A 57671-nucleotide genomic window follows, 5' to 3' on the forward strand; every position below is an offset into this window, starting at 1 on the left:
TGTAGATCATGGACGGCAAGAGGGTTACTGTAGAGAAAACACAAGCCCAGAAAAAGTGCGAGAGGCAGTACAAGTAATACACCAAGAGGCGACGCTTAAAGCAGTTTTAGACGGTACGGCAAAGCTGTAATAAGCGACGCGTAACTAACAAACGACAGTTAAAAGCCCAGTATAACAGCCTATACCGTTTCAATCGAAGAGGCTGCTAAGGCTGGTAAGTTCTGATATCCCTTTATTTCAGGATGAATAATAAAAGCTTCGGACTTTTGGTCCGAAGCTTTTTTTAATGTTTATGTTTTATCTTCTCTTATCAGGATACTGTTCGTAGAACTTATCCTTATCCTTGTACATTGCCTCGTCAGCATATCTCATGGCAAGACGCAGGTTTCCGGAATCCTCATCGTGATAATAGCCGATAGCGAAGTATAACCAGTCAGGATCGCAGGCTTTTTCTCTTAGAAGCTTAATCTTTTCCTCGAATTCGAACTTAGGGCTAAAGGAGATGATAGTAAATTCATCGCCGCCAGCTCTAAATATCTTGTCGTCCTTAAATACTTCCTTTAAGACATCTGCAGCATATACAAGGAGCTTGTCGCCCTTGTCGTGTCCGCCGTTATCATTAATGGTCTTAAGGCCGTTAAGATCGCAGAAGGCTACGGTAAATGGCTTAGGATTAAACTCAAGCTTAAGAGAGAGCTCATCTACATTGATGTTCATGCAGTTACGGTTATATACGCCGGTGAGCATATCGACGTTGCTGAGGTACTCAAGTCTTTCAAGGAAGAAATGGTTAGCAACTTCAGCGGTAAGGAAGAAGGAGACAAGCTCCAAAGTCTCTTTTACCCTTCCAATAAGACTGATGTCGAAATTGGTGATGTAGAGGTATCCAAGAATCTCTCTGCGGTGGATAAATGGAACAAGTACCAGGGTCTCAACATTGTTTTCTCTGAGAGTCTTAACCCATTCAGGAGCCTTGGTCTCAATAAATGCCATATCGTGCTCATCTTTAATGATGATGATATTAGTCTCTGCAAGGACAGTTTCCCAGCTCTCAATGATCTCATAAGGGAACTTGGAGAAAATCTCCTTGATATCCAACTCGTTGTTCCTGACATCACTTGTCATTACGTTAAAGGTCCTGAAGTCCTTATCGATGGTCAGGATACTGCATGCATAGCCATCGGTAAATTCCCTGAGGTCTTCTGTAACCTTCTGCATACTTGGCTCAAAATCATTATCATTTCTAAGCTCAAGACAGGTCTTAATGACAAAGCTTGCGATATCTGGTGAAACGGTAGCAAACTTACCGGTATCCATTTCTTTGTTGAGAGTGTACATGAAAGAGCAGTAGCGGATATTTGGATCATCTGTTTCTCCGTTTATTGGATTGATGATATCCTGAGTCCAGAAGCCATAAAGCTTGGTGGTATCTACATAGGTATTGATGTATTCGCCTTCCCATGCAGCTTTAAAGAGTATGTTCTCAAAATTAGGTTCCTTTGGAAGATGGGCAGTATAGAGCTGACCTTCGATGGTTTTTGCAAAGTCATCCATTCCTGGTTTGTCCCCGACTTCGTCAGAGGCAAACATGGCATAATAGTCCTTTACAAAAACTTCGTTGACCGCAAAGAACCTTATGTCGCCGCAGCTTCCGTCAGGTTCTTTTTTTACTGACATAATAGCGCAGGCGATGGGAGAGAGATTAGATACATTCTTTAAATACTCGTACGTAAGTTTTTCCATACTTTTTCACCATTTTATTTCACAATATCCGGGTTGCTGTAATAGAACTCTTCCTTGAATTCGTTTTCATATTTATAAGCAAAGCGCATTGCACTATGAAGTTCGCCATCACTGGAATCGGTGTAATAACCTATGGTGAAGTACAACCACTCAGGATCACTGGCTTTTTCCTTTAGAAGATTTATCTTGTTCTTGAACTCTTCCTCAGTACATCCTGTTGAGATAATTGCAAATTCATCTCCGGCGGAGCGATATACGTAATCGTCTTCAAAAACTTCCTTTAAGACCTTACCAGCGTCCCTTAGAAGGTCGTTTCCTGCATCGTGACCCTTATTGATGTTTACTGTCTTTAAGGTATTGAGATAGCAGAAGGCTACGCTAAATGGCCTTGGGTTATACCTGAGTTCAACAGCCAGCTCATCAACCTTGGTGTTCATGGCGTTTCTGTTGAGAACGCCGGTGCGGACATCCACGTTGCTAAGAGCACGGAGCTTGTCTATAAACAGGTGGTGAGCTACTTCTGAAGACAGGAAGAAGGAAACCAGCTGAATGGTGTCCTTATATCTTGTCAGGTTGCTTACATCAAAGTTTGTTATATACAGATATCCGATAACAGTGTTCTGATGTATGAAGGGGACAAGGCAAAGAGAGCGCACGTCATTTTCCCTAAGAGTCTTAACCCATGCAGGAGCCTTGGTCTCCAGATACTTCATATCATCTTCGTTTCTTACGATGACACAGTCAGTATCGGAAATGACAGATTCCCAGGACTCAACAACTTCATAAGGAATCTTGTCAAAGATATCTCTTACGTCAACTGCATTGTTTCTAACGCTTCCGCTTACTACCTCGAAGGTATCGAAGTCTTTACTGATGGTCATGATACTTGCAGCAAAAGAGTCTGTGAACTCCCTGATATCTGTGGTAACAATGGCCATGCTGGAGTAGAAATCTTCTTCTTTCCTGAGGTTAATGCAGGTTCTGATAACAAAACTTGCAATATCAGGTGAAATGATGGAGTATTTGCCTGAATCCATTAGCTTGGTAAGGCTGTAGGTATACTGGCAATAACCGATATTGCTGTCTTCGTCGTGGAAGAGAGGAATAAAGGAGTTCTCAGTCCAGAACCCGTAGAGCCTTGTGGTATCAACATAGTCATGATGAGGTTTTCCCTGCCATGCTGCAAGGAAAGCTATCTCCTCAAACTTAGGATCCTTTGGAATCTTGAAGGTATAGGGCTGTCCCTCAACGTCTTCCCCAGTCATGCTGAAAGCTTTATTGGTGGCCACCATAATTATTTCGCCGCAGCTGCCATCCTGCTTTTTTTCAACAGAAAAAACAGCACATGGCATGTCTACCATATTTACCATAGACTTGAACTGCTCATAGTTTTTATCAGCCATTAGTTCCTCCACACAATACGACATGTCGATAATATTTATACTATTATATATTATCATATAAACCCCGTATTACGGTAGGAAAGAACTCCACATTTTTATGAAAAGAAAATAAAATATTTCTGCTATTTCAAACTTTTAAAGGAGCCGGGAATTGGGTATAATACATGTAATGGCAGACGCTATCTGCGTCCTTGCTATACTTGGGGAAAAGGAGGAACGTGTATGGGAATCTCTGAAAGCCTTATTTGGCTTATTATCACCGTTGTTTTATCTGTAATTGAGATTTTCACCATGGGACTTGTGACCATATGGTTTGCGGCTGGAGCGGCAGTGGCTTTTGTGCTTGCTCTTCTTGGTGCGCCTTTAGTTGTTCAGGCGGTAGCATTTCTTGTGGTTTCAATTGTGGTATTGGTGCTGGTAAGACCGATAGCGGCCAAACACTTCAACAACAGGCTCAAAAAAACCAATATTGACGCCTATGTTGGGAGAAAGCTCATAGCCAAGACTGATATTGACAATCTTCATGGAGCAGGTAAAGTAGATATGGACGGTTCCACCTGGATTGCGGTTTCCAGCATGGATAACATTATTATCAGGGCTGGAGAAACAGTTAAGGTAGTAGATGTTCAAGGAGTAAAACTTATTGTTGAAAGGGAGGAAGTATAAATGACAGCAGGAATTATTGCAGCAATCTTTATTATTTTGGTTATTATCTTACTGGCTTCTAACATCAAGATCGTGCCACAGGCACATTCTTACGTTATCGAGGAGCTGGGAGCATATAAGGAGACATGGGATGTTGGACTTCATTTCAAGATTCCATTCATCGACAGAGTAGCAAGACAGGTTGATCTTAAGGAACAGTATTGTGATTTCCCACCTCAGCCTGTTATCACACAGGACAACGTTACAATGCAGATTGACTCAATCGTATTCTTCAGAATTTCTGATCCTAAGGCTTATGCATACGGAGTTAGAAATCCTATTGGAGCTATTGAGAACCTGACGGCTACAACACTTCGTAACGTTATTGGTTCACTTACACTTGATGAGACTCTTACATCAAGAGACCAGATCAACGCACAGATGCAGGACGCTCTTGATATTGCTACAGACCCATGGGGCATCAAGATCACCAGAGTAGAGCTTAAGAACATCAACCCTCCAGAGCAGATCCGTGACGCCATGGAGAAGCAGATGAAGGCTGAGCGTGAAAAGAGAGAGAAGATCCTCTTTGCAGAAGGTGAGAAGCAGAGCCAGATCACTGTTGCAGAAGGTGAGAAGCAGAGTAAGATCCTTCAGGCTGAGGCTGACAAGCAGGCTACAATCCTTCGCGCTGAAGCTGAGAGGGAAAAGAGAATTCGCGAGGCTGAAGGTCAGGCTGAAGCTATCAAGAGCATTCAGAAGGCTAACGCTGAAGGTATCACAATGCTCAAAGAGGCTGGAGCTGACGAGTCAGTTCTCACACTTAAGAGCCTGGAGGCCTTTGAGAAGGCATCAAACGGACAGGCTACCAAGATCATCGTTCCTTCAAACATTCAGGGAATCGCAGGCCTTGCAGAGTCTATCAAGGAAGTAGTTAAGTCATAACAAGGAGCCTTTCTATGGCGGATTTTGCAGTTTTTTCAGACATACATGGCAACCATAGCGCCCTACAGGCAGCTATCGACTTTGCCATGGGAAGAGGAATAACCAACTTCATCCTTTTGGGAGATTATGTCACAGACTGCCCAAATCCTCAGAAGACCTTGGAAAAGATATATGTGCTAAGGCAATACTTTAACACCTATATCATCAGGGGAAACAGGGAAGAATACCTTTTAAACTACAAAAATAGTGGAGCGGGGAACTGGAGAAAGGGGTCTGCCAGCGGGTCACTTCTGTATACCTACGAGAACTTAACCGGCAAAGACTTCGACTTCTTTGAATCCCTTCCCAATTATGGTATATACCAGATCAAGGGCTTTCCTGGTTTTGAGTATTGCCACGGATCGCCCACTAACACCAGCGAGCTTATGTTCAGGGAGAAAAGAAATACCAAGAAGGTGTTATCTCATCTCAAAACGGGAATGCTTCTCCACGGTCATAACCACGTACAGGAAACCTACATCTACAGAGGTAAAAAGGGTGTAAACCCGGGATCTATTGGAATTCCCTGGTACCATGATGGCAAGACGCAGTTCTGCATAGTACATGGCAGTAGCAAGGGCTGGGAAGAAGAATACATTCAGCTTGAGTACAACAGAAAAGAGATCCTTAGGGAATTCAAGGAATCAGATCTTTGTAAGATCGCTCCTGCCTGGGCTGCAGTTACCATGCATACCATAAGGACAGGTGTTGACTTAAACCAGACAGTGCTCCTTAGGGCTATGAGACTCTGTGAACAGGAGAGAGGAAGCGTTAAGTGGCCTAACATTCCTGAGAAGTACTGGGCTATTGCCCTTAAGGAAAACCATATTGATCTTTACGGAAAGGATATTCCGGTAGAAGAAGAGTGATTTTTTAAGCCCCAGATCATTGTATCTGGGGCTTTTTGATATTTATGTTTTTTTAATTATTTGTTTATTGCATTTTCTGTCAGTTTTTTGCATAATTTAGGTACGAAACTATGCGTATTTTTGCCATTACATGGATGTTTTGGCGTCTGCTACCAGCAGACAGGTATCAAGGAGGTGACGCTAAGTGAGTACAGACTTTTTTAGCAGTTTAAACGGAAAGTTTGATCTTAACAGCAGCATGAGCAATCTCTATGGTGATTACAACACCATTAAGAGTGGTGCTTACAGCACACTTATGAAATCATATGTGGGCAAGGTAGGAAACAAGGCAGCCCTTAACGCCTACCGCGAAACAGGATCAACAACAACTGGTGAAACTGCCTATACTACAAAAAAGAGTTCTGCATCCAAGTCAAACTTTTTGGATAATTATTTTTCTGAAAAGACAGAGAGCCAGAAGAAAGCATCAAGTGATTCTGCGGCTTCTGCTACAACAGAAACTACTACGGATAAGTATTCCAAGTATAAATCCTCATGGCTTGACGATCAGCTCAAGCAGTATGACAAGGATGCCAACAAGACTACTGCAGCAGATACATCTGTTTCAGTGGACACGACAATTTAATTACGGTCATGATGATAAAACCCGTACTTTGCAGGAGATTACCTGCAGGGTACGGGCTTTTTTGTTGTCGGTTTAGTGTACTCTTTTCTGATATAATTATGTGTATATAAGAAAAAAGGAGACTAACACCATGAGTAGAAAAAGAGGTTACGAGCTGCTAATCCTGATAACTTATATTGCAATGAGCGCAGTGTGTATTTATCTGCAGTTCTTTTCAAAGAGCCAGGCTGGCGGCTTATCCAATCTTATCGTCAACGTGACTATGCTGGTTATCGCCGGTATCATCTTTGCGTCCTGCGTATTTGGAAGCCTTCTTCCAACATCGTCTATGACTGCTGACCTTATAGAAGTGGCAGAGAGGATAGAGGATGATGCAAAAAATGCCCATGACTTTTTGTGGGATCAGTATCTGAAGAACAAGGATGATATGTTCGAGGATAAGAGGCTTCTTAGGCAGTTTAAGGATTACAAGCTGGAACTTCAGCGGATCTCCGGAAGCGGCGATGTATATTACAAGTGTGATATAGAGGATTACATTGGCTATGATCTTATAGACGCGGTGATCCACAGGGAGAGACTCTCTCAGGTTGCAGGAGTCATGACAGGACTTGGAATTCTTGGAACCTTTATTGGTCTGTCCCTTGGACTTCAGAGCTTTAATACCGGAACTACAGCAGAGATAACAGGAAGTATAGAGCCTCTTATGAATGGTATCAAGGTTGCGTTCCACACTTCTATCTATGGAATGGTGTTTTCTTTAGTATTTAACTATGTATTCAAAAGAAGGCTCGACGATGCTGAAAATGCACTGGAGTACTTCCTTAGGAACTTCAAAAAATACGTTCTTCCTGACACTGACAAGCTTGGTATCAACAAGATGATGGAGCTTCAGGTTCAGCAGACAAAGGCTGTTACTGATCTTACAAATGCTCTTACCCATGAGCTTCCAGAGGGACTGAAAACCTTTTTGGAGCCACAGTTTGATCACCTGGATAGCACCATTGACAGCTTTTCAAGGATGGCAACAAGGAATCAGATGGATCAGCTGGAGCGTGTGGTTGAGAACTTCATTGTTGAAATGAACAGGACCATGGGCAATTCCTTCTCTGATCTTTCCAAGATCGTTAACCAGACTATGTACGTTCAGGAAGCCAATGAGAAGCAGCTGAAGGAAATCTATGAAAAGAATGCTGTAGCAGCTGACGGAATGGTCAAAGCTGTTAATGAAATGGAGAATGTGACACAGCAGCTTAAAGAGGTTTCAGAAACTGTTTCAAAGTATGTCAAAGAGGTCAGGACACTGGAAGCACAGATAGCTTCTTATGGCAACAAGTGACATTTTGTTAGAGGGAAGGATTGATCCTAAGCAATGAGACGTAAAAGACAAAGAAGTGAAGAAACTACATACTGGCTTTCATATTCCGATATGATGGCGGGGCTCCTTTTGACATTTGTGCTCATAATAGCTTTCACCATGCTCCACGCCAGGATTGATTACGATGAAAAAGAGCTGGTTCTGGCCGGCAAGGAAGAGGAGCTTGTGGCATCTGCTGCAGCCCTTGATAAGGAGAGGGAGATAGTATCCAATCAGCAAAAACAGCTTAATGCCCAGGAAGAAGCTCTTACCGAGCAGGGAGAAAAGATTGCCATCCAGGAAGAGACCCTTAAGGAGCAGCATGAACTCCTTAATAAACTTGAGGCAGTCATGAGCGAACAGCAGCAAAAGCTTGATGACCTTATTGGAATCAGAAAAGAACTGGTAAAAGACCTTTCCAAGGAGTTTGGAGACTCTGACCTTAAGGTGTCAGTGGATGAGAAGACCGGGGCTATCACCTTTGATTCCAGTATTCTCTTTGATTATGGAAAGGCTGTGATAAAGCCTACAGGAGAGGAGTTTTTGTCTGAGTTTTTGCCAAGATATGCTGATATACTACTTAGCCCAAAGTACAAAGACAATATTTCAGAGATAATTATCGAGGGACATACAGATACTGAGGGAACATATATGTATAACCTTCAGCTTTCACAGAAAAGAGCTTTGGCAGTTGCGGAGTACAGCCTTAGCGATAAAAGCGGAGTCCTTACAAAGAGTCAGCTGGAAGGCATGCGCTCTATGATCTCTGCCACAGGACGCTCCTACAGTAACCCTGTCTATGGCCCTGATGGAAAGATTGATATGGATGCATCAAGACGAGTTGAGATCCTCTTCAGGCTCAAGGACGAAGAGATGGTCCGCGAGATGATGGAAATACTGAGCGAAGAATCTGATACTGACGAACCTTGACACATGCTAATAGTTGAAATAGAACAGACGTGAGTATTTCGATGTATTTCAACGCTTGACTATGAACGGAAAAAGTAATAATATATGTTCTTGGAGATTAGCACTCATATCAATCGAGTGCTAACAAACAAAAGAAAACATTGGAAATACCATATATAAGGAGGCATTTATAATGAAGTTAGTACCACTTGCAGACAGAGTTGTATTAAAGCAGCTTGAAGCTGAAGAGACTACAAAATCAGGAATCGTTCTTCCTGGCGCTGAGAAGGAGAAGCCACAGCAGGCAGAGGTTATCGCCGTAGGTCCTGGCGGAGTTGTAGATGGCAAAGAAGTAAAGATGGAAGTTAAGAAGGGCGACAACGTAATCTATTCCAAGTACTCAGGAACAGAGGTTAAGCTTGACGACGTAACTTACATCATTGTTAAGCAGAATGACATTTTAGCAATCATTAAATAATTATTTTTTTGGAGGCAATAAACAATGGCAAAGACAATTAAGTACGGCGCTGACGCCCGCACAGCTATGGTAGAAGGCGTTAACAAACTTGCTGATACAGTAAGAGTTACAATCGGACCAAAAGGAAGAAACGTAGTTCTTGATAAATCTTATGGTGCACCAACAATCACTAACGACGGTGTAACAATCGCAAAAGAGATCGAGCTTGAGGATGCATATGAGAACATGGGCGCTCAGCTCGTTAAGGAAGTTGCTACCAAGACTAACGACGTAGCAGGTGATGGAACAACAACAGCTACAGTTCTTGCACAGGCAATGATCAACGAAGGTGTTAAGAACCTTGCTGCAGGCGCTAACCCAATCGTTCTTAGAAAGGGTATGAAGAAGGCTACAGATAAGGCTGTTGAAGCTATCGGCAAGATGGCAACCAAGGTTAAGGGCAAAGAGCAGATCATGAGAGTTGCTGCTGTATCATCAGGTGATGATGAGGTTGGACAGATGATCGCTGACGCTATGGAGAAGGTTTCAAACGATGGTGTTATCACAATCGAAGAGTCCAAGACAATGCAGACAGAGCTTGACCTTGTAGAAGGAATGCAGTTCGACAGAGGATATATTTCAGCATACATGGCTACAGATATGGACAAGATGGAGGCTACTTTAGAGGATCCATTCATCCTTATCACAGACAAGAAGATCTCAAACATCCAGGATATCCTTCCACTTCTTGAGCAGATCGTTAAGACAGGTTCTAAGCTCCTTATCATCGCTGAGGATGTTGATGGTGAGGCTCTTACAACACTTATCGTTAACAAGCTCCGTGGAACATTCAACGTAGTAGCTGTTAAGGCTCCTGGCTACGGCGATCGCAGAAAGGCTATGCTTGAGGATATCGCAATCCTTACAGGTGGTAAGGTTATTTCTTCAGATCTTGGCCTTGAGCTTAAGGATACAACAATGGATGACCTTGGAAGAGCTAAGAGCATCAAGGTTGAGAAGGAAAAGACAACAATCGTTGATGGCCTTGGAGTTAAGAAAGAGATCCAGGCTAGAATCGCTCAGATCAAGAAGCAGATCGAGGATACAACATCAGATTTCGATAAAGAGAAGCTCCAGGAGAGACTTGCTAAGCTCGCTGGCGGTGTTGCAGTAATCAGAGTTGGTGCTGCTACAGAGACAGAGATGAAGGAAGCTAAGTACAGAATGGAAGACGCTCTCAACGCTACAAGAGCAGCTGTAGAAGAGGGTATCATCTTTGGTGGTGGATCAGCTTACATCCACGCTTCCAAGGAAGTTGCTAAGCTCGCTGACACACTTGAAGGCGATGAGAAGACAGGTGCTAAGGTAGTTCTTAAGGCTCTTGAGGCTCCTCTTTTCCACATCGCTAACAATGCTGGTCTTGACGGATCTGTTATCGTTAACAAGGTAAAAGAGTCTAAGGCTGGTATCGGCTTTAACGCCTACTCAGAGCAGTATGTAGACATGGTTAAGGACGGAATCATCGATCCTGCCAAGGTTACACGTTCAGCTCTTCAGAACGCTACATCAGTAGCTTCAAGCTTCCTCACAACAGAGGCTGCTGTAGCTACAATCAAAGAGCCAGTTCCTCCAATGCCAGCAGGCGGCGCAGGAATGGGTATGGGGATGTAAGCGATAAAAGAGCCAAGCTCATCAAATGCATAAAAACCGCATAGCGGTGACAATAGAGAAAACCACGGAAGCAAGTTTACTTGCTATTCCGTGGTTTTTCTATTGGCAAATGTGCGATAGCACATTTTTATGCAGTTGATGAATTTGGCGTTAACGGTGGACAGGGAAATTGCGCAGCAATTTCGCTGTATGTTCTGATTCAACACAGCCCAACGCACGACCACTTCCGGTGCCAACCAATTAGAATTAATCATTTCTTTATAAACACAGTACCTTTCCCGTTGTAAAATAGTACATGTGTTATGATAAACAAAAGAGGAGAGTATGAAAAATGAAAAACAGAAAACTAATCAGTGCACTTCTTGCACTTACCCTTTCAACCTTAACCATCACCGCTTGCGGTCAGTCTGATTCCGAATCAACTTCCGTCTTCGAGAACGTATCCGATTCAGAATCCACCCAAACAACCAACACCACTTCAAACAGCGACTCAGCAGATGCTTCTACAGAATCCCCTGCATCTGAATCTACTCCAGCCACCGGCGACCTCTACGAGTCCTTTAAGTCCGGAGATGCTAAGGCTAAATACACCGGAAACGGCGACAGAACTTCTTACCTTTGCACCTACGAAGTTCTTGACGCAGGCCAGTCCTACACCTTATCCGAGATCAGCGACAAACTCGCAACCTACGATACCTTTGAGTTTAAGCCAAACGGCGATGCTACCTACAGAAACATTGATTGTGGTAACGATGGAACTCCAGAGCTACTTGTTTCCCAGGAATACACAGCTGGTGAAATGGGCGGAGAGGTATTCACTCTTTTCATGATCCTTAAGGACATGGGCGGAGAGCTCAAGATCTGCTTCGACCAGGATATGTGGTCAAGAAGCGACCTTACTATCAACGACGACGGAACTATCTATGGCGATGGCTCAGGCGGAGCAGCACTTCACATCTACGATTATGCTTATGTTGATGCTGCCGGAGACTATCATTTCTACTATGGCTGCGAGGAGAACATCACTCCTTTTGGAGATTTCTACTATTTCCAGGATGGCCAGAGCAAGTCAATGTCTCTTGAAGGCCTTGATACTGACCACCTTATCATTGTTGCATACTACTTTGAGCCAGATTATGAGAAGCGCTCGGATTTTGTATCCTTCAATATTATTGATGATAATTACAATTTAGTAACTACAGAATCGGATTTTGATGCTTCAAGTCCAGTAGTAAAGCGCATTTCCGAATCGGGGATCAAGTTTTATCAGCCACTTGAACTGGCCGTTATGTTAAGGGACAGGGCTACAGAGATCGGATATCCCGTTAACGCAGATTAATTGACTAAATCACTTTAATTTAAAGCAATTATATAGTATGATAAAAGCGCTCGAATTAGATAACAAAAAGGGGGTAGCATGAGACATCTCATGCCACTCCTTTTCGCTTGTATATTAGATTGTTTTTTGTTGGAGGATGATCATTTGAATTTAGATCAGCAGAAAAGAGCCCCCATCTATGATGCACTGGAACGCTTCAGGAAGCAGCGCGTTGTTCCCTTTGATGTTCCTGGTCACAAGAGGGGCAGAGGTAACGCAGAGCTCGTAAGATTCCTTGGAGACAGATGCGTTGGTATAGATGTCAATTCAATGAAACCCTTAGATAACCTGTGCCACCCTGTGTCAGTTATCAAGGAAGCAGAAGAGCTCATGGCAGATGCCTTTGGTGCAGCCCACGCCTTTATGATGGTCAATGGTACCACCAGTGCAGTTCAGGCCATGGTTCTATCAACTGTCAAGCACGGCGACAAGATCATCATGCCAAGGAACGTTCACAAGAGTGCCATCAATGCCCTTATCCTGTGCGGAGCTGAACCTGTATATATCGATCCCAAGGTAGATGTAAATCTTGGTATTCCTCTTGGAATGGAGATCGAGGACGTTGAGAAGGCAGTAAGGGACAACCCGGAGGCCAAGGCGATCCTTATCAACAATCCTTCCTACTATGGAATCTGTTCAAACCTTAAAGCGATAGTTGACCTTGCCCATAAAAATGGCATGAAGGCTCTGGTAGATGAGGCCCATGGAACGCATCTTTACTTTGGACCAAATCTTCCCATAAACGCCATGGAAGCCGGAGCAGATATGGCTGCTATCAGCATGCACAAGTCAGGTGGAAGTTTAACCCAGAGTTCGATCCTTCTGTGCGGACCAGATGCAAACGTAGGCTACATCAGCAGGATAGTTAACCTTACCCAGACCACATCAGCCAGCTATCTTCTTCTTGGAAGTCTTGATATTTCAAGACGTAACCTTGCTCTTAACGGCCATGACAGTTTTGAGAAGGTTACCAAGATGGCTCAGTATGCCAGAGAAGAGATCAATGATATAGGTGGTTACTATGCCTACGGCAATGAGCTTAAAAACGGAGGCAGCATCTACGATTTCGACGAGACCAAGCTTGTAGTAAATACCAGAAAGATCGGTCTTACTGGAATTGAGGTATATGACCTTCTTCGCGATGAATATGACATTCAGATGGAGTTTGGTGACCTTTCAAACGTTATGGCCTATATCTCCATCGGCGACAGACTTCAGGATATCGAGCGTCTTGCAGGAGCTCTCGCTGATATTCGTCGCCTTTACTCCAAGCCTGAGCAGCAGTTCTTCTCAGCTGAGTATGTCACCCCTATAGTTAAGGCTACGCCACAGGAAGCTTTCTATGCAGAAAAAGAGTCGCTTCCTATCGATAAGACTGTTGGCCGCATAAGCGCCGAGTCTGTAATGTGTTACCCACCAGGAATCCCAATCCTCTCCCCTGGAGAGATGATCACCGAGGATATTCTGGATTACATCAAAACCGCTATGGAAAAGGGATGTTCCATGCAGGGCCCGGAGAGTGAAGACATCTCGGAACTCTTAGTTTTGAAATAAAGGAGAGAAATCATGCCAGATATGGATTATTGGTTTTCGGACATGCACACCGGAAACGTTAAGATCAGCATCAGATTAGCCAAACAGCTCTTTTCCGGAACAAGTGAGTTCCAGAGAATTGACGTCTTTGATTCACCGGAGTTTGGTAAGTTCCTTACTTCTGACGGTAATATTATCTTTTCTGAAAAGGACGAGTTCACCTACGACGAGATGATCGTTCATGTTCCCATGGCAGTTCATCCCAAGGTTCAGAGGGTCCTTGTTCTTGGCGGAGGAGATGGAGGAGTAGCAAGAGAGCTTACTCACTACGAGGAGATCAAGGTAATTGACGTTGTTGAACCAGACAACATGTTTGTGGATGTGTGCAAACAGTTCTTCCCTGATAACGCTGTGGGACTTGAGGACGACAGAGTTCACATCTATTACCAGGACGGTCTTAAGTACCTTCGCAAGTGCGACGATATGTATGACCTTATCATTAACGACGTAACAGAACCCTTAGGACATGAGGCGGGGCTCTTTACAAAAGAGTTCTATGGAAGCTGCTACAAGGCGCTTCACGACGATGGAATCATGGTTTACCAGCATGGAAGCCCATTCTACGACGAGGATGAGGAGAGCTGCAGAGCCATGCACCGCAAGGCCTACAGGGTATTCCCTATAAACAGAGTCTATCAGGCTCATATTCCTACCTGCCCGGCAGGATACTGGCTCTTTGGTTTTGCCAGCAAGAAATACCACCCACTTAAGGACTTTAATCCGGATAGATGGGATGAGAGAGGAATCAAGACCTGGTATTACACAACTCATTTGCACAAGGGAGCGTTCATGCTTCCAAAATACGTTGAAGACTTGCTTCAGGAAGAGGAGGATATGTCCAGATGAGCAGATTATTAGTTATTGGATGTGGAGGAGTAGCACAGGTTGCAATCCAGAAGTGCGCTCAGAATAAAGAAGTATTTACAGAGATGTGCCTTGCAAGCCGCACAGTCAGCAAGTGCGATGCTTTAAAAGAGAAGCTTGAGGGACAGGGATATCCCGTTAAGATCACTACAGCTACAGTTAATGCAGACGATGTAAATGACCTTGTTAAGCTTATTAAGGATTACAAGCCAGACGCAGTTCTCAATGTGGCACTTCCTTATCAGGATCTTACTATCATGGATGCCTGCCTTGAGTGCAAGGTTGACTATATCGACACAGCTAACTACGAGCCAGAGGATACAGACGAGCCTGTATGGCGCGCAGCATACGAGAAGAGATGCAAGGAGAAGGGCTTTACAGCATACTTCGACTACAGCTATCAGTGGGCATACATGGACAAGTTCAAGGAGGCTGGAATCACAGGTCTTCTTGGAACAGGCTTTGACCCTGGTGTAACCAGCGTATTTACTGCTTATGCCAAGAAGCATTATTTTGACAGGATCGATACTATTGATATTCTTGACTGCAACGGCGGCGATCATGGCTACGCCTTTGCTACAAACTTTAACCCTGAGATCAATCTTCGTGAAGTTTCCGCCAATGGAAGCTACTGGGAAGACGGACACTGGGTTGAGACCAAGCCTATGGAGATTAAAAGAGAGTACGACTTCCCTGAGGTTGGCATGAAGGATATGTACCTTCTCCACCACGAGGAGATCGAGGCCCTTGGCAAGAACTTCCCTGAGGTTAAGAGAATCCGCTTCTTCATGACATTTGGCCAGTCTTATCTTGACCACATGAGATGCCTTGAGGACGTTGGAATGCTCTCAACAACTCCAATCAAGTTTGAGGGAAAAGACATTGTTCCTATCCAGTTCTTAAAGGCTCTCCTTCCAGACCCTGCAAGCCTTGGACCAAGAACCGTAGGTAAGACCAACATCGGATGTATCTTTAAGGGCGTCAAGGACGGAAAAGAGAGAACTATCTACATCTACAATGTGTGCGACCACCAGGAGTGCTATAAGGAACTCGGAAGCCAGGCAATCAGCTACACAACAGGTGTTCCAGCTATGATCGGAACAGCCCTTGTACTTACAGGCAAGTGGAAACAGCCTGGTGTTTATACTACAGATGAGTTTGATCCAGACCCATACATGGAGATGCTTAACGAGTACGGACTTCCATGGGTAGTTGATGAAGCTCCAAAGCTTGTAGATTAAGAATCAGATTTTGAGGGGACATTATGAAATTTGACGAGATCCGCACACCTGCATATGTGATCGATGAAAAGAAACTTAGGCAAAACCTGGAGATACTTAAGGATGTCCAGGAGCGCTCAGGAGCCAAGATCCTTCTTGCTCAGAAGGCTTACTCCGCATATCAGACCTATCCACTTGTGGCCCAGTATCTTGCTGGAGCTACAGCTTCAGGACTTTTTGAAGCAAGGCTTGCACATGAGGAGCTTAAGACACTTGATGGCAGAAGATGTGAAAACCACGTTTTTGAGCCTGCCTTCAAAGATGAAGATATGACAGAGATCTGTGAGATCTGTGATCACGTTGTTTTCAATTCCCTGGCGCAGCTAGAGCACCACAGAAGCGTGTGGGAGAGATATGTATCTGAGGGGAAACTTTTGGTTGGACTTAGGATCAATCCCGAGATAAGCGCTGAGGATGCCCATGAGATCTATGATCCATGTTCCCCGGGATCCCGCCTTGGAATAAGGAACGAGGATATGCCAGAGGCACTGCCTAAGGGAGTTACAGGAATTCATTTCCATAACCTCTGCGAGCAGGGCTTTGAACCTCTTGAAGCTACATTCCAGAAGGTTGAAAGAGAATTCTCAAGGTTCTTCCCTGATCCTGAAGCGCCAGCTGAAGGCAGGATCAAGTGGATAAACCTTGGTGGCGGTCATCACATCACAAGAGAAGACTACGACAGAGAGGGACTTATTAAGCTGGTTCAATATATCAGAGAAAGATATGATGTTGAGGTGTATCTTGAGCCAGGAGAGGCCATAGCCCTTGATGCGGGATACCTTGTCACTACCGTAATGGATGTTGTAGAAACTGAGAGAATTCCAGTGCTGATCCTTGATGCATCTGCAGCCTGCCATATGCCGGATGTTCTGGAGATGCCATACAGACCACCTCTTAAGGACTCAGAGGAGCCAGGTGAGATGAACTTTACCTACAGACTTTCATCCTGCACCTGTCTTGCTGGAGATGTGATAGGCGATTACAGCTTTGAGACTGAGAAAACAGTAGGCGACAGACTTGTGTTTGAGGATATGGCGATCTACAGCTTTGTTAAGAACAACACCTTCAATGGAATGGCACTTCCAGATATCGATATCCTTCATGAGGACGGAGAAGTAGAGGTGCTGCGTCGTTTTACCTACGATGATTTTAAATCAAGACTTTAACGGATACGCGGATGAATAAACTTTTAAGATCAAATCCCATATCAGACGGATTTTTCATGCCGGGAGAGTTTTCTGAGCACCTTGGCACCATTATGATCTATCCCACAAGACCAGGCAGCTGGGGGAAAGACAGATCAGATACCCTATGGAGCTTTGGCCAGGTTTTTCTGGAGATTTTAAAAAGAGAAAATCTCTATCTTCTTGTTGATGAAGCCAATAAGGAAGAGGCCAGATCTTTCATGGAAGATCTTATACGCTCTGCCAATGAAGAGGAGAGGTACGACGACACTCTTTTTCGTAGGCTCTATCTATGGACCATAGATTCAGATGATTCATGGGCAAGAGATGTGGGACCAACCTTTGTAATTGATAAGGATGGCAACAGACGAGGCATTAACTGGAGCTTTAATGCCTGGGGCGGAGAAGTGGACGGCCTCTATGCCAGCTGGGATAAGGATGATAAGGTAGCTGCTTCTTTTTGCGATAAGCTTTCATCAGACTACTATGATGCATCACCCTTTGTTCTTGAGGGAGGCAGTATCCATTCTGACGGCGAAGGAACAGTAATGGTCACTGAGAGCTGTCTGTTAAGCCCCGGCAGGAACCCTGAGCTTTCCAAAGAGCAGATAGAAGATAAGCTTAAAACCTACCTTGGAGCCAAAAAGGTTTTGTGGCTTCCAAAGGGAATATATAACGATGAGACCAACGAGCATGTTGACAATGTATGCGCTTTTATAAGGCCTGGAGAGGTTGTTCTTGCATGGACTGATGATGAGAGCGACCCTCAGTATGCAATGTCAGCAGCTGACCTTGAGTATCTTGAAAGCGTGACAGATGCAAAGGGAAGGCAGATCATAGTCCACAAGCTCCCTATTCCTGAATACCCTGTTCTTGTTACGGAGGAAGACCTTTCAAACTACGAGTTTGAAGAGGGAGAGGACAACAGGGAAGCTGGAGAGAGACTTGCTGCCAGCTACGTTAATTTCTATTTTGTAAATGGCGCTGCCCTGGTTCCACAGTTTGGCGGCGTAAACGCTGTAAGCGATAAAAGAGCTCTCGGTATTCTTAAAGAGCTTTGCCCTGAGAGGGAAGTGATCGGCATTGATGCCCGTCCCATACTTCTTGGTGGCGGCAATATTCACTGCATCACACAGCAGATACCAAAGGCACAAAATGATTCTATAAACTTAGAATAAGAGGTGGATATGTCAGATAAGGTTAAGGTTGCATGCATACAGTTTGCGTGCGGAGCGATAGCGGTAACTGATGAAGATCAGGTCAGAAGAAATATAGAGACAGCAGACAGATATGTGAGAGAAGCTGCGGCTAACGGAGCCAACATCATCCTGCTTTCAGAGCTTTTTGAGAGGAAGTATTTCTGCCAGGAGAGAAACTACGACTACTATGAGCTGGCTCTTCCAATACTGGAGAATCCTGCAGTACAGCATTTTACCAAGGTTGCAAAAGAGCTCAATGTAGTACTTCCTATAAGCGTATTTGAAAGAGATGAGAATGTCTTTTACAACTCTGTGGCAATGATAGATGCAGACGGACAGATAATTGGTGTCTACAGAAAGACCCATATCCCGGATGATCACTTCTATCAGGAGAAGTTCTATTTTACTCCTGGTAATACAGGATTTAAGGTATTTGAGACACAGTATGGAAATGTGGGTGTTGGCATCTGCTGGGATCAGTGGTTCCCGGAGACTGCAAGGAGCCTTGCTCTTATGGGAGCGGATATCATTCTTTATCCAACTGCCATCGGCTCAGAGCCTATTCTTGATGTGGACAGTTCAGGTCACTGGATGAGGACCATGCAGGGACATTCAGCAGCCAACATCATTCCTGTGGCTGCTGCAAACCGTATAGGAAAAGAGATCGTAACTCCAACGGAAGAAAATGGTAAGCAGAGCTCATCCTTAACTTTCTACGGATCAAGCTTTTTGACAGATGAGACTGGAGATATCCTGGCAAAAGCAGATAAGGAAAAAGAAGAGATCATCTACGCAGAGTATGACTTTGCAGAGAATCGCAAAAAAAGAGCATCCTGGGGACTGTTCAGAGACAGGCGTCCAGAATGCTATCATGCACTTACTGATTGACAGTAGGCAGATTCCATTTAAAGTGCATTGCCAGGAATCTTATTATTACTATAGTAAAGAACCCAGCCAGTGAGCTAATTAGTTCGCTGGCTGTATATCTCCAAAGGATTACCAAAACCACCGAGCCAGCTATGCAGGCAATGGCGTACACGTGCTTGGTAAGTACAGCCGGGATGCTGTCTGCAAAAACATCCCTTACAATTCCACCACCGATTCCGGTAACTATTCCAAGAAAAGCAACTAAAAAGAGATTGTCGCCGTAAGGTGAATTGATCCCGGTAAAGGCACCATCTACTGTAAATGCCGCAAGTCCAAGGGTATCCAGCCAGAATATAAGAGAGTCGTAAAGAGGAGTCACAGCCTTGGGAATAGACATGTTGCGTCTCATTACTAAAAAGGCGATGTTGGCTGTTACCAGTGTGATCACTGTATACTGGGGATTTACAAACATGGCAGGAGGTATGTTGTCGATGATGATATCCCTAATTAGTCCGCCTCCAGTTGCAGTAACCATAGCCAGGAGATTTATTCCAAAGATGTCCATGTCCTTCTTGGCAGCAACCACAGCTCCTGACAGAGCAAAGGCAATGATACCTATATTTTCAATAAGAAACATTATTGCTGAGTTCATTTAGTTTTCCTGTCCGTTCTTATTTTTCTGGATTTTGGCTTTTTCTTTTATCTCTTTAAGTTCATCTACGCTAAAAGTGTAAGCTTTGTTACAGAAGTGACAGCGCAGTTCTATCTCTTTTCCCTCATCGATCATATCCTGGATCTCTTTCTCACCGATGAGCATAAGGGCTCTCTCTACGCGGTCCTCGTCACAGTTGCAGTAGAAATTAAGATCTACTGTGTCTGTAATCTCAATATCAAATCCATCAAGAACTATGTTAAGCAGTTCTTCAGGAGTCTTGCCTGCCTTTAAGATATCTGTAACGGAAGAGAACTTTGTAAGGTTTTCTTCGAGCTTAGTAATGGTAGCTTCGTCAGCGAAGGGCAGAAGCTGGATGATAAATCCGCCAGCTGCGATTACGCTAAGAGACTCTCTTTCAACTAAAACTCCAAGACCAACTGAGGATGGAGTCTGCTCAGACTTGGTGAAGTAGTAGGTAAGATCCTCTGCAACTTCTCCAGTGTAAAGAGGAACCTGGCCAACGTAAGGCTCTTTCATGCCCATGTCTCTTATAACAGTAAGATTTCCTTCACCGATTCCGCCGCCTACATTGAGGTGTCCCTGTTCATTTGGCTCCATTATCACATAAGGATTACTTACATATCCTTTGACGTTACCCTTGTTGTCTGCTGTGGCGAGAACGCTCTTAAGAGGTCCGTTACCGTCCATCTTGACTGTGATGAGGTCGTCATCGTTATCCATCATGGTGCCCATCATAACTGTGCCTGTCATAAGTCTTCCAAGGGCAGCTGCAGCTATAGGTGATAAACCGTGGGCTTTTCTTGCGTACTCTGCAAGATCTCTGGTTGTAGCAGCAAAGGCTCTTATCTGGGCATTTCCTGCTGTGGCTCTAACCATATAATCCTTATACATCTTGTGTTTCCTTCCAAATTAAATACTATGCAACTATGAAATGATAAGTCTTTTTGAGGCAGATGTAAATACAATTATATTGTATGCTCACGCGTATTGTTTTTATCAAAATTTTAGAAAGAATTTTGAGGATATAATGCCCTCCTCTAGTATAATAAAAGAAGGGATTTATTTTCTGAATATTCGCATATATACTCAAATAGACAGACTATTTTAAGGAGGCATAATATGGAATCAAAAGTCAGGAATGGAAAGGTGGTACAAAAGCTGATATTTGCTGCGGTTGCAGCTATTGTTGGCATAGCGACAGTGCTTACTATCATAAGTGCTGTTCAGATCAGTAACACTTACAATGATATGGTGGAGGAAGAACTTAATGTTGCTGTTACGCAGCTGGCAAGTGAGATGACCACTATGTGGGATGGCGACTGGCATTTGGAAGGCGGTCAGCTCTATAAGGGCGAAGAGAACGTCATGAAAGAGTATGAGGAGACCATGGATGAACTCAAGGCTGAAACAGGTATTGAGTATTCGCTTTTCTATGGACCTCAGAGACTTATCACCACGATGACAGATGCTGCTGGAAACAAAGCTGTAGGATACAATATTTCTGATAAGGTTAAGAATACTGTAATCACTGGCGGTCAGGGCATGTTCCTTAAGACCGTTCCTGCAGGTGCAGCAAAAGAGTATTATTGTTACTACGTTCCTCTTGAAAATGAAGACGGAACAATAATTGGAATGGCATTCTGCGGAAGAGAGAGCGAGGATGTTGGAGCGGCTATCAGAAAGATAATCGTAACCATGGTCATCATCTCAATTATTCTTACCATAGCTCTTTCAACTGTTGGAACACTGGTTGCCAACACTGTATCAGTTAAGATGAGATCAATCGCTACCGAGCTTGGACAGCTCTCTTCTGGAGAACTTAAGCTCAATATCGATGATAAGTGCCTTAACAGAAACGATGAGATCGGTCTTCTTGCTGACGGAGCAAGAACCCTTAGTGATAAGCTTGGCGAAGTAATTAAGACTACAATGGATATGTCCAGTGAACTAAAGAGATCCGGAGCTGAGCTTTCTGATTCAGCAAACCAGGCATCCACCGCTTCAAACCAGGTGAGCCAGGCAGTAGATGATATCAGTAAAGGCGCTGTAAACCAGGCAGAGAGCGTAGAGAGCGCTGCTGGAAATACACAGGATATCGGAAGAGATATCGATGAAGTGTCTGAGAATGTAGAAGAACTCAACGCATATTCAAATGAGATGAAGACAGCCTGTGATGCTGCTATGGATGCTTTAAATAAGCTTATTGAGCAGAGCACAGAGGTTCAGGAATCTGTTCATGAGATTGGACAGACAATCGATTCTACTAACGAGTCTGCAAAAGAGATATCCAAGTTCTCAGAAGCTATCACAGAGATCGCTTCCCAGACAAATCTTCTTTCACTCAACGCCAGCATCGAGGCTGCCAGAGCAGGAGATGCAGGAAAAGGATTTGCAGTTGTTGCTACAGAGATTGGTCAGCTTGCTATTCAGAGTAGCAATTCTGCAGAAGAGATCAAGAAGATCGTTGAAAAGCTGGTTGCTGATTCCGAGGCTTCTGTAGAGGTTATGAGTAAGCTCAACAGCAACTTCGCGCAGCAGTCTGAGCAGCTTGATGATACTAAGAACAACATGCAGAGCATGGCAGCAAATGTTACTAACGTATCTAACAGCACAGAGTCAATCGCAAGTCACATTGGTCAGCTTGGTGCAGCCAAGGATAAGCTTGTTGAGATCATCGCAGATCTATCAGCTATTTCCGAGGAGAATGCAGCATCAACAGAAGAGACCAACGCTTCTATGCAGGAACTCAATGCTACATTTGCCATCATTACAGAGTCTGCTGATAAGCTTCAGGAACTTGCCAGCAACATGCAGGAAACTATCAGTTATTTCAAACCATAATAGTGGCATGAACATATACGCCCCTGACTGTGGAAAGCCCATGGTTAGGGGCTTTTTATGCGGTCTTATTTAATTGACATATATTTAACGTATAGATATAATTATTGTTAGGGCATTTTACTTTAGATTATTCAATTATTCCTTAATATATGGAGAGGGTTATGGCAGATAAAGAGATTTCTCAGGCGGTCATCAGCAGACTGCCAAGATATTTTAGATACCTGGGAGACCTTAGGGAAAAGGGCGTTGAGAGGATCTCCTCTCAGGAACTCTCAGATATCATGAAGGTTACCGCTTCCCAGATCAGACAGGATTTTAATAATTTTGGTGGCTTTGGCCAGCAGGGATATGGATATAACGTAGGTTATCTCTATGACGAGATCGGCAAGATCCTTGGACTGGACAGACAGCACAGTTTGGTAATCATAGGAACAGGCCATCTTGGCAAGGCTATTGCCGGATATACCAATTTCACAAGAAGAGGCTTTGTATTCAAGGGGGCATTTGACAAGAACCCTGAGCTTTACGGAACCAAGATCGGTGACGTAGAGGTAAGACCAATCGATGAAGTTGAGGACTTTGTAAGAAAGAACAACATTGAAATAGCAGTTCTTACAATTCCTAAGGATCAGGCAGTGCCCATGGCACACAAACTTGCAGAGTGTGGAATCAAGGCTATATGGAACTTTGCCCATGTTGACCTTGAGGTTCCTAACAATATTCAGGTAGAAAATGTACATTTATCTGACAGTTTGATGAAATTATCGTATAATATTGATAGGTACGAAAAATCATTATAATTACTGGAGAGTTCCATGGCTAAAGGCAAAGGCGGCGATGAAGTGTACATGTCAGCCCTGGAGGGAAAGAGTATTCCCATCCTGACGCTGGACAATAAGTGGCATCAGCTTTTTACCCAGACGGAGATGACGCCTGAGATAGAGGCCCTTGCAGATCAGCTCAATGCACTTGTTGAGCGTGATGGCAAGATCCGTACTGATACCAAGAAGATCAAGAAACTCAAGAAGACTCTTTTATCTGAGATAGTTCCTCTTCGTGATCAGGCCAACAAGGCCGGCGGAGCAGCGGCTTCCATAGAAAAAGAGATTTCAGAGAGAACCAGGCTTATCAACGAATGCAATGAGAAGCTTGGCGGACATGATGATGAGCTCCTTGACCTTTCAAGAGAGATCTACGACGTAGATTACAAACTGATGATTGAGACCATGAAGGTGTGCTACGAGACCCTTCATGAGAATACAGAGTACATTCAGGGCCTTGACGAGTGGATCACTAAGGTCAGAGTTGAACTTAAAAAGAACGTAATCAGACTTCAGGAAGCAGAGATGGAGAACTACAATCTCTATTCCTACATGCATCAGATATTTGGACCTGATGTGATCGATATTTTTGATATGCAATATGATCCCGACAAGAGACATCCTATCAGACGACCAGCAGATGGTTCCGGGGATGAATATGTGGGATGACCAAAGAGTAATTAGGCTGCCTTTCCTGGCAGCCTTAACTTATACCCTGACTTAATGACACAGGATTTTTGTGGTGGATTGGAGGAGACCCATGAAATACGCTGTTTCAAGTATGGAAATGAAGATCTGTGACCGGAACACTTCAGAGCGCTTTGGCATAGAGCCCATGGTGCTCATGGAGAGAGCAGCTCTCTCTGTCTGCGATGAGATAGATAAGTGGAGAGATAGTCTTGAGCTTACAAGGCATTTAAACGTGGCAGTTTTTGCAGGTGTTGGCAATAACGGTGGAGACGGAGTTGCCATAGCCAGGCTTCTTAAACAGCGTGGATACTATGTGAATCTTTGCGTGGTGGGAGATCCTGTAAAGAGCAGTGACCTGTTTTTAAAGCAGCTGGACATAGCTTCCAAATACGATATTTCACAGGGCACTTTTTCCAATATAAGAGACAACAAAACGGCTACAGGCTTTGATATCATTGTAGATGCCATGTTTGGTATTGGCCTTTCAAGGCCTGTTACAGGAACGAATCTTGAGGCTGTAAGCTTTATCAATGACCTCAAGAAAGAGCAGGGAAAAGACCTGTTGGTAATTTCTGTAGATATCCCTTCAGGCATAAGTGCTGACAATGGCCAGGTTCTTGGAGATGCTGTAAGGGCTGATAAGACAGTTACCTTTAACCAGGTCAAGCTTGGACAGATCCTTTACCCGGGCTGTGAGTACATGGGTGAACTGGTGGTAGCTGATGTTGGAATTACAAGTGAGAGCTTTATGGGAAAAGAACCTTTGGCGTTCTTTTACGATGGCAATGCCCTTGAGCTTATTCCTGAGAGAAAGAGGGATTCCAACAAGGGAACAAATGGCAAGGTCCTAATTATAGCTGGATCAAGAAATATAAGCGGAGCATGTATCCTTGCTGCATCTGCGGCTCTTAAGGCAGGAGCAGGGATGGTAAGAGTCTTTACTGCTATAGAGAATGCAGAGGTGGTGAAAGCTCTTTTACCAGAAGCTATACTTGATACCTATGAGGACTTTGAACCTGTAAGGGACAAGTTAAAGGCGGCATTTGACTGGTCAAGCCAGGCGGTGATTGGACCTGGTATCGGAACTGAAGGTAAGGGAGTAGAGCTTGTGACGGCAGTTCTTGAAGACTACGACAAGCCTCTTGTTATGGACGCTGACGCCCTTAACATAATTGCTGAGGACGAGGAGCTTAGGAAAAAGGCAGCCAACTATGCTACAGGCAGTAAGAAGCTTATCCTGACACCACACATGGGAGAGTTTGCAAGACTCAAAAAGTGCAGCATAGGTCAGTGCAAGGTGAATCTCCTTTCATATCCTGGAGAGCTGGCTGGTGATCTTCACGCCACAGTCATCTGCAAGGATGCCAGGAGCATTGTGGCTGACAGCAATGAGAAAAAGATATATATTAATATAAGCGGCAACGACGGAATGGCAACGGCGGGATCAGGAGATGTGCTCTCTGGCATAACAGGGGCGCTCATTGGTCTTTCAATGAGCGGTTTTGAAACAGCCATTGCAGCGGCATATATCCACGGATGTGCAGGAGATATCGCAGCAGCCGACCACGGAAGATATTCCATGATTGCATCGGATATAGTGGGTGCCCTTTCCAAAGTGCTGGAGTAATTAAGGAAGTATAGAGATGATAGAGAACAATCAGTATTCAAGGGTTTGTGCCAGGATAAACCTTAAGGCAATCGAGCACAATCTCCTTGCAATGAAGAATAATATACCTGATGGAACCAGGATCATGGCTGTTATCAAGACAGACGCCTACGGTCATGGAGCTGTAGAAATTGGAAGATTCCTTGAGGGTAAGGATTATATCTGGGGATATGCGGTTGCTACCGCTGAAGAAGCCTTTGAACTCAGGGATGCAGGTCTTTCAAAGCCTATCCTGATCCTTGGATATACTTTCCCATACGCCTATGAGAGGATGATAAGGGAGGACATCAGACCAGCAGTATTCAGACTTGATACGGCAAAAGAGCTGAATGCTATCGCTACAAAGCTCCTTGAATATGGAGAGATAAAAGAGCCTGCACCTATCCATATCGCAGTGGATACAGGAATGAGCAGGATTGGAATAACACCTGATGACGACGGAGTTTCTTTTGCAAAAGAGGTTCGCCTTATGACGGGACTTCATATTGAAGGCGTGTTCACTCACTTTGCAAGAGCAGACGAAGAGGACCTTACCAATGTCAGAGAGAGGGAAGAGGTATTCAAGAGCTTCCTTATGAGCTTTGAGGAGGAGACAGGATATCGAATCCCCATCAAGCACTGTGCAAACTCAGCCAGCATAATTGCGGTTCCTGAGTCTTCGATGGATATGGTAAGAGCCGGAGTTACAATGTACGGTATGTGGCCCTCTGATGAGGTGCCAAGGGATATCATTTCCTTAGAGCCAGCTATGGAGCTGCTTAGTCACATAGTTATGGTCAAGGAAGTTCCTGCAGGAACCCCTGTAAGCTACGGAGGAACCTTTGTTACTGATAAGCCAACCAGGATCGCAACGATCCCTGTGGGATACGGTGATGGTTATCCAAGGAGCCTTTCCGGTAAGGGATATGTCCTTATTAACGGCCATCACGCCAACATCCTTGGAAGGGTCTGCATGGACCAGTTTATGGTGGATGTAACAGATGTCCCTTATGTAAAAGAGGGGGACGAGGTGGTTCTCATGGGTAAAGATAAGACCACTGGCGAAGAGATCACAGCGGAGTATTTAGGAGACCTTAGCGGCCGCTTTAACTACGAGCTTACCTGTGATATCAGTAAGAGAGTGCCAAGGTTATTCATAAATAAATGATAGTTATCTCCTGTAATCGAATGTTGCTATTACGAACAAATGTTTGTATAATAGTAACATACAGTTTACAGGGGATTTTTTTATGCAGGATATTTTACAGAATCTCAATGAAGCGCAGAGGGAGGCGGTTACCACAACAGAAGGTTATGTCCGTGTTGTGGCGGGAGCTGGAAGTGGCAAGACAAGAGCTCTTTCAAACCGCTTTGCCTATCTTGTTAATGGTCTTGGCATTATGCCAGGGCATATTCTTTGCGTGACCTTCACCAATAAATCAGCCACAGAGATGCGCCAGAGGATCCACATGCTTACTGGCGACAACGACACGGGCTATATCAATACTTTCCATGGTTTTTGTGTATCTGTCCTCCAGGAGGACTCCCATGCAGTTCAGTATCCCAAGAGCTTCATGGTCCTTGATAATTCCGACATCGACGACATACTCAAGATCATCTATGAGGAGAGGGGATTATCCCTTCGTGACATGACCTTTGGAATGGCAAGGGACATGTTCGAGATGCGCAAGATCTTTGAGGAGCCTGACTACTACATTGACATGATCAACATGTCTCCTGAGGTACTTAAGGAGAAATACGACAAGGCAACAGAGGCCAGAGACATTCTTTTTTACGGATATCTCTATCAGGAGAAAAAGTGCTTTGGTCTTGATTACAATGACCTTATCAAGTTCGTTTTGTATATCTTTGAAGAGCATGAGGACATTAAGCTCAAGTGGCAGAAGCGCCTTGAGTACATAATGATAGATGAGTTCCAGGATATAGACTCCCTTCAGCATGAGCTTATGGAGGTTCTATCTGGCTATCACAAGAACCTTTTTGTGGTGGGTGACCCTGACCAGACCATCTATACCTGGAGGGGAGCTGATGTGCACTTCCTTCTTGATTTTGACAAGAAGTTCCCTGGCACCAGGACCATATATATGAATGACAATTACAGGTCCACGCCTCAGATCTTAAGTGCAGTCAATTCCCTTATAGACAAGAACAACATGAGACTAAAAAAGGACCTTGTGCCTGTCCTTCCAGGCGGAGACAAGGTAGTCTGTCATCTGGCTCCCGATACAGCAGATGAAGCGGATTATATCACTGGAGAGATACTGGCTCTTAAGGGCATGGGTATTTCCTACAGGGATATGGCTGTTCTCTACAGGGCCCACTATGTCACCAGGACCATAGAAGAGGGTCTGTTAAAAGAGAAGATTCCTTATACCATTTATTCCGGGGTTCAGTTCTTTGGAAGGATGGAGATCAAGGATGCCCTCTGTTATCTTAAGATGATAGTTTACAGGGATGATATCTCCTTCCGCAGGATAGCCAATGTTCCCAAGAGAAATCTTGGAAAACGTCGCATGCAGTTTTTGGAGCAGTACTCAAGGGACAAGGAGTGCAGTCTCTACCAGGCTCTCTATGAGAACCTTGATAATGACATTATGAAGGGCACCAGGGCCCGTCAGTTTATAGATCTTATTGAGAACTACTCTGAGAGCTATGAAGGACAGATGGTTTCTGAAGTCTTTACCAAGATCCTTCATGACAGCGGATATGAGGAGATGTTAAGGACTGAGGGAGCCCAGGAGAGACTTGATAACCTGGCTGAGCTCAAGCAGGCAATATTTGAATTTGAGACCACCTGCGGCGAAGAGGTGGGACTTGAAGATTACCTTAAACATGTAGCTCTTTTTACCAATGCAGATTCTGACGCAGGAGTTGGAGACAAGGTCAAGCTCATGACTGTTCATGCTGCCAAGGGACTTGAATTTCCTTATGTGTTCCTGTGTGGTATGAACGAGGGTATCTTCCCATCAAGGAAGATCCATACTCTTGAGGGAATGGAAGAGGAGAGACGACTGGCTTTTGTTGCCATGACAAGAGCCCAGAAGAAGCTCTTTATCACCGAGGCTGGAGGCAGGAACTTTGAGGGAATCCCCAGATATCCATCGAGGTTTATCATTGATATAGACAGGGACCTGTTAGATTTTACAGATCCTGGGGCTGTTCATCTTCTGGATGATGCAAGGAAGTTTATAGACAATGATTCAAGACATCTTAAGGGAGCAGAGAAACTTAATCTCCTTGAACCAGGAACTCAGGTAAGGCATGCGATCCTTGGGGAGGGCACGGTGGTGGAAGTCAACGCCAAGGAGGAGAGCTACCTGATAGCCTTCGAAGGCATGGAGACACCAAGAGCTATCTCATTTAAGGTAAGACTTGAGAAGATATAATTAGGCAAAAATAAAGCCAGGCGATTTTAGCCTGGCTTTTGTAATACGCTTTATCATTCAAATTTCAGATACTTGTGTGCTTTGTTGAAAGAGAAGTTAAATCTTCTGAATCCAGTGTACATATCTAGGTCATCATCGTGGTTGTATTTGTTATACTCCTGGAAGTCCGCAAGCATCTCCTGGTTACCAGCATATGCAGGAACTGCATCATAGGAAAGCTCTTCTGTAATATAGTCTGCAACAGAAGTGTACTCGTTTTTGCCTATCTTGGTCTCAGTTGCCTGAAGGTCATACTTTGCAACCTGATATTCAGGATTGCAGTAGGTAAATGCTATAAAAGCAATGGTAATAACTACCATGCAGGCCTTGAACACAGGGAATTTCCTTGCATAGAGGCTGATGATGAGAAATGCCAAAAAGAAGCACAGCACTGCCAAAAACCACAGGACAAAGATCCTCATGAAGGTCAGATGATAGACTTCGATATAGAGAACCATTCTCATGGCTGATGATGCGATCATGATATAGGTGCATACACCGATCACTGTTAAAAGAGCTGTCAGAACCTTGGAGTGTTTGAAGAATGCCTGACAGATTGAAACCATGACAATGTTCAGAATGCAGACGGCAAGGAGCTGATAAAAGCCCTCATGAGCGTATTCTGCATAGGTGTATCCTTCTGGCAGAGCCATCTTGCCGCTAAAGAGGTACAGAAGCTGGATGGCGCAGAAGATAAGGTAAACAATACCAATGATGCTGGTAAATGTAATGGCAATAACAGGGTTTGTCTTGCCGTCACCCTTAACCTTGATCTTGAGCTCTTTTGCTGCCATAGAAGAGATAATGGTATATGCGCACCAGAATCCAAAGACCATAGTGATAAGCATCATGAATGAGTGGTAGATATATTTAGGGATATCAATGTCCTTAAAGATGGTTGAGAGCATATTCTCAAACACGGCGTCAGCTGAACTAAGAAGCGGAACGATCACAAGTAAAAGAGGCACTGTTATTGCAAGTCCAATAAGGACCGCGTTTACAGTTTTCTTTTTCTCATTTATCTCCTCGCCAGCTGTTGAAAGCTTGTAGGCACGGCGATCAGAGAAAGGATCTCCAATGTGCTCGATAGGCTTTACCACTGTGACTAATATACTAAGAAGCCATGCGAAAATGTCAAAGCCGGTTGTGTCATTATACAGATAAATGACGAAGCTAAAGAGCAAAAGGAAAATAGCAGTTCTCTCAAGGAAGTGCAGAGTAACGCTTGTTGTCATGCATCTGTGGATGGAGAGCAGTACCAGGGAAACAACGTAGAAGATTCCGAGAGCTCTTTTGCCATTACTGTCTGTAATAAGAGAGAGACCGTCCTTGGCCCTTGCTATCTTTAGGATCACCAGTGCAGCGATCATGAAAATAGGATATGTGATGCTGGAGTGGTTATTGTAGAGGCAGAATCCGTAGATAAGACCAAATATTACCGACAGAGAAAAGTACTTTCTGAAGGCCTCTGCATTGCCTCTAATTACTGGTGGCTGTGGTTGCTGAACATTAGGGTTGTTATTAAATTGTGGTGCCTGAACAATATTGTTGTTATTATTCATCTGTGGTGTCTGCATATTATTAGCGTCCATAATCATTCTTCCTTCTGGTCATCAACATATTCTAGGATATCTCCCGGTTGACAATCCAATGCCTTGCATATTGCGTCAAGGGTTTCAAGCCTTACGGCTTTTGCTTTGTTGTTCTTAAGGATAGACAGGTTTGCCAAGGTGATACCGACCTTGCCTGCCAGCTCCGTCAGACCGATCTTCCGTTTTGCCATCATTACATCGAGATTTATTACAATCATATTCTTCACCTGCCCTGTTAAATGGTTAAGTCGTTTTCCTGCTTGTAGCTCACGGCTCTGTCAAAGACTCTCGCCAGAACCTTGCTGAACAGTCCAGCAAAAAGAAATACTCCGGCGATAACCATTGCAGCGGGGGTGAAGTACACGAAGCACCTCAGGGTCTTGATGCCTGTTATTACAAATGCATAGGTCCCCATGTGGTAAAGGCTCTTTACATTGGCTTCTACAAAGCAGTTATCCTCAATAACCGTTTTCATCATCTTACGAAGCTCGTACAGGATGAGAAGAGTGAAGACTCCCACGGCCATTATTGATACAACTGCGTACCAGAAATGATCTGCGATGGCAGCATACTCTGTGCTGTCTCCAAGAGCGTTTACAGTCATCTGAACTGCGAATCTTAACGTGAAGGGGACAGATGCAACTGCCAAGAGGCCAAAGTAAAAACATAGATCAAGGATGGTCTTAACGAAGATGTTCAATTTGTTATTCATGGTATCCTCCAAGTACTTGTATATTTTGTTTATAACATGGTTCTTTTTGAATTGCAATATAAATTTATTGTAAAACAATAAATATTTTTCGAAATGCATAAAATCAAATATAAAAGGAGCTATCTCTAAGTCAAGATAGCTCCTTAAGTTTACGCTATTAATCTGGTAATCACCCTGGCCACTTCTTTTTGGCCTGGTCGTATTGAACGTTGATCTCCTGAAGGGCAGCTGTGTCGCCATCCATGTTGTCAGGGTGGTAGAGCTTAACAAGAGAGCGGTACTTCTTGTCTACGCTTTCTCTTGAGGTGCATCCTGCGAAGAAGTCGAAGGTTGACATTGGAGAGGGTTTTTCTTCGATATATTCCTCGTCGTATTCTTCATATTCATCGTCGTAATCATCTTCCGGATAGTAGTCATCCTCGTCTTCGTAATCATCTTCAGGATAGTAGTCGTCCTCATCGTCGTACTCATCCTCGGGATAATAGTCCTGCTCATCATCTTCATCGCCGTAGAAATCATCGGCTTTTAAGCGGCGGTGATCACGCATTTCTTCTTCCAGCATTTTGTTACGCTGCTTGAGGAGCTTGTCGTATTCCCTCTCTTCATGTTTTCTTCCGGCTTCAGGGAAGAACCTGTAGTAGCGGGAGAGAGCCTGATGAACAAAGCTCTGACCGATAAGGGCCCTTAGAAGATAGAAGACTGCGTCAGCAAGTACTGCATAGAATAAGAGCTTTCCAAAGGATACAAACACTGAGAAAGCTATGAATGCTGTCATGACAGGAATAAACATCAGGATAGACAAAATAAAAAGCAGGATGTAAGATGCCTGTCCCTTATATGCAAATATTGACTGGGTCCACCATACCTTTAAGCTATCAAATAAAGAAATGACCGCAAGGGAAGTCTCTTTTGACCCGAGAAGCTCCTGTGGAACAGGATTTATACCAGAAAAAAGGATATAGATACTAACGCCAAAGAGAATAGAGAATGATATAGCTGTTATGGGGAGAACAACAAAAAAGAGCTTCAGGCCCTTCACAAATGCCTTCATAAACCAGGTCAGAAGTGAAAAGAAAGCCTTAAGCGCATACAAAATGGCATTGACTATTGATTTGATCCCCATTGATAACAAAGAACCCATCCAAACAAAACCTTTCAAAAAACTACTTCTCATTATGAACATAAAAAGTGAAACGGGCAAGTCCACTATTAAAACATCTAGTGCAGGGATTTAAAATGTGGTATAGTGTAATTTGATATTTTGCGTGCATTTTGGTTTATAGGAGGGACAATTATGGACGAGGGCTTGCCTTCAGCCAGTATTTTAGCGTTTTTTATCATTCTTATTATTGATATCTTTGTACATGGTTTTGGCATTGCCATGGATCATGTCAGCAAGGATGAGATTGAGAAAAAGAGCGCTTCTGGGAAAGACAAGACAGGAGAAAGGCTTCTTAAGCTTTTTAGCAACGAGTCTGTTCATATTGAGAGGATGCAGATCCTTACCATTGTGATCAACATGATCCTTGGAGGATTTGTGGCCTGCAGGATAAGTGACTATATGACAGCGCGCTTTGGTGCAGCTGATAGCTCTTTTCCCTCATATGTATTCTGCATAATCTCCGGAGTAGTGATCACTTTGCTCATCATGTGCTTTGGCATCATAATTCCAAGGCGCCTGGCAGCAAGGAATCCTGAGAAGTGGGTCTATGCCTGCTATTATCCTGTGTACTATCTTGGGATTGTCTTAACGCCGTTTACTTTTCTGGCAGGAGTTGTTGCCACAGGAGTTCTCTACATCTTTGGTGTGAGAGGAGATGACAACGTAAGCGACGTGACAGAAGAGGAGATCAGGGATTCCATCGAGAAAGGTCAGGAGCAGGGCGTTATCCAGGAAGCAGAGGCAGACATGATAACCAATATCTTCGAGTTTTCCGACAAGGAAGCTCAGGATATCATGACCAACAGAAATGCCATGGTTGCTATCGATGCCAATGTAAGCCTTAAGGAAGCAGTGAATTTCATGATGGATACCAACAATTCCAGATTCCCTGTTTACCTTGATGATATAGATCACATCATTGGTATCATGCACATAAGAGACGCCATGAAGAAGCTCTCTGAGGAGACAGACGAAGAGCTTCCTATCAGGAAGATCAAGGGACTACTTCGTCAGCCCAAGTTTGTACCAGAGACCAGAAATATCGACTCTCTTTTCCACAGCATGCAGTCATCCAAGACTCAGATGGTCATCGTCATTGACGAGTATGGCCAGACAGCAGGCCTTGTATCCATGGAGGATATCCTCGAGGAGATCGTAGGTAACATCATGGATGAGTATGATGAGGATGAGAACTATATCAAACCTACCAAGAACCCTATGGAGTTTACTGTAGATGGCAAGACTCCACTGGAGGTACTTGAAAAGAAATTCGACATCTCTTTTGGCGAGAGCGAATTTGAGACTCTCAACGGATACATTATCTCCAAGCTTGACAAGATCCCGGATTCCGATGAGGAGTTTGAAACAACAGTTGATGGCTATAATTTCAAGATCCTGTCTGTTCAGAACCACATGGTGAGCAGTGTTCTTTTGACCAAGCTCCCTGAGGAGACTGAAGAGAAAGAGGAAGAAGAATTAGAAATAGCAAATAAGTAAAGATTTATGAAAGGAAGTTTTTATGTCAGGACATTCAAAATTTGCAAACATCAAACACAAGAAAGAAAAGAATGATGCTGCAAAGGGCAAGATTTTTACAATTATTGGTAGAGAGATCGCTGTTGCAGTTAAAGAAGGCGGACCGGACCCTGCCAACAACTTTAAGCTTGCACAGGTAATTGCCAAGGCTAAGGCTAACAACATGCCTAACGATACTATCGATCGTGGTATCAAAAAAGCTTCAGGCGCAGAAGGTAACGTTGATTACAAGAACATTACTTACGAAGGATATGGACCTGGCGGAACAGCTATTATCGTAGAGGCACTTACAGACAACCAGAACAGAACTGCATCTAACGTTAAGGCAGCATTTTCTAAGGGAAATGGTAATGTCGGAACACCTGGATGCGTATCATATATGTTTGACAACAAGGGTCAGATCCTTATCGACAAGGAAGAGTGCAGCATGTCATCTGATGATCTCATGATGCTGGTTCTTGACGCTGGTGCTGACGACTTTAATGAAGAGGAAGACAGCTACGAGATCCTCACAACACCTGACAATTTCCAGGCAGTTGTAGAAGCATTAAATGGCGAGAAGATCGTTCCTGCTTCTGCTGAGGTTACTATGATTCCTCAGAACTACGTAGCGGTAACAGATCCTGAGAACGTTAAGCTCCTTACAAGAATCCTTGATCTTCTTGATGAGGATGACGATGTTCAGGCTGTATATCACAACTGGGAAGAGCCAGAAGAATAATCTAAAACTTTACGGGGGTCCTAAAAATGAAACTGAGGCGAAAATGGCCAGCAATATGCATCTGGGCAGTATTCCTACTTTTTGACATTGTGATGGTGGCAAGTTTATGTTTCTTTTTAGGACTTTTTCCGTCTGATAAAGCCCTGTATTATAGCGGCGGAATTGCGCTTTTAAGCGCTCTTATAATGTCTGTAGTCACCCTGCTTCTCAGTAAACTGAGCGATACCATTGATTTTAAGGGACTGGGTGAAAAGACATTCTTTAACATTCTTTATTCAATTCTCATAGTTCTCTTAATTGCTGGCGGTGTTTACTACCGGATTGAGATCCTCTCATCCGCAACTGGTGATATTATCGGCAAGTACAGTCTCTATGAGAATGCCATGATCGGCGGACAAAATGTAACAGCGGAGTATGATCTTTTATCAATTCTTTACTCGACAATACTTAAAGGCATTTTGTTCTTCACAGGAAACATCATTTCTGTTCCATTCTTTTTCCAGATAGCATGCTTTACCATTTTCATGATATTCAGCTACTTTACTGTTAAAAAGCTTTTGGGAAGGGCTGCAGCTTTTGTTTACACAGCTTATGTTGCTTTTATGCCAATCTTTACCATAAGCTTTACAGGCCTTTCGCTTTCTACTGACTATCTGTTTATGGCTATGTTCAGTATTGAGTTCTTTATTGTAGCTCTTTACCTGGAAGGTTCCTACAAGGGGCTCTATACTTCACCGGCCTATATGCTGTGGTATGCCTTTGTTGGAGCAGCAGTGGGCTTTATGGCCTATGTTGATGCCGGAACTATTATAATGATCCTTCCATTCCTTGTGGCAGTGCTGTTTCTTTATGGCAAGGATTACAGATATGATCTTGTAAGACTTGTATTTGTGATCATTGCGGCAGCTTTAATGTTCTTTGGAATGATAGCCCAGGAGAAGGGCTTTATGATGATGGATGTTCAACTTTCTAACTGGGCATCATATTACTTCCACAACCTCAACACCTTTAGCATGTTCTGGATCTACACAGACCATAAGATACTGTACCTTATTACAGCTATCGCCATGTCTGGAGTTATTGTGGGATTTTGGAAGAATCGCATTTTTGAGAGAGTTTCACCATGGCTTTTGTCCATGCTATTTATCTTTGCCACAGTGCCATTTATGGGCGCAACCAGAATGAATACGCAGGCATTCGTGACAGTATATTATGCTTATATCCTTGGCTGCGTGGCATCACTTATCATCACTCCTGCAGATGAGGAAGGCGAGTTCGTTGCTCCAGCTCTTACTGATGAGGAGCTTGAAAAGATGGAGCAGATGTCAGAAGCGGCAGACGAGGAGCTTCCTGAAGAAGCTGAGGAACCTGCAGAGGAACCTGCAGCAGAAGAGCCTTCTGTTCCCGAGAACTTCACAACAGCTGAAATTGAAACAACAGAGGAAGTTCATGTTGTTAAGCCAGAGCCCGTTATCCCTTACGAGCCTGAGCCTGTTCCTGAGCCAGAAGTGCCAAGGCAGCGCTTCATCCCTGAGGGAATGGTCCTTCCAGAGGACGACGAAGATGTGGATCTTACTCCACGCATGAAGATGCCGGAATTTACCGGCAAGATCAGCCTTGATGGCGGCGAGAAGCTTAAAGTTAAGGCAAAAGAGGAACCGGCACCTGAGCCTGTTCCAGAACCAGCAGACGATTTCGACATCGCGTTCACTGAGGGCGATGATTTTGATATTAAATAAACCTAGGAGAATACCACTACATGAGATTAGAAGAACTTTCTTCATATGAGATTATTGAAAGACGCAGGATTGAGGACCTCAATTCCGAGAGCTTTCTTATGAGGCATAAAAAGACCGGAGCGAGAGTAGCTCTTTTGTCCAACGACGAAGAGAACAAGGTCTTCTCAATTGGCTTTAGAACACCACCCAAGAACTCCACAGGTGTAGCTCACATCATCGAGCACACAGTTCTTTGTGGTTCCAAGAACTTCCCTGTTAAGGACCCATTTGTTGAACTGGTAAAGGGTTCCCTTAACACTTTCCTCAACGCAATGACATACCCTGACAAGACCGTGTATCCTGTTGCCAGCTGCAATGACGCTGACTTCCAGAATCTGATGCACGTTTATCTTGATGCGGTATTTTATCCAAATATCTACAAGACTGACAAGATCTTCAAGCAGGAAGGCTGGCACTATGAGATGGAGGATGAGTCATCAGATCTTACCATCAACGGTGTTGTTTACAACGAGATGAAGGGTGCTTTTTCTTCTGCGGATGATGTGCTCACAAGAGAGATCATGAATTCTCTTTACCCTGACATCACTTATGGAATCGAGTCAGGCGGAGACCCTGATGTTATCCCAGAGCTTACATATGAAGAGTATCTTGATTTCCACAGAAGCTACTATCATCCATCAAACAGCTATATCTACATGTACGGCAATATGGACATGGCAGAGAAGCTTGATTACATCGACAAGAACTACTTATCCAAGTTTGATCGTATTGATGTTGATTCAAGGATCGGCGTTCAGAAGGCCTTTGAAGAGCCAAGGCTTGTGAAAAAAGCTTATCCCGTTCTTCCAGAGGATGAGATCAAAAAGAACACCTATCTGTCCTATAACTGCAGCGTAGGCTCAACTCTCGATAAGAAGCTCTACATTGCCTTTGATATTCTTGACTACGCCCTTTGCTCTGCACCTGGAGCACCTATCAAGAAGGCTCTTATCGACAAGGGAATAGGTCAGGATGTTTACAGCGACTACGACAACGGCATTCAGCAGCCTATTTTCTCCATTGTTGCCAAGAACGCCGATTCAGACCAAAAGGACGAGTTCGTTAAGACTATCAGGGAGGTCCTTCAGGAGCAGGTAGAAAAGGGAATTGATAAGAAATCTCTTTTGGCTGGTCTTTCATATGACGAGTTCAAGTACAGAGAGGCTGACTTTGGAAGATTCCCTAAGGGACTACTCTATGGCCTTCAGGTATTTGACAGCTGGCTCTATGACGACAACTCTCCATGGCTCAACGTGGAGGCTAATGATACCTTTGCTCAGCTCAAGAAAGAGGCAGAGGGCAGATACTTTGAGGACCTTGTTCAGAAGTACCTGCTTGATAACCCTCACAGAACTGTAGTTATGCTTGAACCCAAGCAGGGACTTACAGAGGAAAAGGACGAGGCACTTAAGAATAAGCTTAAGTCCTATAGAGATTCTCTTTCAGAAGAGGAGATCAAAACTATTGTTAAGGAGACTAAGGAACTTCGTGAGTTCCAGGATGCAGAGGATGCTCCTGAGGACCTTGCCAAGATTCCGCTTCTTACTCTTGCTGATATGAAGAAGGAGTCAGAGAAGTTCATCTATGAGCTAAGGGATGCTGCGGGCACGAAAGTTCTTTTCCATGACATCTTCACAAATGGAATCGCCTATATCAGCTTCGTGTTTGATATGCAGACCCTTGACCCAGAGCTTCTTCCATACGCTTCATCTCTTAAGAAGGTTCTTGGAATGCTCAACACCGAGAACTACGAGTATGGCGACCTCTACAATGAGATCAACATAAGGACCGGCGGAATCAGCGGAGCTATCAGCACCTACACAGATTCTCAGGATGTGAAGACGTTCCAGACCAAGTTTGAGATCAGCGTCAAGGTTCTTCATGAGAATATGAACTACGCCTTTGACCTGGTAAAAGAGATCCTGACAAAGACTAAGTTTGACGACGTAAACAGGCTCAAGGAGATCTTCTCTGAGCAGTATGCACGCCTTCAGTCTGACCTTGCTTCCTCAGGACATCAGAGCGCAGCTCTTCGTGCAATGGGATACGTTTCACCAGCTGCATCTGTTTCAGACTCTACCAGCGGAATCGGATACTTCAGACACCTTGAGAAGATCCTTAAGGCCCTTGATACAGAGGACGGGGCAAAAGAGCTTATCGCTACATTAAAGAGCCTCTGCAAGCTGATCTTCAGACCAGAGAACCTTCTTGTGGACATCACAGGAACCGAGAAGGAATACGCTGGAATCGAGGATGAGACTAAAAAGTTTGTACCTTCTCTTTATACTGATGAGGTTAAGAAGGGAAGTCTTGATATCACTACTGTTAAGAAGAACGAAGGCTTTAAGACAGCCGGACAGGTTCAGTATGTCTGCAGAGCCGGAAACTTCGCAAGCAAGGGCTTTAAGTACAGCGGAGCTTTGAGAGTCCTCAAAGTCATGATGAGCTACGACTATTTATGGAAGTTCATCAGAGTTCAGGGCGGAGCGTACGGATGTATGAGCAGCTTTGCCAAGAACGGAGACGCGGCCTTTGTGACCTACAGAGATCCTAACCTTAAGAACAGTATCGATGTATTTGAAAAGGCAGCTGACTATCTTGAGAGCTTTGATGACGATGACAGAGCTATCCTTCAGTACATCATCGGAGCTATCTCAGATCTTGATACACCTAAGACACCTTCAGCTAAGGGATCTTACGGACTTACTGCATATCTGTGCAACGCCAAGATGGAGAACATCCAGAAGAACAGGGATGAGCTTCTTGCTACAACCAAGGAGACCATCAGGGGACTTGCCGAGTACGTCAAGGCCTTTATGTCAGATGAGTGCCTGTGCGTAATCGGATCAGCAGAGAAGATCGAAGAGAGCAGTGACCTCTTTGATAACGTAGAGCAGCTTATTGGCCGCTAAGTAAGCCTGATATTTTCTGGCAAACGGGGAGGAAATGTTATGAAAAAGAGATTTATGCCTGGTAAGGTACTGGCAGCTATTTTGGGAACAGCACTTGTCATTGCAGGATGCGGAAGCTCAGGTGCTACTTCAGATTTTGCAAAGAGCGCTGTTGATACAGCAGAGTACGGAGTTTATGAAGAAGCAGCTATGGCTGATGAAGCTGGCGGCTCCTTTGAAAATGGCGGCGAAACAGTAGCTGACACAAGCCGTAAGCTCATCACAACAGTTAATCTTACTGCCGAGACAGAAGACCTTACAGTAACCATGACAAACGTGGAAAAGAAGGTTTCAGAGCTTGGCGGATATATCGAATCCAGCAACATATACAACGGAGCCAGCTATTCTGGATATTCAAGCTCAAGAAGTGCAGACCTTACAGTAAGGATCCCTGCAAAGAACCTTGATGCATTTGTTGATTCAATTGAAGGAAGCAACAATATCACGAGGAAGTCTGTTAACGTTGAAGATATCACTCTTTCATATGTAGATACGCAGTCCAAGAAGAATGCACTTAAGACTGAGGAAACAAGACTTCTTGAGATCCTTAAGTCTGCAGAGACAGTAGAGGACCTTGTGACCATCGAGGATAAGCTTGCTGATGTCAGATACCAGCTTGAGAGCATCGAGTCTCAGCTTCGTAGCTACGACAACCTGGTAGATTACAGCACTGTATACCTTAGCATCGAAGAGGTGGCAAGATTTACTCCGGTTGAAAAGGAAAATGCCTTTAGCAGAATGGGCAAGGGATTCATGGAGAACTTATCCGATGTTGGAGAAGCTATCGTAGAGTTCTTCGTATGGGTGGTTTCACACCTTCCTTCAATCATTCTGTTTGTTCTTGTGATCGTGGTTATCATTGTGATCATCAAGAAGGCAGATGCAGCCAGCAAAAAGAAACGCATGAAGAGAATGGCAATGATGCAGCAGCCTGTAATGAATCAGCCTGTTATGCCAAACCCGGTAAACAATGTGAACACTCCTGCAGGTCAGGAAAAAGGACAAGATGGAAATAAGTAATAGTTTTAAGACAGGTTTTATAACCCTTATAGGACGCCCAAATGTAGGTAAGTCAACTCTGATGAACCACCTAATTGGGCAGAAGATAGCAATAACTTCTAATAAGCCTCAGACCACCAGAAACAGGATCCTTACAGTCTATACTGACGATGAGTGCCAGATGATCTTCCTTGATACTCCTGGCATTCAGAACACCAAAAACAAGCTTGGTGAGTATATGACCAAGGCAGCCAAGAGCACTATCTCTGAGGTGGATGTGGTACTGTGGCTTGTGGAGCCAAGCACTTATATCGGAGAAGTTGAGAAGTCCATAGCAGAGGACCTTCGTTCCTGTAAGAGCCCTGTTATCCTTGTTATCAACAAAATCGACACGGTATCTGAGGAGAGCCTTTCAAAGTTTGAAGAGGCCTACAAGAAGGAGATGGACTTTGCAAAGGTTGTTCGCGTAGCAGCTCTTAAGGGTCAGAACATCGATGAGGTGATGGGAGCCATCAAGCAGTTCCTTCCCTATGGACCTCCATTCTACGACGAGGACACCATTACTGATCAGCCAGAGAGGCAGATCGCAGCAGAGATCATCAGGGAAAAAGCCCTGCGCCTGCTTAGAGACGAGGTTCCCCATGGAATCGCTGTCACTATCGAGAAGATGAGGGAAAGAGAAGATAATCCGGACCTCATGGACATAGAAGCCACCATAATCTGTGAGAGAGATTCCCACAAGGGCATTGTTATTGGTAAGGGTGGCACAATGCTCAAAAAGATCGGGTCAGCCGCAAGAAAAGATATTGAAGAGATGGTTGAATGTCAGGTCAATCTGCAGCTTTTTGTTAAAGTCAGAAGAGACTGGAGAGATGACAAGAACCAGCTTAAGAACTTTGGCTACGACTCCAGAGATTTCAAGTAGGAGCTTAGATGCAGGATTTTGTTTCTGTAAGAGGAATAGTTTTAAAGCATACCCCAAGCGGGGACTACGACTGGGTTGCCACAATCTTTACTGCTGACAGGGGCAAGATAACAGCCTTTGCCAAGAGTGCAAGAAAGCCAGGCAATAAGCTCTCTGGTTGTGTTGAACCCTTCTGTTTTGGAACCTTTAAACTCTTTGTTGGAAAGAGTTCTTACAATATTATTGAAGCGGATATTGAGAATTACTTTGAGGGCTTTCGATCAGACCTTGAGGGAGCCTGCTTTGGAACTTACCTTCTGGAAATAGCATCCTACTATACAAGAGAGAACAACGAAGACGTAGAGCTTCTTAATCTTTTGTACCTATCGCTACGAGCTCTTTTAAACAGCTCCATTCCAAACAGCCTGGTCAGATGCATATTTGAACTGAGGGCACTTATTATAGAAGGAGAATACCCTGGAGCTCCTGATGGCATAGAGCTTTCAGACTCAGCAAGATACGCTCTTTCCTTTATAGAGACAACACCTCTTGAAAAGCTCTTTACCTTTAATCTCAAGGAAGAAGCCCTTTCTGAGCTCGCCAAGGTCACAAGGCTCTATAGAAATAAGTTTATTGACCGGCCACTTAGGAGCGCAGAGATGCTAGAGGGCTTTGATGCTTTCTATTGAAAAAGAAAAATGATTTGGATATAATTACCTTGTTTGTGAGGTGGAAGATTTTGGGTTTTTATAGTAAAACAGCCGCAAAAGGCTCTTTTAATAAAATAGCAGTGGCAGGAAGTGCGGCCATTATCGGCGCACTTGTTTTGTGTGGATGTGGTCAGTCAAAAGAGAACGTATCCACAATGACAATTGATTCAGAAGGCAAGGTTTCATACGTTATCTTCGAGGACTTCTCGGAGGATTACTACAATATAGATGAACTTTCCCAAATGGCTGAAAAAGAGATAGCTGAGTATAACTCAGAGTATATAAGCCCCAAGATAGCTCTTGAGGGAACAGAACTCATAGAGGTAGAAGAGAGTACTCCTATTGTTAAGATGGCTCTTACCTTTGACAGCTACTCCGATTTCTCTAACTTTAATCAGGAATCTCTTTTCTATGGAACTGTAAAAGAGGCAAGAGAAGAGGGATATACAATATCCACTGGTCTTGTGGATGGCAAGGGAGAAAAACTTCCTGATTCCTACCTTGAGGATCATCAGGACAGGCATATAGTCATTACCAATGACAGAGCACATATCAAAACCCCATATAATATAGAATACATGTCAAACGGGGTTAATCTAAATGGCAAAAAAGAGGCTGAAGTTTCAGCGGTTACAGCAGATACTGTTCAGCTCCTTCTTTCAAAATAAGAAATAATTATAGAGAGGATTATTTGATCATGGAAAAATCAGCTAAGACAATGGATAAAATAGTTGCGCTGGCAAAGGCGAGAGGATTTGTTTATCCTGGTTCAGAAATTTACGGCGGTCTTGCAAACACTTGGGATTACGGTAATCTCGGCGTTGAGTTCAAGAACAACGTTAAGAAAGCATGGTGGCAGAAGTTTGTGCAGGAGTGCCCACACAACGTAGGCGTTGACTGCGCAATTCTTATGAACCCACAGACATGGATCGCATCAGGACATCTTGGCGGATTTTCCGATCCTCTTATGGATTGTAAGGAGTGTCACGAGAGATTCAGAGCTGACAAGATCATCGAGGATTTTGCAGCTGAGAACAATATCGAGCTTGAGTCATCTGTAGACGGATGGTCTCACGAGGAGATGGAGAACTTCATTAAGGAGCACAATATTCCATGTCCTTCATGTGGCAAGCACAACTTCACAAGCATCAGAGAGTTCAACCTGATGTTCAAGACTTTCCAGGGTGTTACAGAGGATGCCAAGGACACAGTTTACCTTCGTCCTGAGACAGCACAAGGTATCTTCGTAAACTTCAAGAACGTTCAGCGTACATCAAGAAAGAAGGTTCCATTTGGAATCTGCCAGGTTGGTAAGAGCTTCCGTAACGAGATCACACCTGGTAACTTCACATTCCGTACAAGAGAGTTTGAGCAGATGGAGCTTGAGTTCTTCTGCAAGCCTGGAACACAGACTGAGTGGTTCGAGTACTGGAGAAAGTTCTGCTACGAGTGGCTACTTAGCCTTGGTATCGACAAGGAGAACCTCCGTCTTCGTGACCATGATCCAGAAGAGCTTTCATTCTACTCAGATCACACAACAGATATCGAGTATGCATTCCCATTCACAGACTGGGGCGAGCTCTGGGGAATCGCATCAAGAACTAACTATGACCTTACACGTCATCAGGAGACATCTGGTGAGCCTATGGATTACTTCGATGACGAGACCAATGAGAAATACATCCCTTACGTTGTTGAGCCATCACTTGGTGCAGACCGTGTAACGCTTGCATTCCTTTGCGAGGCTTATGACGAGGAGAACATCGGAACAGAGGACAAGCCTGACATGCGTACAGTGCTTCATTTCCACCCAGCACTTGCACCAGTTAAGATCGGTATCCTTCCTCTTTCCAAGAAGCTCAACGAGGGTGCTGAGAAGATCTATGCTCAGCTTTCCAAGAAGTACAACTGCGAGTTTGATGACAGAGGAAACATCGGAAAGAGATATCGTCGTCAGGACGAGATCGGAACTCCATTCTGCATCACATACGACTTTGATTCTGAGACAGACAACAAGGTTACAGTAAGATTCAGAGACAGCATGGAGCAGGAGAGAATTGCTATCGATGAGCTTGATGCTTACTTTGCTGACAAGTTCGATTTCTGATTTGAACTACTAGATTTATAGATGGGAGATTTGTATTAATGAGATCATTTACAGCTGACGAGCTGCGTAAAGCTTGGAAACAGTTCTATATTGACAGAGGACACGTTGACTGTGGCGCCGTTTCACTGGTTTCTGACGGTTCAACCGGTGTTATGTTCAACGTTGCTGGTATGCAGCCACTTATGCCTTATCTTCTTGGTAAGAAGCACCCAATGGGAACAAGACTTTGCAATGTTCAGGGATGTGTTCGTACCAACGATATTGATTCAGTAGGTGACAAGAGCCATGGTACCTTCTTTGAGATGATGGGTAGCTGGTCTCTTGGTGATTACTTCAAGAAAGAGCGTTGCCAGTGGAGCTACGAGCTTCTTACAGAGCTTTTCGGATTCGATGCTGATCATCTTGCAGCAACAGTATTTGCTGGTGATGAGAACGCTCCAAGAGATGAAGAGGGTGCTAAGTATCGTATCGAGTCAGGTTTTAAGCCAGAGAACATCTTCTACCTTCCAGCTGAGGACAACTGGTGGGGACTTGAATATGGCCCATGCGGACCTGACAGTGAGATGTTCTATGTTAAGGATATTCCTGATTGTGGACCTGACTGCGGCCCTGGATGCCACTGTGGCAAGTACACAGAGATCGGTAACGACGTATTCATGCAGTATGAGAAGCATCACGATGGCAGCCTTACTCCTTTATCACAGAAGAACGTTGATACAGGTTGGGGACTTGAGCGTATCCTTGCATTCCTTAACGGCGTAGATGATGTTTACAAGATCGATCTCCACGCTCCTGTTATCTCATACATTGAGAAAGAGAGCGGTATCAAATACGAGGCTGACGAGAAGACAACAAGATCCATGAGAATCCTTGCTGACCACACTCGTACAGCAGTTATGCTTATCGGAGATGTAGCTAAGCTCCTTCCTTCTAACACAGGTGCTGGCTATATCCTTAGAAGACTTATCCGTCGTGCAGTAAGACACGCAAGAACTCTTGGCCTTAACAAGGATCAGATCCTTGGCGTAGCTACAATCTATATCGATGAGTATTCAGACAGCTACGAGCACCTCAAGAACAACAAGAAGTTCGTTCTTACTGAGCTTGAGAGAGAGATTGTTCGTTTCGAGTCAACTCTTGAGAATGGTATGAAGGAGTTCAAGAAGATCCTTGATCAGACTTCTTCAGAGGGTAAGAAGGAAATCGCTGGTAAGGATGCATTCTTCCTTTATGATACATTTGGATTCCCTGTAGAGCTCACTGTTGAGCTTGCAGAGGAGGAAGGCTTTACTGTAGATGAGGAAGGCTTTAAGGCATCTATGGAAGAGCAGAAGCAGAAGGCAAGAGACAACCAGAACTTTGCAGCTAACCTTGAGTCTGGTGTGTCTGCATTTGACCAGCTTTCAGATGACGTTACAAGCGAGTTTGTAGGCTATACATCTACAAGCTGTGATGGCAAGATTGTTGCTATCTCTGACGGAGCGGCTCTTTGCGATGAGCTTTCAAAGGGAGCAAAGGGAACAATCATCACTGACAAGACACCTTTCTATGGAACAATGGGTGGTCAGGTTGGCGATATCGGTGTTATCGAAACATCTGATGGCGCTAAGTTTGAGGTTACAGAGACTGTACATGTAGCAGGCGGAAGAACTGCTCATGTTGGTCAGGTTATAGAGGGATCATTTAAGAATGGCAGCCAGGTTAAGCTTCTTGTTGATGTAGAGAACAGAGCTAAGACCTGCAGAAACCACTCAGCAACTCACCTTCTTCAGAAGGCTCTTCAGGAGGTCCTTGGAGATCATGTAGAGCAGGCTGGTTCTTATCAGGATCCAGACAAGACAAGATTCGACTTCTCACATCATCAGGCTATGACAGCTGAAGAGATCAGGAAGGTTGAGGATCTTGTAAATGCCAAGATTGCAGAGGCACTTCCAGTTGTAACAGAAGAGATGACAATGGAAGAAGCCAAGAAGACAGGAGCTATGGCTCTGTTTGGCGAGAAGTATGGCGACGTAGTAAGAGTTGTTAAGATGGGAGACTTCTCAATTGAGCTTTGTGGTGGTACTCACGTATCTAACACAAGCCATGTGGGAATCTTCAAGATAGTTTCTGAGAGCGGTGTTGCTGCAGGCGTTCGTCGTATCGAGGCCCTCACGGGAAGCAATGCAAGAAATTACTACATCGGTGTTGAGAACAACCTGGATGAGGCAGCTAAGGCATTAAAGACTAATCCAGCAGATATCACAACTCAGATCAAGAAGCTTCAGGAAGAGCTCAAGGCTCTTAGAAGTGAGAATGAGTCACTTAAGAGCAAAGAGGCTCAGGCTGCTCTTGGCGATGTAACAGATCAGGTTGAGGAGATTAATGGAGTTAAGATCCTTGCAACTTCTGTTAAGGGCGTTGATATGAACGGTCTTAGAGATCTCGGCGACCAGATGAAGGGCAAGATCGGTGAAGGTGTTGTAGTTCTCATCTCAGAGGCTGATGGCAAGGTTAACCTTGTTACTATGGCTACTGATGAAGCTATTTCAAAGGGTGCTCACGCTGGAAACCTTATCAAGGCAATCGCTCCTAAGGTAGGAGGCGGCGGTGGCGGACGTCCTAATATGGCCCAGGCTGGTGGTAAGAATCCAGCTGGTATTGCAGACGCCATAGCTGAAGCCAAGAAGGTTCTTGCAGAGCAGATTGGTTAATGTCGTAAAAAAGTTCTTGACGGCAAATGTTTTTATGATATAATTATTGATGTTATGTGAGTCAAAAGGGCTCAAAACATAGCAAATAACCCAATCAGTCATGTACTTGAAGGGACTGAAGGGAGGGTAAGAGTAGAGATGTCAACTGTAGTAGTTAAAGAGAATGAGACTTTGGATAGCGCACTGCGTCGTTTCAAGAGAAGTTGCGCCAAGGCTGGTATCCAGCAGGAGATCCGTAAGAGAGAGCACTACGAGAAGCCTAGCGTAAGACGCAAGAAGAAGTCTGAGGCAGCAAGAAAGCGCAAATATAACTAAATCAAAGAGAAAAGTCCTTGGATGTTTTCCAAGGATTTTTTTTTAGAAAGTTTGGAATTATGTGGATCATAGTTTTAATTGTGATAATAGCAGCTTTAGCGGCTGTGATATATCACGACACCCACAATTTCAAGATCTATGAGTATGAGGTGTCAACAGACAAGGTTAGTGGCAATTACACTTTTGTGTTTCTCACTGACCTTCATAACTATGTCTTTGGCAAGGACAATGAGAGACTTATTGAGGCCATAGACAACATCCATCCGGACGCTGTTATATCCGGTGGAGATATGTTTACAGCTCATACAAGGGACGGCAAGTTCCACTCGGAGATAGCTTTTTCTCTGCTCAAGAAGCTTGCTAAGAGGTATCCACTTTACATTTCAAACGGCAATCACGAAGAAAAGATAAAAGAGCTAAACAAGCTCTATGGCAATGCTTTTGAGAGATACAAGAACAGTTTAAAGAGGGAAGGTATTGTTTATCTTGATAATGAGTCAGCTTACTTTAATGATGATATCAGGATAACAGGACTTTGCCTTCCAACTGCTTATTTTAAAAAGATAGTAAAAAAGGAAATGGAAGAGACTCTTTTATCTAAAAAGATAGGCGAACTGTCTTTGGCAGATAAAGAGAAATTCCAGCTCCTTATTGCCCATAACCCTTTGTATTTTGATGAGTACAGAAAGTGGGGCGCAGACCTTACGGTTTCAGGACATGTCCATGGTGGCATCATAAGACTTCCCCTTATTGGTGGAGTGATATCTCCTGCGATAACTCTTTTCCCCAAATACGATGGTGGAAAGTACGAGAAGGATGGCAGGACCATGATCTTAAGTCGTGGCCTTGGAACCCATACCATACATGTCAGATTGTTCAACCCAGGTGAGGTTTCTGTTATTAGAGTGAGGGGTAACTAAGATGTCACTTGAAGTTAAACTGCAGGTGTTTGAGGGACCACTGGACCTTCTTATGCACCTCATTGATAAGAATCAGATAGATATTTATGATATTCCTATTGTGACCATCACTGAGCAGTACATGGAATATATTAATGCCATGCAGAAGGAAGACATGGAGGTTACTTCAGAGTTCCTTGTTATGGCTGCCACGCTTATGAACATCAAGTGTAAGATGCTTCTTCCCAAGGAAGTCAATGAGGACGGAGAGGAAGAGGATCCAAGAGCAGAGCTTGTTGAGAAGCTCCTTGAGTACAAGATGTACAAGTACATGGCTTATGAGCTTCGTGATAGGCAGATGGATGCTGATCTTCAGTGGTTTAGGCAAAAGAATCTTCCCCAGGAAGTTAAGGACTACGAGATGCCCATCGACTTTTCTGATCTCATAGGTGATACGACGCTAATTAAACTCAATGAGATATTCCAGGATCTGTTAAAGAGACAGGAAGATAAGGTGGATCCAATAAGGAGTAAGTTCGGCAATATCGAAAAGGAAGAAATCGATATGGATGCCAAGACTCTTTTCATCAAGGCTTATATCCGTGAACACAAGAAGTTCAGTTTTAGGAGCCTGTTAGAAAAGCAGAGCAGCAAGACAGAGATAATCGTCACCTTCCTCGTTATCCTTGAGGAGATGAAGTTGGGCGAGATCGAGATAGAGCAGGATGGTACCTTTGGGGACATCTTGATTACTTCAAGAAAGGCAAGCTGATATGACCAGAGAAGAAGGCGCAAGCATAGTAGAAGCGATCCTTTTTACCATGGGAGATTCAGTTGAGATATCATCACTGGCTAAGGCCATGGAAACTGATGCCAAGCAGGTAAAGGATTATATTGCATATTTAAAAGAAAAATACGAGAAGTCCGACAGTGGAATCGGCATTTTGGAGCTGGACAAGGCTGTGCAGCTGTGCACCAAAAAGGAGATGTACGAGTATCTTGTTAAGATCGCCAAGGCTCCCAAGAAGGCGCAGCTTACAGATTCCCTTATGGAGACTCTTTCAATAATAGCATACAAGCAGCCGATCACCAGGCTTGAAGTAGAGAAGATAAGAGGCGTAAACAGTGATCACGCTGTTAACAGACTTGTGGAGTTTGGATTGGTTCAGGAGCTCGGAAGACTTGATGCTCCAGGTCGACCTCTTCTGTTTGGAACCACCGAGGAATTCCTTAGAAGTTTCGGCGTTCGCAGCCTTGATGAGCTTCCAGTTATAGGTACTGTGCAGGTTGAGGAGTTCAAGGCACAGGCAGAGCACGAAGTACAGCTGAAACTTGATATTTAAAAACTATGGGTAGAATGTGAATTATTTAGCATTCTACCCTTTTTTTTGAGAATTTTTATGGTATACTATAACGTGACTAAAGTTGCGATATTTGTGCATAAAAATATATTTACGGAGGTAAAGAAATGAGTAGTTCTTCACAAGCGAGTCAAAGAATTAATGCTTTGCTCGATGAAAACAGTTTCGTTGAAATTGGCGCACTTGTGACCGCAAGAAGCACAGATTTCAATCTGAAACAGGAAGAGACACCTTCAGACGGCGTTGTAACCGGCTATGGTGTTATCGACGGTAATCTGGTTTATGTATACAGCCAGGATGCGTCAGTACTTGGCGGATCAATCGGTGAAATGCATGCCAAGAAGATCGTTCGCCTGTATGAGCTGGCCATCAAGACCGGTTCACCTGTAATCGGACTTATCGATTCAGCAGGACTTCGTCTGCAGGAAGGCGCTGATGCCCTTAACGCATTCGGAGAGATTTATCTTAAGCAGGTGGAGGCTTCTGGAGTAGTGCCTCAGATTACTGCAATCTTTGGCGCGTGTGGTGGCGGACTTGCACTTGTTCCTTCTATCACAGACTTCACATTCATGGAAGAGAGCAAGGCTTCTCTCTTTGTAAACTCACCTAACGTACTTGAGGGCAACTACAAAGAGAAGCTCGACACTTCAAGTGCTAAGTGGCAGAGCAGCGAGACAGGCAATGTTGACGTTGTTGCTGACGAGGCTTCTGTTTACGCACAGATCAGAGAGCTCGTTTCTATGCTTCCTTCAAATAATGAGGATAGCGATTACTTCGAGGATTGCACAGACGATCTTAACAGAGCATGTGAGAACCTTGATGGCGCTACAGCTGATCCAGCAGTTATCGCTGGTCAGATTTCAGACAATGGCGTATTCTTCGAGACTAAGAGAAACTACGCTAAAGAGATGGTTACAGGATTTATCAGACTCAATGGTGCAACAGTGGGTCTTGTTGGTAACCGCACAGCTATCTTTGATGAGAACGGCAAAGAGGCAGAGAAGTTCGATGATAAGCTTACAGCTCACGCTTGTGAGAAGGCAGCTGAGTTCATCGAGTTCTGCGATGCTTTTGATATCCCAGTTCTTACACTTACCAATGCAACAGGCTTTGGCTCAACCAAGTGCGATGAGAAGCATGTTGCCAAGGCAGCTGGTAAGCTTGTATATGCACTTGCAAATGCTACAGTACCTAAGGTTAACCTTATTACTGGTAAGGCTTTCGGAAGTGCATATGTTATCATGAATTCCAAGGCTATCGGCGCTGATGTTACAATCAGCTGGCCAGATGCTCAGATCGGAACAATGGATGCTTCTCTTGCAGCTAAGATCCTTTGCGATGGCAAGGATGCAGAGACTGTTTCCAAGACAGCCACTGAGTATGCTAATCTCCAGAACAACGTAAGAAGTGCAGCAGCAAGAGGATACGTAGACGAGATCGTTGAGCCTGCTGACACAAGAAAGTATGTTGTTGGAGCTTTCGAGATGCTTTTTACAAAGAGAGATGAGCGTCCTGCTAAGAAACACGGCACAGTTTAATGAAGGGAGCACTCAAAATGAAACATAAAATTTTGGTTTTGGGCGTGATGGTTGCTTCCCTCCTTGGACTTACTGCCTGTGGCAGTGATGAGACCAACTACAACACAGTAGAAGGTAGCAGATATCACTCCGAACTGTTTAAAACGGAAAACATCACGGACTATGCTAAGTACGTAGAGGATCAGGCCTTTGAAACATGGTTCCTTAGCGGTGTTACTCCTGACAATTTTGAAGAGAAGGCATACTTTGATCTTGCCATGAACTTCAATAACATGACTGGTGAGCTGGATATCAACGATGCTTACTATGAGGTAAACAGGTCAGGTTATGACAGCTGGTACAAGGCCATTGAAGATCTTGGCTACAATTCCCTTGAGACATTACAGTCTGATGTTGGTGTTACAGATGTTGTTTACTACATAAACAAGGAAGGCGTTCTTGTAATTGACGCGACAGTACAGGGAACAAAGAGAACAGCCCTTATGGAGATCTATATGGGCAACGATTTCGTTCCAACAGACATCGGTGTTACAGTAAACAGAACAAACGGTGAGAAGCTTGAAAATGCCGGACTTAATACACTTCTTGGTATGGGAATGGCTTTCGCAATCCTCATCCTAATCTCACTTATTATTTCACTCTTCCCACTTTTATTTGGTGCCAAGAAGAAAAAGGTAAGTGACAAGCAGATTGCCCAGCAGGCAATTGACAACACAACTGCTCAGATTGCAGACAAGGAAGATCTTTCAAACGACGCTGAGCTCGTAGCAGTTATTGCAGCAGCAATCGCAGCTTACGAGGGAAGTGCAAGCACAGATGGCTTCCAGGTAAGATCAATCAGAAAAGTAAATACAAATTGGAAAAAGAATAGATAAGATTCTTTGAAAGGAGAAACAATGAAGAACTATACAATAACCGTTAACGGAAACGTATATGATGTAACAGTAGAGGAAGGTGCAGGATCAGGCGCAGCTCCAGTAGCAGCTAAGGCTCCTGCAGCAGTTAAGGCTCCAGCAGCTCCAGCTAAGAAGGCTAGTGCAGGTGCTGGATCAGTTAAGATCGAGGCAGGTGCAGCAGGTAAGGTTCTTAGAATCGATGCTAACGTTGGACAGGCTGTTAAGAAGGGTGACACAGTAGTTACTCTTGAGTCTATGAAGATGGAGATCCCTATGGTTGCTCCTCAGGACGGAACAGTAGCAAGTATTGACGTAGCTGCAGGCGATGCTGTTGAGGCAGGAAGAGTTCTTGCAACACTCAACTAATTATGGTTTGAAATACGAGTTTGAAAAAACAGAAAGAGGATACGAATGGATTACATAGTTAATACATTATCTAATCTCTGGCAACAGACCGCATTTACAACTATGTCACCTGGCAACTATATCATGGTTGTAGTTGCACTTGTTTTCTTGTATCTTGCGATTGCCAAGGGATTCGAGCCTTTGCTCCTTGTACCGATCTCATTCGGTATGTTACTTGTAAATATTTATCCAGACATTATGGCTGAACCAACAGCTGGTGCTGCAGGTGGACTTTTACATTACTTCTATATTCTTGATGAATATGCCATCCTGCCATCACTTATCTTCCTTGGAGTTGGTGCTATGACAGACTTTGGTCCCCTTATTGCTAACCCTATAAGTTTCCTTATGGGTGCCGGAGCTCAGTTTGGTATTTTCTCAGCTTACTTCATGGCTATCTTTTTTGGCTTTAACGATCAGCAGGCTGCTGCTGTATCAATTATCGGTGGTGCTGATGGCCCTACATCAATTTTCCTTGCATCCAAGCTCCATCAGACATCAATCCTTGGACCTATTGCCGTAGCAGCTTATTCCTACATGGCTCTGGTTCCAATGATCCAGCCACCTATCATGAAGCTTCTTACAACTGATAAGGAGAGAAAGATCAGAATGCAGCAGCTTAGAGAAGTATCTAAGCTGGAGAAGATTCTTTTCCCTGTTATCGTTACTATCGTTGTAAGCATGATCCTTCCAACTACAGCACCTCTTATCGGTATGCTGATGCTTGGTAACCTCTTTAGAGAGTCTGGTGTTGTTCGTCAGCTCCAGGAGACAGCTTCTAACGCACTTATGTACATCGTAGTTATCCTTCTTGGAACATCTGTTGGTGCTACAACAAGTGCTGAGGCTTTCCTTAACACAACAACACTTATCATCGTTGTACTTGGACTTATTGCTTTTGCCTTTGGTACTGCCGCAGGATGCCTTCTTGGTAAACTGCTGTGCCTTATCACAAGAGGCAAGATCAATCCGCTGATCGGTTCAGCTGGCGTTTCTGCTGTACCTATGGCTGCCCGTGTTTCACAGAAGGTTGGTTCAGAGTATGATCCTTCCAACTTCCTGTTGATGCATGCGATGGGACCTAACGTTGCCGGAGTTATTGGTACTGCGGTAGTTGCAGGTACTTTCATGGCAGTATTCGGAGTTTAATTATTTAAAAATATTACAGAAAGGATGAATATAGATATGGCAGAATTAGAGAAAAAACCAGTTCGCATTAATGAGACCGTTCTGCGTGATGCTCATCAGTCACTTATTGCAACCAGAATGCCTACTGAGATGATGCTTCCTATCATCGAGACAATGGATAAGGTTGGCTACAATGCAGTAGAGTGCTGGGGCGGTGCTACATTTGATGCTTCAATGAGATTCTTAAAGGAGGATCCATGGGAGAGACTTCGTAAGCTTCGTGCGGGATTCAAGAACACCAAGCTTCAGATGCTTCTTCGTGGACAGAACATCCTTGGTTACAAGCACTATCCTGATGACGTTGTAGATTACTTTGTTCAGAAGTCTATCGCAAACGGTATCGATATTATCCGTATTTTCGACTGTCTTAACGACCTTAGAAACCTTGAGGCTTCTGTTAAGGCTTGTAAGAAAGAGGGCGGACATGCTCAGATTGCTCTTGCTTACACACTTGGTGATGCATACACTCTTGATTACTGGATGAATATCGCTAAGGATATCGAGAACATGGGTGCAGATTCAATCTGTATCAAGGATATGGCAGGACTTCTTCTTCCTTACGAGGCAGAGAAGCTTGTTAAGGCACTTAAGAGTGCTACAAAACTTCCTATCGACCTTCACACACATTACACCTCAGGTGTTGCCAGCATGACATACATGAAGGCTGCTGAGGCTGGTGTTGATATTATCGACTGTGCTATTTCTCCATTCGCTCTTGGAACATCACAGCCTGCTACAGAGGTTATGGTTGAGGCATTCAAGGGACAGCCTTTCGAGACTGGCCTTGATCAGAAGGTTCTTGCTGAGATCGCTGACTACTTCAGACCATACAGAGAAGAGTGCCTTAAGAGTGGTCTTATGGATGCTAAGGTTCTTGGTGTTAATATCAAGACTCTTATGTATCAGGTTCCTGGCGGAATGCTTTCTAACATGGTTAGCCAGCTCAAGGAGCAGAATGCAAGCGACAAGTACAATACCGTTCTTGAGGAGATCCCTCAGGTTCGTAAGGACTTCGGTGAGCCACCTCTTGTAACACCTTCTTCACAGATCGTTGGTACACAGGCTGTTATGAACGTTCTTATGGGCGAGAGATACAAGGTTGCTACTGACCAGACCAAGGACCTCCTTGCTGGTGAGTATGGTAAGACAATCAAGCCTTTCAACCCAGATGTTCAGAAGAAGATCATTGGCGACAGAGAGGTTATCACATGCAGACCTGCTGACAAACTTGAGCCAGGACTTCCTAAGTTCGAAGAGGCTGTTAAGCAGTGGAAGCAGCAGGATGAGGACGTGCTTTCATATGCACTGTTCCCACAGGTTGCTACAGATTTCTTCAAGTATCGTGATGCTCAGCAGAACAAGGTTGATGTTGCAGCAGCAGATACCAAGAATGGCGCATACCCAGTTTAATTATTGCGAAGCGCTAAACTGAACGATTGAAATAAAAAGAAATGAAATTTTGCTATGATAGCATACAAAATTTCATTTCTTTTTTATGTTTTGCAAGGCACAGTGTGATAAAATTAATCTATGAGTATGAACGAGTACCGAAGACACAGGCAAGGAAAAAAACCTGTCGAAATTGGTGAGAGACAGGTCAGAGAGCTTAGAAAAGCCGAACTTGGTCGTCAGCTGCTTGCTCTTGACGAGATAAATGGCTTCAGGATCAGACCAGGCTTTTATAATATCAATGGCGCCACCATGCTTACAGATGGCGTTAATTTTACTGCCTATTCCAACGGTGCTACATCTATCACACTTCTTCTCTATAACAGAGGCGAGAATAAGCCTTTTGCCCAGATTCCATTCCCAGAGAGCTATCGTATAGGTAAAGTCTATTCCATGATCGTTTTTGGTCTGGATATTGAAAACCTTGAGTACAGTTACAGCGTTGATGGCCCTTGGGAGCCGGAAAAAGGTCTTTTGTTCGATAAAAATCACCTGCTCCTTGATCCATATGCAAAGGCTGTTAGCGGACAGCGTATATGGGGCCAGAACCCCAACAAGGATGGGGCTTACAGGGCCAGGGTAGTAAGAGATAACTTTGAGTGGAATGATACCAATTCCCTGAAGACTCCTATGTGCGATTCAGTTATCTATGAGATGCACGTAAGGGGATTTACCATGGATCCTTCATCTGGAGTAAGATTCAGGGGAACCTTTGATGGCATCAAGGAGAAGGTTGAGTATCTGAGGCGCCTTGGCGTTACAGCAGTTGAGCTGATGCCTATCTTTGAATTTGATGAGACGAGAGATAAGAGAGAGGTCAATGGTAAGATCCTCTATGACTACTGGGGATATAACACCGTTAGCTTTTTTGCCCCAAATACAAGCTATGCCTCCCAAAGTGAGTACAACAAGGAAGGCGTTGAACTTAAGCACATGATCAAGACTCTCAAGGACAATGGAATTGAGGTTATTCTTGATGTTGTATTTAACCACACTGCAGAAGGTAACGAGAATGGTCCGTTTATCTCATTTAAGGGCTTTGATAACAATATTTATTACCTTCTGACTCCACATGGCCAGTACTACAATTTCAGTGGCTGTGGCAATACCATGAACTGTAATCACCCTATGGTGCAGGAGTTTATCGTAGAGTGCCTCAGATACTGGGTAGAGGAGTACAGGGTAGATGGATTCAGATTTGACCTTGCAAGTATCCTTGGAAGAGATCAGGACGGCGCTCCCATGGAGAAGCCACCACTTATCCAGAGACTTGCTTACGACCCGATTCTTGGTAATGTAAAGCTCATTGCTGAGGCCTGGGATGCAGGCGGAGTTTATCAGGTTGGTAATTTCCCTGCCTGGAAGAGATGGGCTGAATGGAATGGTAAATACAGGGATGATATCCGCTCTTATCTCAAGGGCGATATTTGGGCTGCGCCAGAAGCGGTGAAAAGAATTACCGGCTCTATGGACCTTTATGGCGGAGCATATATGGGATATGAGTCATCGGTTAACTTTATTACATGCCACGATGGCTTTACTCTCTATGACCTTTATGCATATAATGGTAAACACAACGAGGATAATGGCTGGAACAACACCGACGGAGCCAATGATAACAGGAGCTGGAACTGTGGAGCTGAGGGCGAAACAGAAGATCCTGCTGTTAATGAGCTGCGATTCAGGATGATGAGAAACGCCATTACCGTTCTTATGTGCAGCAGAGGAACCCCTATGGTCTATGCGGGGGACGAGTTTGGAAATACTCAGTTTGGTAACAACAATGCCTACTGTCAGGATAATGAGATCTCATGGATGAACTGGAATCTGCTTGAGAAGAACAAGGGATTCTTTGATTTCTACAGGAATATGATCCAGTTTAGAAGAAAGCATCCATGCATCAGGAAGGATCTTAAACCTGCTCTTTGTGGTTATCCTAATATTTCTGTTCACACAGAGAACCCAGACCATGGTAATATATCTAATGACTCCAAAGTTATCTGCGTTAGATTTGCAGGCTATATCAGAAAGAAAGATCATGATGATATAGTTTATCTTGCTATCAACGTATTTTGGGAAGATGTTCAGATCACACTGCCCAATCCACCAGATGGCGCATACTGGTCACTTTGCGTAGACACTGGTGATGAGAGTGGCAAATACTTTTATAACAGACCTAAGCCTTTGACATGGCGCAATAAGACCATGAAGGCTAGAAGTGTCAACGTATTCATTGCGTCGTACGGAGCAGAATATGGCAGCTGATGGAAAAAATGGTAATGACAGCTATATAGTGTGCGGCTTTGATTTTATGTCTGAAAATGACGCCCAGAAGGCCGAAATGGACCTGTCCAAAATAAAGGTCCTTCAGACCAGGGTTAAAGCCAGTCGCCCTAATGATATTAAGGCTGTATATGAAAAATCTATAGAAAATAAGATCTTTAAGACCCCAATTGGTTGGGGATATCTATATGGGCTAAGGGATCAGCTCCTTCAGAGCGGCTTTACAGAGGATGATCTCATACCCATACCTATCAACGTATCAATGACCAGACACTCCGCCATGGAGAACCTGACAGTTAAACAGAGGATTAAACCGGAAAAGAAAAAT

Annotated in this window: 50 protein-coding genes (1 of these 50 running past the window's edge); 42 read left to right on the plus strand and 8 right to left on the minus strand. The window is 44.0% G+C overall.

Annotation, left to right across the window (positions count from 1 at the left end; all coding sequences use genetic code 11):
- Positions 1–297 precede the first annotated feature (297 nt).
- Both D6855_RS15255 and D6855_RS15260 read right to left on the minus strand, forming a co-directional pair.
- Entirely contained in the window at positions 298–1743 is a 1446-nt protein-coding gene (locus D6855_RS15255; protein ID WP_120742646.1) for a GGDEF domain-containing protein, read from the minus strand.
- Positions 1744–1757: 14 nt separating this feature from the next.
- On the minus strand, positions 1758–3146 hold the full coding sequence (locus tag D6855_RS15260) for a sensor domain-containing diguanylate cyclase (protein ID WP_158589555.1): 1389 nt from the start codon (positions 3144–3146) through the stop codon (positions 1758–1760).
- Positions 3147–3368: 222 nt separating this feature from the next.
- Here D6855_RS15260 and D6855_RS15265 point away from each other — a divergent pair, with 222 nt between their 5' ends.
- The 15 genes from D6855_RS15265 (at position 3369) to aguB (ending at position 19046) form a co-directional block, all read left to right on the plus strand.
- Positions 3369–3812, plus strand: coding sequence for an NfeD family protein (locus D6855_RS15265; protein WP_120742650.1), 444 nt, complete (start codon positions 3369–3371; stop codon positions 3810–3812).
- A complete protein-coding gene (locus D6855_RS15270) occupies positions 3813–4736 on the plus strand; it encodes an SPFH domain-containing protein (RefSeq protein WP_120742652.1) in 924 nt (307 codons plus the stop codon). It abuts the gene before it with no gap.
- A gap of 14 nt (positions 4737–4750) precedes the next feature.
- A complete protein-coding gene (locus D6855_RS15275; RefSeq protein ID WP_120742654.1) occupies positions 4751–5644 on the plus strand; it encodes a metallophosphoesterase family protein in 894 nt (297 codons plus the stop codon).
- Positions 5645–5828: 184 nt separating this feature from the next.
- The gene (locus tag D6855_RS15280) at positions 5829–6269 is read left to right on the plus strand and encodes a hypothetical protein (protein ID WP_120742656.1); all 441 of its coding nucleotides are present in this window, start codon (positions 5829–5831) and stop codon (positions 6267–6269) included.
- 130 nt (positions 6270–6399) lie between these two features.
- Entirely contained in the window at positions 6400–7605 is a 1206-nt protein-coding gene (locus D6855_RS15285) for a MotA/TolQ/ExbB proton channel family protein (protein WP_120742658.1), read from the plus strand.
- Positions 7606–7638: 33 nt separating this feature from the next.
- Positions 7639–8553, plus strand: a complete 915-nt coding sequence (locus D6855_RS15290; RefSeq protein WP_120742660.1) for an OmpA family protein — start codon at positions 7639–7641, stop codon at positions 8551–8553.
- Between the two features lie 172 nt (positions 8554–8725).
- The gene (locus D6855_RS15295; RefSeq protein ID WP_022766927.1) at positions 8726–9010 is read left to right on the plus strand and encodes a co-chaperone GroES; all 285 of its coding nucleotides are present in this window, start codon (positions 8726–8728) and stop codon (positions 9008–9010) included.
- 24 nt (positions 9011–9034) lie between these two features.
- The gene (gene groL / locus D6855_RS15300; RefSeq protein WP_120742662.1) at positions 9035–10660 is read left to right on the plus strand and encodes a chaperonin GroEL; all 1626 of its coding nucleotides are present in this window, start codon (positions 9035–9037) and stop codon (positions 10658–10660) included.
- Between the two features lie 331 nt (positions 10661–10991).
- Positions 10992–11999: a hypothetical protein gene (locus tag D6855_RS15305; RefSeq protein WP_120742664.1), complete on the plus strand. Its 1008-nt coding sequence runs from the start codon at positions 10992–10994 to the stop codon at positions 11997–11999.
- 144 nt (positions 12000–12143) lie between these two features.
- Complete coding sequence (locus tag D6855_RS15310; RefSeq protein WP_120742666.1) at positions 12144–13592, plus strand: aminotransferase class I/II-fold pyridoxal phosphate-dependent enzyme; 1449 nt, start codon at positions 12144–12146, stop codon at positions 13590–13592.
- Positions 13593–13613: 21 nt separating this feature from the next.
- A complete protein-coding gene (gene speE, locus D6855_RS15315; protein ID WP_120742740.1) occupies positions 13614–14477 on the plus strand; it encodes a polyamine aminopropyltransferase in 864 nt (287 codons plus the stop codon).
- The gene (locus tag D6855_RS15320; protein WP_120742668.1) at positions 14474–15736 is read left to right on the plus strand and encodes a saccharopine dehydrogenase family protein; all 1263 of its coding nucleotides are present in this window, start codon (positions 14474–14476) and stop codon (positions 15734–15736) included. The genes speE and D6855_RS15320 overlap by 4 nt, the downstream gene beginning before the upstream one ends.
- A 23-nt stretch (positions 15737–15759) precedes the next feature.
- Positions 15760–16941 (plus strand): carboxynorspermidine decarboxylase, encoded by a 1182-nt coding sequence (gene nspC / locus D6855_RS15325; RefSeq protein WP_120742670.1) that lies wholly within the window; start codon positions 15760–15762, stop codon positions 16939–16941.
- An 11-nt stretch (positions 16942–16952) separates the two neighbouring features.
- Positions 16953–18137: an agmatine deiminase gene (gene aguA / locus D6855_RS15330; protein ID WP_120742672.1), complete on the plus strand. Its 1185-nt coding sequence runs from the start codon at positions 16953–16955 to the stop codon at positions 18135–18137.
- Between the two features lie 9 nt (positions 18138–18146).
- On the plus strand, positions 18147–19046 hold the full coding sequence (aguB, locus tag D6855_RS15335) for an N-carbamoylputrescine amidase (protein WP_120742674.1): 900 nt from the start codon (positions 18147–18149) through the stop codon (positions 19044–19046).
- Here aguB and D6855_RS15340 read toward each other — a convergent pair.
- Both D6855_RS15340 and hslO read right to left on the minus strand, forming a co-directional pair.
- A complete protein-coding gene (locus tag D6855_RS15340; RefSeq protein WP_120742676.1) occupies positions 19036–19677 on the minus strand; it encodes a trimeric intracellular cation channel family protein in 642 nt (213 codons plus the stop codon). The genes aguB and D6855_RS15340 overlap by 11 nt on opposite strands.
- The gene (gene hslO / locus D6855_RS15345) at positions 19678–20592 is read right to left on the minus strand and encodes an Hsp33 family molecular chaperone HslO (RefSeq protein ID WP_120742678.1); all 915 of its coding nucleotides are present in this window, start codon (positions 20590–20592) and stop codon (positions 19678–19680) included.
- A 228-nt stretch (positions 20593–20820) separates the two neighbouring features.
- Here hslO and D6855_RS15350 point away from each other — a divergent pair, with 228 nt between their 5' ends.
- The 6 genes from D6855_RS15350 to D6855_RS15375 all read left to right on the plus strand — a co-directional run bounded on the left by D6855_RS15350 (position 20821) and on the right by D6855_RS15375 (position 29105).
- Complete coding sequence (locus D6855_RS15350; protein ID WP_120742680.1) at positions 20821–22542, plus strand: methyl-accepting chemotaxis protein; 1722 nt, start codon at positions 20821–20823, stop codon at positions 22540–22542.
- Positions 22543–22703: 161 nt separating this feature from the next.
- Positions 22704–23342 carry a redox-sensing transcriptional repressor Rex gene (locus tag D6855_RS15355; RefSeq protein ID WP_120742682.1) on the plus strand — a complete coding sequence of 213 codons (639 nt, stop codon included), beginning with the start codon at positions 22704–22706 and terminating at the stop codon, positions 23340–23342.
- 15 nt (positions 23343–23357) lie between these two features.
- On the plus strand, positions 23358–24032 hold the full coding sequence (locus tag D6855_RS15360; protein ID WP_120742684.1) for a hypothetical protein: 675 nt from the start codon (positions 23358–23360) through the stop codon (positions 24030–24032).
- 91 nt (positions 24033–24123) lie between these two features.
- Positions 24124–25680, plus strand: coding sequence for an NAD(P)H-hydrate dehydratase (locus D6855_RS15365; protein WP_120742686.1), 1557 nt, complete (start codon positions 24124–24126; stop codon positions 25678–25680).
- A gap of 16 nt (positions 25681–25696) precedes the next feature.
- Complete coding sequence (alr, locus tag D6855_RS15370) at positions 25697–26866, plus strand: alanine racemase (protein ID WP_120742688.1); 1170 nt, start codon at positions 25697–25699, stop codon at positions 26864–26866.
- Positions 26867–26948: 82 nt separating this feature from the next.
- A complete protein-coding gene (locus D6855_RS15375; RefSeq protein WP_120742690.1) occupies positions 26949–29105 on the plus strand; it encodes an ATP-dependent helicase in 2157 nt (718 codons plus the stop codon).
- Positions 29106–29158: 53 nt separating this feature from the next.
- On the opposite strand, the gene D6855_RS15380 is transcribed toward D6855_RS15375, so the two are convergent.
- From D6855_RS15380 to D6855_RS15395, 4 genes are all read right to left on the minus strand, one after another.
- Entirely contained in the window at positions 29159–30736 is a 1578-nt protein-coding gene (locus D6855_RS15380; RefSeq protein ID WP_158589556.1) for a DUF4153 domain-containing protein, read from the minus strand.
- A 2-nt stretch (positions 30737–30738) separates the two neighbouring features.
- Positions 30739–30954 carry a helix-turn-helix domain-containing protein gene (locus D6855_RS15385; RefSeq protein ID WP_120742694.1) on the minus strand — a complete coding sequence of 72 codons (216 nt, stop codon included), beginning with the start codon at positions 30952–30954 and terminating at the stop codon, positions 30739–30741.
- Between the two features lie 17 nt (positions 30955–30971).
- Positions 30972–31448, minus strand: coding sequence for a DUF2975 domain-containing protein (locus D6855_RS15390; protein ID WP_158589557.1), 477 nt, complete (start codon positions 31446–31448; stop codon positions 30972–30974).
- A gap of 169 nt (positions 31449–31617) precedes the next feature.
- Positions 31618–32571 carry a J domain-containing protein gene (locus D6855_RS15395; protein ID WP_147368154.1) on the minus strand — a complete coding sequence of 318 codons (954 nt, stop codon included), beginning with the start codon at positions 32569–32571 and terminating at the stop codon, positions 31618–31620.
- A 171-nt stretch (positions 32572–32742) separates the two neighbouring features.
- Here D6855_RS15395 and D6855_RS15400 point away from each other — a divergent pair, with 171 nt between their 5' ends.
- The 21 genes from D6855_RS15400 to D6855_RS15500 form a co-directional block, all read left to right on the plus strand.
- Entirely contained in the window at positions 32743–34107 is a 1365-nt protein-coding gene (locus D6855_RS15400; RefSeq protein WP_120742700.1) for a hemolysin family protein, read from the plus strand.
- Between the two features lie 22 nt (positions 34108–34129).
- A complete protein-coding gene (locus tag D6855_RS15405; protein ID WP_120742702.1) occupies positions 34130–34867 on the plus strand; it encodes a YebC/PmpR family DNA-binding transcriptional regulator in 738 nt (245 codons plus the stop codon).
- 26 nt (positions 34868–34893) lie between these two features.
- On the plus strand, positions 34894–36606 hold the full coding sequence (locus tag D6855_RS15410; RefSeq protein WP_120742703.1) for a hypothetical protein: 1713 nt from the start codon (positions 34894–34896) through the stop codon (positions 36604–36606).
- 20 nt (positions 36607–36626) lie between these two features.
- Entirely contained in the window at positions 36627–39557 is a 2931-nt protein-coding gene (locus D6855_RS15415; RefSeq protein ID WP_120742705.1) for an insulinase family protein, read from the plus strand.
- Positions 39558–39596: 39 nt separating this feature from the next.
- Positions 39597–40616: a DUF4349 domain-containing protein gene (locus D6855_RS15420; RefSeq protein WP_120742707.1), complete on the plus strand. Its 1020-nt coding sequence runs from the start codon at positions 39597–39599 to the stop codon at positions 40614–40616.
- A complete protein-coding gene (era, locus tag D6855_RS15425) occupies positions 40603–41520 on the plus strand; it encodes a GTPase Era (RefSeq protein ID WP_120742742.1) in 918 nt (305 codons plus the stop codon). The genes D6855_RS15420 and era overlap by 14 nt, the downstream gene beginning before the upstream one ends.
- Positions 41521–41528: 8 nt before the next feature.
- Positions 41529–42188, plus strand: coding sequence for a DNA repair protein RecO (gene recO, locus D6855_RS15430; RefSeq protein WP_120742709.1), 660 nt, complete (start codon positions 41529–41531; stop codon positions 42186–42188).
- A gap of 50 nt (positions 42189–42238) precedes the next feature.
- A complete protein-coding gene (locus D6855_RS15435) occupies positions 42239–42877 on the plus strand; it encodes a hypothetical protein (protein WP_120742711.1) in 639 nt (212 codons plus the stop codon).
- 29 nt (positions 42878–42906) lie between these two features.
- Entirely contained in the window at positions 42907–44316 is a 1410-nt protein-coding gene (locus D6855_RS15440) for a glycine--tRNA ligase (RefSeq protein ID WP_120742713.1), read from the plus strand.
- A 38-nt stretch (positions 44317–44354) separates the two neighbouring features.
- Positions 44355–47009 carry an alanine--tRNA ligase gene (gene alaS, locus D6855_RS15445; RefSeq protein WP_120742715.1) on the plus strand — a complete coding sequence of 885 codons (2655 nt, stop codon included), beginning with the start codon at positions 44355–44357 and terminating at the stop codon, positions 47007–47009.
- Between the two features lie 138 nt (positions 47010–47147).
- Positions 47148–47324: a 30S ribosomal protein S21 gene (rpsU, locus tag D6855_RS15450; RefSeq protein ID WP_013280615.1), complete on the plus strand. Its 177-nt coding sequence runs from the start codon at positions 47148–47150 to the stop codon at positions 47322–47324.
- 59 nt (positions 47325–47383) lie between these two features.
- Positions 47384–48244, plus strand: a complete 861-nt coding sequence (locus tag D6855_RS15455; RefSeq protein WP_147368157.1) for a metallophosphoesterase — start codon at positions 47384–47386, stop codon at positions 48242–48244.
- A gap of 1 nt (position 48245) precedes the next feature.
- Positions 48246–48995, plus strand: coding sequence for a segregation and condensation protein A (locus tag D6855_RS15460; protein WP_120742718.1), 750 nt, complete (start codon positions 48246–48248; stop codon positions 48993–48995).
- A gap of 1 nt (position 48996) precedes the next feature.
- Positions 48997–49566, plus strand: a complete 570-nt coding sequence (scpB, locus tag D6855_RS15465; protein WP_120742720.1) for an SMC-Scp complex subunit ScpB — start codon at positions 48997–48999, stop codon at positions 49564–49566.
- Between the two features lie 125 nt (positions 49567–49691).
- The gene (locus D6855_RS15470) at positions 49692–51122 is read left to right on the plus strand and encodes an acyl-CoA carboxylase subunit beta (RefSeq protein ID WP_120742722.1); all 1431 of its coding nucleotides are present in this window, start codon (positions 49692–49694) and stop codon (positions 51120–51122) included.
- Positions 51123–51139: 17 nt separating this feature from the next.
- Positions 51140–51997 carry an OadG family transporter subunit gene (locus D6855_RS15475; RefSeq protein ID WP_158589558.1) on the plus strand — a complete coding sequence of 286 codons (858 nt, stop codon included), beginning with the start codon at positions 51140–51142 and terminating at the stop codon, positions 51995–51997.
- 21 nt (positions 51998–52018) lie between these two features.
- Complete coding sequence (locus D6855_RS15480; RefSeq protein ID WP_120742726.1) at positions 52019–52384, plus strand: biotin/lipoyl-containing protein; 366 nt, start codon at positions 52019–52021, stop codon at positions 52382–52384.
- 45 nt (positions 52385–52429) lie between these two features.
- Positions 52430–53572, plus strand: coding sequence for a sodium ion-translocating decarboxylase subunit beta (locus D6855_RS15485; RefSeq protein WP_120742728.1), 1143 nt, complete (start codon positions 52430–52432; stop codon positions 53570–53572).
- Positions 53573–53608: 36 nt separating this feature from the next.
- Positions 53609–55021, plus strand: coding sequence for an oxaloacetate decarboxylase subunit alpha (locus tag D6855_RS15490; RefSeq protein WP_120742730.1), 1413 nt, complete (start codon positions 53609–53611; stop codon positions 55019–55021).
- Positions 55022–55147: 126 nt separating this feature from the next.
- The gene (gene glgX, locus D6855_RS15495) at positions 55148–57325 is read left to right on the plus strand and encodes a glycogen debranching protein GlgX (protein ID WP_120742732.1); all 2178 of its coding nucleotides are present in this window, start codon (positions 55148–55150) and stop codon (positions 57323–57325) included.
- Positions 57315–57671, plus strand: the 5' portion of a protein-coding gene (locus D6855_RS15500) for a hypothetical protein (protein WP_120742734.1). It continues 246 nt past the right edge of the window; 357 of the gene's 603 nt are visible here — the first part of the coding sequence; it begins with the start codon at positions 57315–57317; its stop codon lies beyond the right edge, outside the window. Before glgX ends, D6855_RS15500 begins: the two co-directional genes overlap by 11 nt.

Source organism: Butyrivibrio sp. CB08 (assembly GCF_003625485.1).
In the GTDB taxonomy this organism is placed as follows: Bacteria; Bacillota; Clostridia; order Lachnospirales; family Lachnospiraceae; genus Butyrivibrio.

Bases quoted from the DNA above. Each gene is read 5' to 3' on its own strand.
- D6855_RS15270 (WP_120742652.1), top strand. From the start codon at position 3,813: ATGACAGCAGGAATTATTGCAGCAATCTTTATTATTTTGGTTATTATC.
- D6855_RS15375 (WP_120742690.1), top strand. From the start codon at position 26,949: ATGCAGGATATTTTACAGAATCTCAATGAAGCGCAGAGGGAGGCGGTT.
- aguA (WP_120742672.1), top strand. From the start codon at position 16,953: ATGAATAAACTTTTAAGATCAAATCCCATATCAGACGGATTTTTCATG.
- D6855_RS15355 (WP_120742682.1), top strand. From the start codon at position 22,704: ATGGCAGATAAAGAGATTTCTCAGGCGGTCATCAGCAGACTGCCAAGA.
- aguB (WP_120742674.1), top strand. From the start codon at position 18,147: ATGTCAGATAAGGTTAAGGTTGCATGCATACAGTTTGCGTGCGGAGCG.
- scpB (WP_120742720.1), top strand. From the start codon at position 48,997: ATGACCAGAGAAGAAGGCGCAAGCATAGTAGAAGCGATCCTTTTTACC.
- D6855_RS15400 (WP_120742700.1), top strand. From the start codon at position 32,743: ATGGACGAGGGCTTGCCTTCAGCCAGTATTTTAGCGTTTTTTATCATT.
- D6855_RS15405 (WP_120742702.1), top strand. From the start codon at position 34,130: ATGTCAGGACATTCAAAATTTGCAAACATCAAACACAAGAAAGAAAAG.
- D6855_RS15420 (WP_120742707.1), top strand. From the start codon at position 39,597: ATGAAAAAGAGATTTATGCCTGGTAAGGTACTGGCAGCTATTTTGGGA.
- D6855_RS15485 (WP_120742728.1), top strand. From the start codon at position 52,430: ATGGATTACATAGTTAATACATTATCTAATCTCTGGCAACAGACCGCA.
- D6855_RS15365 (WP_120742686.1), top strand. From the start codon at position 24,124: ATGAAATACGCTGTTTCAAGTATGGAAATGAAGATCTGTGACCGGAAC.
- D6855_RS15410 (WP_120742703.1), top strand. From the start codon at position 34,894: ATGAAACTGAGGCGAAAATGGCCAGCAATATGCATCTGGGCAGTATTC.
- D6855_RS15320 (WP_120742668.1), top strand. From the start codon at position 14,474: ATGAGCAGATTATTAGTTATTGGATGTGGAGGAGTAGCACAGGTTGCA.
- D6855_RS15440 (WP_120742713.1), top strand. From the start codon at position 42,907: ATGGAAAAATCAGCTAAGACAATGGATAAAATAGTTGCGCTGGCAAAG.
- speE (WP_120742740.1), top strand. From the start codon at position 13,614: ATGGATTATTGGTTTTCGGACATGCACACCGGAAACGTTAAGATCAGC.
- D6855_RS15260 (WP_158589555.1), bottom strand. From the start codon at position 3,146: ATGGCTGATAAAAACTATGAGCAGTTCAAGTCTATGGTAAATATGGTA.
- D6855_RS15460 (WP_120742718.1), top strand. From the start codon at position 48,246: ATGTCACTTGAAGTTAAACTGCAGGTGTTTGAGGGACCACTGGACCTT.
- era (WP_120742742.1), top strand. From the start codon at position 40,603: ATGGAAATAAGTAATAGTTTTAAGACAGGTTTTATAACCCTTATAGGA.
- alr (WP_120742688.1), top strand. From the start codon at position 25,697: ATGATAGAGAACAATCAGTATTCAAGGGTTTGTGCCAGGATAAACCTT.
- rpsU (WP_013280615.1), top strand. From the start codon at position 47,148: ATGTCAACTGTAGTAGTTAAAGAGAATGAGACTTTGGATAGCGCACTG.
- D6855_RS15285 (WP_120742658.1), top strand. From the start codon at position 6,400: ATGAGTAGAAAAAGAGGTTACGAGCTGCTAATCCTGATAACTTATATT.
- D6855_RS15480 (WP_120742726.1), top strand. From the start codon at position 52,019: ATGAAGAACTATACAATAACCGTTAACGGAAACGTATATGATGTAACA.
- alaS (WP_120742715.1), top strand. From the start codon at position 44,355: ATGAGATCATTTACAGCTGACGAGCTGCGTAAAGCTTGGAAACAGTTC.
- D6855_RS15305 (WP_120742664.1), top strand. From the start codon at position 10,992: ATGAAAAACAGAAAACTAATCAGTGCACTTCTTGCACTTACCCTTTCA.
- groL (WP_120742662.1), top strand. From the start codon at position 9,035: ATGGCAAAGACAATTAAGTACGGCGCTGACGCCCGCACAGCTATGGTA.
- glgX (WP_120742732.1), top strand. From the start codon at position 55,148: ATGAACGAGTACCGAAGACACAGGCAAGGAAAAAAACCTGTCGAAATT.
- D6855_RS15295 (WP_022766927.1), top strand. From the start codon at position 8,726: ATGAAGTTAGTACCACTTGCAGACAGAGTTGTATTAAAGCAGCTTGAA.
- D6855_RS15455 (WP_147368157.1), top strand. From the start codon at position 47,384: ATGTGGATCATAGTTTTAATTGTGATAATAGCAGCTTTAGCGGCTGTG.
- recO (WP_120742709.1), top strand. From the start codon at position 41,529: ATGCAGGATTTTGTTTCTGTAAGAGGAATAGTTTTAAAGCATACCCCA.
- D6855_RS15490 (WP_120742730.1), top strand. From the start codon at position 53,609: ATGGCAGAATTAGAGAAAAAACCAGTTCGCATTAATGAGACCGTTCTG.
- D6855_RS15290 (WP_120742660.1), top strand. From the start codon at position 7,639: ATGAGACGTAAAAGACAAAGAAGTGAAGAAACTACATACTGGCTTTCA.
- D6855_RS15385 (WP_120742694.1), bottom strand. From the start codon at position 30,954: ATGATTGTAATAAATCTCGATGTAATGATGGCAAAACGGAAGATCGGT.
- D6855_RS15470 (WP_120742722.1), top strand. From the start codon at position 49,692: ATGAGTAGTTCTTCACAAGCGAGTCAAAGAATTAATGCTTTGCTCGAT.
- hslO (WP_120742678.1), bottom strand. From the start codon at position 20,592: ATGTATAAGGATTATATGGTTAGAGCCACAGCAGGAAATGCCCAGATA.
- D6855_RS15255 (WP_120742646.1), bottom strand. From the start codon at position 1,743: ATGGAAAAACTTACGTACGAGTATTTAAAGAATGTATCTAATCTCTCT.
- D6855_RS15395 (WP_147368154.1), bottom strand. From the start codon at position 32,571: ATGGGGATCAAATCAATAGTCAATGCCATTTTGTATGCGCTTAAGGCT.
- D6855_RS15360 (WP_120742684.1), top strand. From the start codon at position 23,358: ATGGCTAAAGGCAAAGGCGGCGATGAAGTGTACATGTCAGCCCTGGAG.
- D6855_RS15380 (WP_158589556.1), bottom strand. From the start codon at position 30,736: ATGGACGCTAATAATATGCAGACACCACAGATGAATAATAACAACAAT.
- nspC (WP_120742670.1), top strand. From the start codon at position 15,760: ATGAAATTTGACGAGATCCGCACACCTGCATATGTGATCGATGAAAAG.
- D6855_RS15340 (WP_120742676.1), bottom strand. From the start codon at position 19,677: ATGAACTCAGCAATAATGTTTCTTATTGAAAATATAGGTATCATTGCC.
- D6855_RS15275 (WP_120742654.1), top strand. From the start codon at position 4,751: ATGGCGGATTTTGCAGTTTTTTCAGACATACATGGCAACCATAGCGCC.
- D6855_RS15265 (WP_120742650.1), top strand. From the start codon at position 3,369: ATGGGAATCTCTGAAAGCCTTATTTGGCTTATTATCACCGTTGTTTTA.
- D6855_RS15475 (WP_158589558.1), top strand. From the start codon at position 51,140: ATGAAACATAAAATTTTGGTTTTGGGCGTGATGGTTGCTTCCCTCCTT.
- D6855_RS15415 (WP_120742705.1), top strand. From the start codon at position 36,627: ATGAGATTAGAAGAACTTTCTTCATATGAGATTATTGAAAGACGCAGG.
- D6855_RS15350 (WP_120742680.1), top strand. From the start codon at position 20,821: ATGGAATCAAAAGTCAGGAATGGAAAGGTGGTACAAAAGCTGATATTT.
- D6855_RS15390 (WP_158589557.1), bottom strand. From the start codon at position 31,448: ATGAATAACAAATTGAACATCTTCGTTAAGACCATCCTTGATCTATGT.